Raw genomic sequence first — 56,757 nt, 5'->3', positions numbered from 1 at the left:
CTTAACCTGGCTTTTCCATTTGTCGAGATAGTTCGCCCAGCCGTCGAGCGCCTTGAGAACGGCCTTACTTTTTTTCGCAACATTAAGTTCTGCTGTCAATTTGTTGGTTTTGCCGGTCATATCGATGAGCAACTGCTTCACTTCTGCAATCGCGATGGCCCGACGCGACGCGCGTTCGTCGGTTTTGGGGCTTGCCCCGCCCCCTGAAGACACGCGCACGCCTTGCGCAGCAGCCATATCGTTCGCCGTGAGAGAAGTACCTACGAGAAGAAGTAGTAGTATACGGCGATGTCTGGCGTCTATAAACATGCGAAGAAGCCCACCCTATTCAAAAAGTTTCAATCGCGATGGTACCAGTTAAGACCTTGTGCACGGGGCATGCATTGGCGACTGCGAGCAGCCGCTCACGTTGCTCTTCAGGCAATGCGTTTTCGAAACTCAATCGCCGCTTGAATTTTGTGACGCTCTTCTCTGTTTCAAAATCGATATCGACGCCGATTTGGCCGGTTTGCCAGCCTTTGCGTTCGGCATACATCCTCACTGTAATCGATGTGCATGCAGCCAGTGCCGCCGAAAGCAATTCGTAAGGCGTGCCTGCTGTATCGGCACCACCTTTGTCATTGGGTTCGTCGGCTTGAATCTTGTGGGTTCGTGCATTGATTTCTACGCGGTACTTTTCAGCATGACTTTTTGACTTAACGGCAACCTGATCGCTCATGGGCCATGATCTGCGGGGCTCTCTGGTTCGTCACGCAAACTTGCGGCCTGCCCGCGACTTTGCACTTTACGCAGCGTCTCGCGAAGCGCTTTTGCAGGGGTGGCAGAGACGCTGTTATTTGAACTTGCGACCGAAGAGATACCTGCGGCGTACCAGAAAAATGCACTGGCAGACTGGCAGAAGCGGCTGCCTGCCCTGATCAAGGCAACGGGTCTGGCGCACGGTACTATCCATGTATTTGCGACGGCGCGCCGCATCGCCTTCACAGTGAGCGCCATCGCCGATAAAGGCGAAGACACCACCGAAACTCTGCAGGGGCCGGCAAAGAGCGCCGCGCTTGACGCAGCGGGCAAACCAACGCCGGCACTCGTGGGCTTTGCGAAAAAAGCAGGCATCGCGCCCGAGGCGGTGTCTTTTATTGAATCGCCTAAAGGCAGCTATGCGACCGCAACGGTGACGCGGCCGGGCAAAGCACTTCGCTCTGCGTTGCCGGGCATTATTCAAGAGCTTGCCGGTGGGGTAAAGTTTGCGCGCTCGATGCGCTGGTCAGACCTGGCGAATATATACGCGCGCCCGATTGCAGGCTATTTCGCGCTCTATGGTCAGAACGAGTGGAAGTTCGAGCCGGCTGAATTGCAGAACACGCTGCTCGCTGATATTCCTTTCAGACCAGTGCGGGGTCATTTTATTCTCGACCCAAAGCCCGTCGGTGTGCCGAGCGCTGAGGCATACGCGGCAGCTCTCGCCTCGCACCAGATTATCGCCGATGCGGCTGAACGCAAGGCACAGATCGGTAAACTCTTGCGCGCAGCGGCCGCGGGCGAAAAACTTGAATTGATCGAGAACGAAGCGCTGCTCGATGAAGTCAATTTTATCGTCGAGCGCCCGGGTGTCGTAGTCGGCACGTTTGCCCCCGATTTTCTGCGCCTGCCCGACGGTGTGATTCTGTCAGAGATGAACCAGCACCAGCGCTATTTCGGCATGCGCGATGCATCGGGTCGGCTCAGCAACCGCTTTCTCATCGTGGCGAATGCCATGACTGCCGATGCCGCTGCGGTAAAAAATATACGCGAGGGCAATGAACGTGTGTTACGTGCACGCCTTGCCGATGGCGCGTTCTTTTATGACGAAGACCTGAAACGTCCGCTCGGCGAACGCGTCGACGACCTGAAGCAGATCGTGTTTCACGAAGGCCTCGGCACATACCGCGAGAAGGTCGATCGCATGGCAGAATTTGCGTCACTGATCGCCGGTGATAAAGTACCGAGGGATCTACTGCAGCAGGCAAGCCGGCTCGCCAAGGCAGACCTCACCACTGCGCTCGTTTATGAATTCGACCACCTGCAGGGTGAAATTGGTTCTGTCTATGCCGCGCATGCCGGCGTCGCACCACAAATTGTGACCGCGATTCACGAGCATTACCTGCCGCGCTTTCAGGGCGACAGTCTGCCACAGAGCGAACTCGGTGCGTTGATCTCTCTCGCCGATAAATGGGATAATGCCCTCGCGGCGTTCGTGCTCGGCAAAGAACCTACCGCGTCGCAAGACCCGTTCGCAGTGCGCCGCCAGACGCTGTATATCATTCAAATTCTGGTCGCTCAGAAAATTCGCCTTTCGCTCGTGGCCTTCATCGCGGCCGCGCTCAAAAAATACCCTGCGGGTGCAGGTGATGCGGGCGCATCGCTCGCCGACAAGGTTCTGCAATTCTTTAAGGGCAGGCTGGCCACGATATTCGAAAGCGAAGGTTTCGATAAAAAACTGACGCGCGCGGCGGTATTCTCGGGTGGCGACGATGCGTATGATCTGTTCGCGCGCGCATCGGCGCTGAAGGTAATCGCCGAAAAAGACCGCACCAGCTTTGATGCGCTGCTTGCCGCCTTCAAGCGCATGGCCAATATCAGCAAAGAAGCCGACGCAAAAGCAAAGGTTGAGCCTGCCAAATTTGCCACCGAGCAAGAAAAACAACTCTATGCGTTCGCCGAGGGTTTGCACAAACGCAGCGCTGTGGCGGCAGACGATCTTTTGCGCCACTACAAAGAAATTTTCGCTGAATTTGCGGCGGGAAAACCGACAGTCGACGACTTCTTCACGCACGTCATGGTAAACCATGAAGATGCAGCAATTCGCACCAACCGACTCGCACTCGTCACGCACACAATTGCGGCGGTCAGAAATCTTCTCGATCTGGAGCAGCTCGCATGAGTGGTTCGGCAAACACACCGCAAGCGCAGGGCAGCGCCGTCGAAGCGTACAGAAAGGTTTCGTCACCTTATGGCTTCAGCATGTACGATGTCGAAGCCACCGCGGCGATTGAGAAGGCCAGCCGTCATGCGCAGGATATAGTGCGCGCGCACGGCTTTGAACGTATTATGCCTGCGATGGTTGATTTTCCCGAAACATTTTCTGAAGGCACGCACGCCCAGATGTTCACGATGAAAGACAACAGCGGCGAACGGCTGGCGCTGCGAAACGATATTACCTCTCAGGTTATCAAGGGTTATGTGCGGCAGATCAGCGAGAAAAGCGGCCAGAAGCTGCGCCGGTTTTATTATGCGGCCCCCGTGTATAAAGATGTGCGCAAAAACTACCCGCTGCCACGCGAAATTTACCAGATCGGCTGTGAGGTTGTCGGTGAAAAGGCGTCGGCCGAACTCGGTCGGCTCATTGCCATCAGCGACGAAATTTTGAAGAAGGTTTTCTCGCTGCAAGCGGTGACGCAGATCACCGAAGTTTCGCTCTACAATGCATTTTTTGAAGCACTCGGCGCCCCATTGGCCGAAGCAGTTGCCCGCCGTGATGCGCCCTACTTTGGGAGTCTGCTGGCCGAAAAACTAGGAGTAACCACGGCTTCTGCTTCGTCGCTCGCGCTTTGGCTTTTGTATCCGCAAGAGAATGAAGCTGCGCCTGCTGCGGTCGCAGATTTGCCAGAGGCAATTCGCCGGGCGCTGCAGCAGAGCGAGGGCGCAGCACAGGCAAAAGTAGCAGACGCAGCAAAGAATAAAATCCGCACTTTCTGGCAGCCGCTTGCCGAGCCGCGCAGCAGCTATTACAGTGGTGTGTTTTTTGAGACCTTCGTCGCGGGTTTCACCGACCCGATCGCGCGCGGCGGCGAATACCACGAGCTCGTGAAAAGGTATGCCCCCGTCGAGGCAGAGGCCTGCGGCTTTGCGCTAGACCTATTGGCGATCTGACATGCTGATTTTTTCTCAAAAAGCGTTCAATAGATCATAATACGAAACGCAAAGCCATATTGCCGCGAGGCGAGCGACTGCTGCTTGAAGCTTTCGTCATCAGTAAACGGAAAGGTTCCGAAATCCCAGGCGTAATCTTCGAGGCCCTGCATGAAGATAAAGGGGTAAGCGGGGCTGCGTATCACCAACGAATAGAAGAGCCCCGGTATCGGGTTCAGGTTTTCCCAGCGGCGCGCAAAACTTTCGTAGAGTAATACCGTGAACCTTTCTGCATTGTAGAGATCGCGGTCGATGTTGCTCGGCGCAAGGCCTGCCATGCCGGTTGTCGCCAGCTGCGCGAAGTCGGTGGCGATCACGAGGTTGACGAGGTTGCCCGAGTTGCTCGAGTAGCCGGTCTGGCGCACGGTGAAGGCCGAATGGAACAGCAAAAATCGGACATTGTCGCTCAAGTGCCGCTGCGTATAGTCGCGCACCTGCCGGTCGAGACCAAAAGGCGGTGGCACCAGATAATCCTGCGCGTGCAGAGTCGAAAGCCCCGCCAAAGTGAGCAGAAAGGCAAGACAGCGCCAGGTGAATCGTGCTTTACAGGCAATCATAACGATATAAGCCTTCGTATCTTTATGAACGGCACTTCACCTGACGGCAGACATACATTTTTGACCCGCGCCATCGGCCTGGCTCTGCTCATTTGCTCATTTGCGCCATTACATGCCGATGGTGCATACGAATCGCTCAAAGGTCAGGTAAAGGGACTTTACTCATCATTCAGGGCGACCTTTGCAGTCACGTCGTCGTCGGGTCAGATTCAGACCGGCAAGATAATGTACCAGTATCCGGGTAGGTTGCGCGTTGAAACAGGCACAGGCGTGATTGCAACCAATGGAACTCACCTCTGGGTTCATAACAAGAGTTCTCCGCTTTGCGCCCGGCAAGATGTCTCAGGCACCGGCGGCGGCCTGCTGGGCATTCTCGCCTCTTACGAGGGTACGATTCAGGGCAATACATATATTTTCAAGAAGAAGGGTGCGCACTACGAAGAAATTGTCGTGCAGGTCGCGAGCGGTATGGTGCGCAGCGTGCGCCTCAAGCACGGCGACGAAACCACGACCTATTCTTTCTCGGGCATGACAATCGATACGGGTATCTCAGGTGCGATGTTCAATTACAAACCAGCAGGAGCTCAAATCGTCGAGAATCCGTTGAACAATTGACCGCCTGTACCCGTGCTAAGTCCATGAAACCACAAACCTGATGAATGAGTTTCCCGACGGTAGCCTAACCCCCGAAGTTAAAAGCAAAACCGGCCGTCTGAGCCAGATTCTGCGCGTCTTGCGCTACACCGTCGCGGTGGTGATTGTGGGCATCGTTATTGCGTATAATTACGTGATGCGCCCGGCATTCTTGCAGCCGGTGATTATCGACACATTTGCCAAATCGACCAACGGCCGGCTCGAGGTTACCGTCGCGAAGACCTCTCTTTTTACCGGGTTTCAGTTTCGTAATGTCGTCGTGCACGCTCCCGAAGGTTATAGCGACACCCCGATTCTGAAAGCCGGCGAGCTCAATCTTCTCTATAATGTTTTCGGCTTTTTTCGCGGCAAATTCGGCATACATGAATTCTCGCTGAAAGATACCGAGATTTTTCTCGAACAGAAGAACAATATATTCAATGCTGCGGCACTGGCCAAACCGGGTGAAGAAAAACCCGAGAGAGAAAAAGAAGAAGAAGCCGCCAAAGAGCCAGGTGATGGCGTGGTATCGTGGTTTTTCGATGTGCAGATATTCGCGCGCATCGCCCTGCAGAATTTTAACTTCACCCTTGACGCACGCGACAAGACCAACAAGAATAAACAATACGCGCACCTGAAGAATTTTCATTTTGTGACTTCGCTGCTGACAAATGATTTCAGCAAGATCAAGACGAACGACATCGCGGCGATGGTTGCACTGCTGAACACATTCGCGATACAGCTGAACCCGCAAAAGTCTGTTGCCATTGACTACGAGGGCGCGGCCGCCTCGGTGAGATCGAACCTTGATCTCTTCTGGTTGCTCTTCTACGACGGGCAGTCGAAAAAACCCGAATTTGTTTCGCGCATGAATTTCGGTAACGATACTTTTCCCGTGGCACTCGGCAGGGGCAAAGCGCAGAACCTGCCGTTCAGATTGGGCCATAAAATCGACTACGAAGCGAAAGAAGACCGTCTCAAGATCGAAGACTTCAATATCGAATTCTTGCGCGATACGCTGCTTGCCCTCACGGGAACAGGCGAAAAACTGCTGAAGCCAGGCCGCAGCATCAAAATTGAAACGACCGCGTCACGCGTGAATCTCGGCAAAATTCACGAGGTCGTGTCGCACCTGACGTCTAAGCGCGACCCCGCGTTCTCAGGCTTCTTCTCGGTTAAGCCAACGCGCGTCTCGATTCAGGGGAACAAGATCGAAGACCAGGGTGGGCTGAAGCTCGAACGGGTAGCAGTGCGCGCCGGCAGCGTCTATGTTTCGATACCGAACCTCGAGATCGACCATGCCGCCGATATCGACCAGTCGCTCAAGCCCCTGCCTGTGAAAACTGCCGAGCTGAAAGTCAGGGGCAATCTGAACGGTGCAGGCCTCGGGCTCGATGCGAAACTCGCGGCTGACCGCAAGACGCAGGCAGCTTTTTATCTCAAAGGCCTGAACATTGCTCCCTTTTCTGCTGGCGCCGCTACGGGCACTATCAACACAACATTCAATGCCAGCGGCGAGTCACCGCAGAATCTGGCAATTAATCTGCGCGTCTATTCACCCGAGCTGCATTATTTCGTCGACCGAGGCAGATCGGGGGTTAACCGCATCGACTTTAACGCCAAGGGAAGCGTCAAAAGCAGCGAAGATTTCAAGAACACCACGATCGACCTGCCAGTCATCAGTTTCACCGACAAAGACAAAGAATACGCAACTGCCGTTGACCTGAAATCGCAGGTGCACGTTGAAAAAGCGGACTCGATAAATATCAAATACCAGCTCGATTCTCTCATCGTGTCGTTCAAAGAACTGATCGGGACAATGCCTGCGGGCCTTCAGGAGCAGATCGGCGGGCTCATCAAGACAGTAAACCCTGGCCGCACACTGCGGGCAGACGGTGAAACCAACGTAACGATTTCAGGCAGAGAGCAGCAGATTCAGCACGTCACGCAGATTGCCCTGCCCGACGTACACGTCGACGACATTCAGATCAAGGCGAAGGCGCGCATGGCGCCGCCCTACACTTACCTCGACCAGTTCACGATTACTGGGCTCAGAAAGGCGCTCAGCATCAGCGCGAGCGGCGAGCTGAAAGACGGCAGCGAGGTGGTCGAAGACCCGGTCACAGGCAAGAAGCAGCGCGCGGCAGTAAAAACACCCGATCTCAAGTACAAAGTCGAACTGGCGCGCACACAAGAGAGCGAAATTCTCGATGACACGTTTCTGGTAGGCTTGTTTTCGATTGCCGGCACAGCAAAGGGAAACCTGGTCAATGGCCTCGTCAAGATCGACGCGTTGAGTTTTCGCAACCCAAAAGTCAAAGTGCACAAGGTGAACCTTGACTTTCCGTTCAAGCACGACCTGAAACTCAAAAAGACGCTGAACCTGCGGGCGGGCAACAAAGAACGTATCATCAAGAATTATAACTTCAACCGCGCTTATAACTTCACGATTGAAAATATTGAGATACCCGACCCGAATAACAGCAGAGAATGGCTTAACCTAATCTATTCGCGGGGTAAATACCCTGCAATCGGCGCTTCGATGGAATACAAAGACAATGTCTTCGTCATGCCTGTTTTGCAACTCTACACGCTGAATGGCGTGGTGACCATTTCAGACACGCTCTTTAACCTCGGCCGGCTCAGGCCGAGCGAAATGGAATACTCGTCAACGATTCAGGTGAAAGACATCGACCTGAAACCGCTGATGCTGAAAGAGAAGGCCGACACAATTACCGACGGCAAATTGCGGATTGATATCTTGCTGACTGGTAACCGGCTCGACAAGCCTGTTGAAAATCTTAATGGCTATCTCTCGATATTTCGCATCGGCCCCGAATTTGCCGAAGCTGTGATGAAAGCCGTCAAACCGAAACAATCTGACCTGATCAATTCTGTCGCGACGAATACCGCGATACCACGCAAGATTGATATCGAACTGCGCGACGGCTTTGTCTATTCTGATATCCCTATCAAAAAGGGGGCGGTGGGCACCATATTCTTCTCGCCCGACGAGATCAAGAACCGGCGCATCAATATTCCAGAATTTTTTCAGCGCATTTCGAACGAAGCGAGCACGTACCGCGCGCCGGCATCGTCTCCCGGCAGCTGACCCGACGAGAAGGATAAATGGCTACCTTCTCATACCAGCCCGAGTTTAACTACGACGGTGTAAACGCTGCCGACTCTGCAGAAGCGGCAAAACACCTGTTGCCATTCAAAGGGGGATTTCTCAAGGGACTCGAAGCGCATCTCGTCAACGCAGATAATATTCAGAAATTTCTGTCGACTGCACCACCAGAAACCCGCAAAGATATCAACAAGAATATCAAAGAAATTGACTCGGCGCTCGTGGCGATCATGCGGCTCTACAGCAACGTTGAGTCAGAGCTTTCGGCGCGATCACTCGACACGACAGCCAACCGCGAATATTATAATCACTTCAGCGACGCCGATATCGAAGAACCGAAAATCGAATTCGCAAAACTCATCAGGTCATATGAGATCATCCGCGAATTCAATACGGCAGTCATTGAACACTGGTGGAAACTCGCGAACCTGTTTGAGGCGATGAACGTGTCAAACGCCGAAAAGCATTTTATGGAGCAGCTGCTCACATACAGGGTGTATCCGCGAATCGATCTCTGTAACCTCACCAACCTGCTGCTGCGCCGCCTAGGTTATCTGCTGAAACTCGATTCTGAACAGACGGTCGGCGGCAAAGTAAGCGTCAAGGGCCACTATACCAACCAGATATCTTATACCTATTCGGCGATATTCAGAGAAGACCTCGCAGAAATTATCGAAGGGTTTGTACCCCAGTCGCAGCGCACTGAAACGCGCGCGCGCGCCGCAGAACCACCGAAAGAAATTCGTGACACTGCGGTTAAGTCGCCTTACCTGCTCGACACACGGGGCACCGAACATTTCAACCAGACACACGCGTACGTGCTCGAAATCAACCAGTCACGCTACGATATTGAAGAGGCGAAAGTCAGGCGTTCGATCTATGTCGAAACGCATTTGGGCGCAGAAGACGATGCTCTGCGGCAAGATATCATCAGAAAGTTCATTTCGGCAGCCCGCAACAAAGACCGCGTGGGTGAATACCTGGTATTTCTGCACAGTTATTTTCAGTTCACGCGCGACACCCTGCTGATGCAGCAGACGAATCTCGACGAAAACGACCAGAACTTCTTTCTGTACCATTTCGGTCCGGTATTCTTCATCAAAGTATGCACTCACTTTATGCGCGTCGGCAGAACCGGGTACGTGCACCGACACCTGAAACGCAACCAAATGGTGCGCGAGCTGCCATTCGAGTACGTCAAATATGTGCTCAAAGACTGGTGGGACGAAAACGTCTATACGCAGGTACCGCGCACCGAACGCAATAGTTATGTCGCCTACGATCGCCTGCTTGACTCGATTCGCAGCGAATGGCAAGAACACCAGCTTCGGCTACTCTTGAAGATTAAAAAAGATCCAGTTTTGCTGCGGGCATTGAACATACACGATGTCAAAACACTCGGGCACCTGGTAGAAAGTGAGATATCCTACATTTATCACGTCAAAATACTGCGCTTTCTGGGGCAAGACTTCTTCTATTTGCCGATTCAAATCGCCAAATCGCAAGACCCCCGTTAGGCCCGAGGCAGGGGCGCATGCCTTTACAGGGTGTCAAAATACCGGTTTCTGGCCCTAATGAGCGAATCGCCCGGCACCCCCCCTGAATCAACCGAGGCAGACCTCAGCCAGCTGGCGGCGCAGCGACTCGGCAAGCTGAATGCATTGATAGCCCACGGTATCGACCCCTACCCCGTCCGGTTCACTGATAAAGAAGAAATCGCACAGATCAGAAAGACTCACTTCGGGGCGAACAATGATCTCACCCCCACCGAAGGCGTCGCCCCAGTCGCGACTGCCGGCCGCGTGGTGGCAATTCGCGACATGGGCAAAGCGCAATTCTTGCAGATTCAAGACCAGAGCGGGCGCATTCAGCTTTATGCGGGCAACAAGACTCTGAACGAGAATGACTATTTTGTCTTGCGCCAGCTCGACCTCGGCGACATCATCGGAATTCGCGGCAAACCCTTTCGCACGAAGACGGGTGAACCGAGCATTCACGCCGACGAACTCACCATGCTCGCAAAAAACCTGCACCCATTGCCGGTCGTGAAAGAAAAAGACGGCGAGACTTACGACGGCATCAGCGACATTGAGCTGCGTTACCGGCAGCGTTATATTGATCTCGCGGTCAATGCCGATGCGCGCGCAACCTTTGCGTTACGCTCGGCCATCTTGCGCGAAATACGCGATTTGCTGCATCGCCGCGGCTTCATGGAAGTTGAAACGCCGATGATGCAGGCGATCGCCTCTGGCGCAGCGGCGCGCCCGTTCACGACGCACCATAACGCGCTCGACATCGACCTCTATATGAGGATAGCCCCCGAACTGTATCTGAAGCGCCTGATCGTCGGCGGCTACGAAAAAGTTTTCGAGATGAACCGCAACTTTCGTAACGAAGGCATTAGCACAAAGCATAACCCTGAGTTCACGATGATTGAAATTTACCAGGCCTACGCGGACTACAACACGATGATGCAGCTGACCGAAGATATATTCGAGTCACTTGCGACTAAACTCATCGGCTCGACCGAGCTGCCCTACGGCAACGCAACCATTTCGCTCAAAAAACCCTGGAAGCGCATCGGCTACCTCGAAAGTATCAAAGAGGCAACCGGTCTTGATTTTGAAAAATTTCTCGGCGATGAAAACCCGTCGGCTGCTGAGGCCAAAAAGATGGCTGCTTCGATCGGGCTCAAAGCCGAAGCCCTGCACACTTTCTGGGAGGTCGTCGACCTTGTCTTCTCGGAAAAAGTCGAGCCGAACCTGATTCAGCCGACGATCGTCATGCACTACCCCAAGGCGATATCGCCGCTTGCAAAGTCGATTCCCGGCAACCCACATCTGGTCGAACGCTTTGAACCGTATATCACCGGGCGCGAGATGGGCAACGCGTTCAGTGAGCTGAACGACCCGCTCGAACAAGACCGGCGCTTCAGCGAACAGGCAGCACAGAAGGCGAGTGGAGCTGAAGAAACGATGGCCACCGATGACGATTTTGTGACAGCGCTGAAAGTCGGTATGCCACCCACCGGCGGGCTCGGCCTCGGCATCGACCGCCTCGTCATGCTTTTCGCCAACAAGGCGAGCATCAAAGACGTTATATTGTTTCCATTGCTGAGGCCACTACGGCACGAAGGGGCAGACTAAGCTGCGGAAAGCAAGGGCAATGACCAGCGCAACAATAGAAAAAACAAAAATATAAACAACATTCAGGAAAGACCATGAAGACGAATCTCTCTTTTATCAAGGCAGCCCGCGACAAGATTCAGCTGCTTAACCAGAAACTGCTGCCGCACAAGCTCGACTATGTCGTCTGCTCAAACGGGGCCGATGTCGCCAAAGCGATCAAAGACATGGTCGTTCGCGGCGCACCTGCGATTGGCATCAGTGCAGCCTATGGTATGTACCTCACCGCCTGGGAAGCGTCGAAAAAGAACAAGAAGCTGACCCTTGACCTGCTGAAGAAACAAAAACAGCAACTCGATGCTGCGCGCCCAACGGCCGTGAACCTCATGTGGGCGACCGAACAGATGCTTCAGGTGGCGACTCCGTTTTTTGCGGGCGAACCTTCAAAGGCAAAAGATGCACACCTGAAGCTTTTGCTCGCACTTTACGAAAAAGCCCTCGAAATTCACAACGATGATGCAGAACGCTGCCTCAAAATGTCGAACAACGCGGTGAAATATCTGCTCACGAAATACCCGAAAGAAAAATATAATATTCTGACGCATTGTAACACCGGCTCGCTGGCAACGGGTGGCATCGGCACTGCGCTCGGCGCCATTCGCGTGCTGCATGAAAAGAGCAAAATCAACATGGTCTACGCAGATGAGACCCGGCCCTATCTGCAAGGTTCGCGCCTGACCGCCTTTGAACTTCTGAAAGACAAGATTCCTGTGACGCTCACCGTCGACTCTCAGGCCGCGTACCTGATGCAGAAGAAAATGATCGATGCTGTTTTTGTCGGCGCCGACCGCATCGCGGCTAACGGCGACGTCGCGAACAAGATCGGTACATATTCGCTTTCGGTGCTGGCAAAAGCACACCGCATTCCGTTTTTTGTCGTCGCGCCCAAATCAACTTTCGATAACAAGATTGAGAACGGCGACAAGATTGTCGTCGAAGAACGTGCTGCAGTCGAAGTGCTCGAGATCGCAGGCCGCGTCATCGCCCCCAAAGTACCCGTGGTCAACTACAGCTTCGACGTCACACCGCAGGTCAACATTACCGCTATTTTTTCAGAAGACGAAACGCTCGAATAGTTCAGACGCATGCTGTATTACCTGCTGCTTGTAATTACATTCGCCGTCGGTGCCTATGCAGCGCATAGTGCGCTCATTGCAGCCCCGGCCGACGCGATGCAGGGTAACGTGCAGCGTATCTTCTATTTTCATGTACCACTCGTTTGGGTATCTTTCGTCGCCTTCATCGGTGGCGCTCTCATGAGCATACGCTACCTGAAATCGCGCCGCATGGCCGACGACGCCTGGGCGCGGGCGTTTATCAAGACGGGCTGGGCATTCACGACGACGGTGCTTGTCACGGGCCCGCTGTGGGCAAAACCGGTCTGGGGCACGTATTGGAACTGGGGCGACGAGCGCCTGATTTCTTTTTTTGTCATGTGGATGATGTATAACGGCTACATTCTGCTGCGCGCAACCATTCAGGATTTTGAAAAAGGCGCGCGCATCGGCGCCGTGCTCGCCTTGCTGGCACTGGCAAATGCCGTGCTGGTTGTGGCTGCGATCTATATCTGGAAAACCGCGTCGCATCCGGGGCCTGTGTTTGTGCAAAAGGCCGGCGGTGGAGTTCTCGATCCCATGATGCGGCGCGCCTTTTGGCTCAATTTTTCTGCTTTCAGCCTGCTCTTTGTCTGCATTCTGGTTGCAAAGTTTCGGTTTGAAACTGCCTGGACGGTCTACAATGAACATGACGAATAAAATCCTGCTCGTGCTTTTTCTCTCTGCCTCGGCTGCCAATGCCGCAGATTTTGATGTGGATGTATTGCCTGAAAGTCTGGCTGCTGAGACGCAGAAGTTTTTCGCGGCAGAGACCGGCCGCGCACGCGCGCAGATGGCAGCGTTCAGCGACGAAGACCTGCAGAAGATCACCACCGCTTTCAAGAAAGCGCACCCGGCATCTGAGCAGCGCCTGTTCTGGCTTATTGAAGAATCTTACCGGCGAAACGCAGAACGCGTCGCTGCCGAGCGCATCCGTTTTCTTTATATCGCGGTGTTGCTGGCTTTGGGCATTATCGCGGCGTTCGCGGGCCTGACATACGCGCAGACACGTAAGCTTAAACACAGCACAAACCAACAGCTGCCCGTCGCGGTGGCCCCTGCCTCTGTGAAGCCGGCGCCGAAACGGGCACCCGCCAAGAAAGGGAAACACAAATGAAGGGTATCATTCTTGCCGGCGGGTCGGGCACGCGCCTCTACCCGGTGACGCGCGTTATCTCGAAGCAGCTGATGCCGATCTATGACAAACCGATGATCTATTACCCGCTGTCTGCGCTGATGCTCGCGGGCATTCGCGAAATTCTCATCATCTCGACGCCGCATGATCTGCCGCGCTTTCGCGAGCTGTTGGGCTCGGGCGAAGAGCTCGGTCTCAAATTCAGTTATGCGGAGCAGCCCTCGCCCGACGGGCTCGCCCAGGCCTTTATCATCGGCGCAGACTTTATCGGCAACGACGCGGCGGCGCTGGTTTTGGGAGACAACATCTTTCACGGCCACCACCTTACCGAACTTCTCACCGCGGCCGCGAACCGTACCGAACGCGAGGGCGGCGCCGAAGTTTTCGCATACCCTGTGCATGACCCTGAGCGTTATGGGGTGGTCGAATTCGATAAGAACTTCAACGCGCTTTCTATCGAAGAAAAACCTGCCAAACCCAAGAGCAACTATGCGGTTGTCGGGCTCTATTTTTACGACAACAGCGTCGTGGCAGAAGCGAAACGCTTAAAACCTTCGGCCCGCGGCGAACTTGAAATTACCGACCTCAACAGGGTATTTCTCGAACAAAAACGGCTGCGCGTGAACATCATGGGCCGCGGTTATGCCTGGCTCGATACCGGCACCCATGATTCGTTGCTCGACGCGGGGCACTTTGTCAGCCTCATCGAGAAGCGGCAGGCTTTGAAGGTTGCGTGTATCGAAGAAATCGCTTATATCAAAAAGTACATCGACCGCGAGCAGCTGATCAAACTGGCGAAGCCGCTCGAAAAGATCGAGTACGGTAAATACCTTCTTCGCCTGGCAGAAAATCCGTCGCCATGGAGCTAAAGTACCCCAAACCCATTCTGATCACACCGCAGGTACACGGTGACGCCCGTGGCTATTTCTTTGAGCCGTACAATAGAAACACATTCATAAACAAATGGGGTATCGACGACGTGTTCGTTCAAGATAACGAATCGCTGTCTTCGCGCGGCGTTTTGCGCGGCCTGCACTACCAGATTGGTGAAATGGCCCAGGCAAAACTCGTGCGCGTCGCGGTCGGTAAAGTGCTCGATGTCGTGATCGATATCAGAAAATCTTCGCCGCATTTTGGCAGCGTCTACAGTTACCTGCTCGACGACCAAAAACACGAGCAGCTGTTTGTTCCCCGTGGTTTCGCACACGGCTTTGCGGTGCTTTCAGACACGGCGATTTTTCAGTACAAGGTCGATAATTTCTATTCGCGCGAACACGAGCGGGGCATTCTGTATAACGACCCGGCCCTGAAGATTGACTGGCAGCTGCAGCCACACGAACTTTTGACCTCAGAAAAAGACAGGGCACTGCCGCTGATGCAAGACGCGGAGCTTTTCGCCCATGCCTGAGAGCCGCCCGCGCATTCTTGTCACGGGAGGTAGCGGTCAACTCGCCACCTGCCTGAAAAGAACGCAGCCTGCGGCGCCCGACGTCCATTATGCCTCTCGCGAGACTCTTGACCTCGGCGATGAAGCCCGGCTGCGGGCGTATCTTGAGGCAAACCCGGTTGACTATGTGGTCAATGCGGCGGCTTACACGAAGGTTGATCTCGCAGAACGTGAAGAATCCGCAGCTTTTTTGGCAAATGAAATGGCCGTCAAATCTCTGGCGACTGTCTGCCGCGACCTTGGCATTTACCTGATTCACGTTTCAACTGATTTTCTTTTTCACGGTGATTTCAACCGCCCCATCGATGAAGAGCAGCAGCCGAACCCTGTCGGTGTTTACGCTAAAAGCAAGGCGGCTGGTGAAGCGGCGCTGATGCATTCGGGCGCGCAAGGGGCTATAGTTCGCACTGCGTGGCTCTATTCTGAATTCGGCGCAAACTTCATGAAGACGATGATCAGGCTGGGTACCGATAAACCGAAACTGACGGTCATCGCCGACCAGCATGGGTCGCCCACGTATGCGGCCGATCTTGCGCGCGGCATCTGGAAAATGATCGAAACGTGGTCTGCAGGCAAGAGGCCGCAGGGCATCAGCATCTACCACTTCGCCAACTACGGCGTTACAACCTGGTACGATTTTGCGAAATCGATTCTTGCGCTCGCCGAAATCGAAACTCCGATCGACCCGATTTTAACGAGCGAATACCCGGTGGTCACCCCACGACCCGCTTATAGCGCGCTCTGGCCCCGCAAGTTCTCGCGCGACTTTCAATTCGAAATCAGAGAATGGCGAGAAGCATTGGCCGATGCAGTTGCCGCATACAAGAAAATCGAAGGAGCTCAAAAGTGAAAAATATTCTCGTGACCGGCGGCGCCGGGTTTATCGGTTCGAACTTTATTCTGCATCTTTTGGAAAAATACAAAGACTACCGCGTTGTGAACCTCGATAAACTGACCTACGCGGCGAAGCGCGAGTATCTGTCAGCAGTTGAATCGGATAGCCGATACGAGCTCGTACAGGGAGACATTCTCGACAAAGACCTTCTGTTCAGTTTGTTTGCCAAACACGATTTTGCGGGCGTTATCCATTTCGCCGCTGAGTCGCATGTCGATAATTCAATCTCAGGGCCGGCGGTTTTTATCGAAACGAACGTCAAGGGCACGTTGTCGCTGCTTGAAGCAGCCCGCGCTCACTGGCTCGATGCTCCGTTTAAGCCAAAACCCGGCAAAGAACACTGTCGATTCTTGCATGTGAGCACCGACGAAGTTTATGGTTCGCTCGGCGACACCGGCCTTTTTCGCGAAGACACAGCTTATGCCCCCAATAGCCCATACAGTGCTTCGAAAGCGGGGAGTGATTTTTTAGCCCGCGCCTGGTTTCACACCTATGGCCTGAACGCCGTGATCACCAATTGCTCGAATAACTACGGGCCCCACCAGCACGACGAGAAGCTGATACCGACGATTATTCGCAAGGCTCTCGCGGGTGAGAAAATACCAATTTACGGCGACGGCAAAAACGTGCGCGACTGGCTCTACGTGCGTGACCATTGCTCCGGCATCGACCTTGCATTTCATAAGGGTGCAGCAGGTGAAACATACAATATCGGCGGGCGAAACGAGCGCAATAATCTGCAGATCGTCGGTACCATCACTGACATTCTGCAGCATGTCGCCCCGCCAGGCTCGCGCGGCCTCGCAATCGGCCACTATAAAGAACTCATTTCATTTGTCGCAGACCGGCCCGGGCATGACCGCCGTTATGCGATCGACGCTACAAAAATTGAAACGCAACTCGGCTGGAAAGCGGCCGAGAACTTTGAAAGCGGCATCCAAAAGACTGTCGAGTGGTACCTGAAAAAATACAGTTAAACCAGCAAATCGACAATCTCTTCCATTTTCATCGAACGCGAACCCTTAACGAGCACGACGGTACCACGGGGATATTTCTGCAGCGCCTTCGCGAGACCCGCGGTGTCGGTGCGATCGAACCAGGCGCTGTCACGACCAGCAGATGCCTTTTTGAACGCATGCACCGCGTGGCGCATATCTTCACCCATCGCATAGAAAGCCGAGACACCTTTTAGGGCAGCCTCATGCCCGGTCAGGGAGTGCAACGATTTGCTGTGCTTACCGAGTTCTTTGAATTCACCGAATACGCATACCACGGGGTTTTTACCCGATATCAGCATCGCCGAATCAATCGACGCGATCGCCGAATCAGGGTTTGCATTATACCCGTCGTCGATCACGGTCAATCGGCCGCGCCGAAGTTGCATGCGTCCGGCTGCCGGCCTGAAGAGCGAAATTGCGCGCGCAATCTTTTGTGTTTCAATGCCCGCATCGAGAGCCACTTCGGTGGCTAGGGCCAGATTCGACAGCCAGGCAGCGTTCGCGTGCCTGAATTGAGTCTGCACTTTGCCCAGTTGCAGTAAAAAACCTTTCGGCGACACATGAAGAATCTTCAGGCGTGAAGTTCGTGAAGCCTCCACTTTTTTGACCTTCGCCCCCGCTCTTTTCGCGGCTGCAGCCAGAACATCGGCTTCGGCGACCGATTTAGGCAGGTAGAGAAATCCCCCTTTTTTCTGCATGCCTTCAAGTATTTCGGCTTTGGCAGCCGCGATCGCGCGCCGTGAACCGAGAAATTCAATGTGCGCGTGGCCGATGCTGCTGATGACCGCCGCATGCGGCTCTGCAAGGCGCGACAGGTAGGCAATTTCACCTGCATGGTTCATGCCCATTTCAACGACGGCGACGCGGGTCGCCCGACCGATTCGCAACAGCGTGAAAGGCACACCGATGTGGTTGTTGTAATTTTTTTCGGTGCTGATTAAACCTTTGCCGAGGGCCGCCTTAAACATCTGCGCGAGCATTTCTTTGGTCGTGGTCTTGCCGTTAGAACCGGTGACGGCGACGACAAACGGGGTGAACCTTGACCGATGAAAATGCGCCAGATCGCCCAGCGCCTTCAGCGGGTCGCTCACAACAATCGCCTTGCTGAGAAGTTGCTGCGGCAATTTTTTCGCCACCGAATGATTTCGCTTCAGAAAAAAAGCCGCTGCCCCGCGCGCGACGGCATCTGCGATGAATTCATGGCCGTCACGGCGATCGACGAGCGGCACAAACAGCGAACCCGCCTTGACTTCGAGCGAAGAGGTTGTCACCGACGTCAGTTTCGTATTCGGCGCGTCGAGATGCAATGCCTCGGGGGCAACAACGCGGCGCACGGTGAAGAGGTCATAATCGATCGCCGCGAACATGAGGGCCAGATTCGCTCTGGCAGAGGCTCCGTCACTTTTTTCTCGTAGACCTGCTTCGCACATTGGCCCTAACCTCATGCAGGCTGTCATCGCGGGCTTTGGTTTTCTCGGGCAGCGCATTGCTGAAAGACTCAGAGCGAGTGGCTACGAGCTGACGGTCATTCGCCGCAGCGCCCGCGGCCCTGAAACCATTGGCATCAAATTTGTTCAGTGTGATCTGATGCAGTCGCCACCAGATTTGCCGGGGGGGGATTTCGACCTTGCTGTATTCTGCCTCGCACCGGGAATGCGATCCGCTGACCTTTACCGCAAGACATATTGCGATGCGCAGCAAAATTTTCTGAAGAATCAGCAGGCTGCTGAGTACATCTATATTTCGAGCACTGCCGTTTACCCCGAAAAAACGGGAACCTATGCCGAACAAGATGGGTCGAAACATTCAGAGCGGGCAGAAGTTCTGCTCGATGCCGAAACGATTGCGGTCCGCCAGAATGCATGCGTATTGCGCCTGGCGGGCCTATACAGTGCAGAGCGACCGATTTATGGCAGCTCTGCCGGCGCATACACAGAGGACAAATTGGTACACTTTATTCACCGCGATGACGCCGCAGCCGCAGCACAGTTTGCAGCGGAAAGAAAGCTCAAGGGCATCTATAACGTTCACGATGGAAATCCCCAATGGCGAAGCGCCATTTTGCAGCGCCTGGGTCTCGCAGCACCTCAGGCAGTTCAGGGCGAAAAACGGCGCATCAGCGCTGAAAAACTTTTCGCGACGGGCTTCAGGCCGCAATACAAAAGCTATTTTGAAGGTGTGGGCCTCGACCCGTTAAAGAGTTAACGCCCTAACAAATTTTACCGGAGTGCCTATATGCGATTTTATCGTGTTCTGTTGATTCTGATTACTTTTCCGCTGGCGACAGTGCAAAGCCAAGAGCTGATTGAAGCTGAAGAAGAGAGCGACGAGCGCACCGAGTTTACTCTCGAGCAGATCGCAACCCGGGTACGCGAGCACAGCGAGCTCGTCGTCGCGCAAAAACTGAAAATCGAGAGCACGCAGGCTCAGGGGCGGCAGACGACTGCCTGGCAGAACCCGCTCGTGACTGCCGAACTCGGGCGCCTCAAAGACACGATGAACAACAACATGACTTACGACTTACGTGTCACGCAACCCATTTACTTTCCCGGCAAGATGGGTAAGCGCCTCGAAGTTTTCGAACGCGAGGCCGAAAGGCAACAGCTCGAGGGTCTTGATCTCACCTCGTCGCTGACGCTCGAGGCGGCATACTACGCCTATGCATTCAGTATCGCAGAGCTGCGATCTTCGCAGATCAACAACCGCATTAAGCGCATGTCTCTCATGCGTACTTACATGAGGGCGCAGGCCTATGCCTCGCCAGCGAAGGTAGTTCAGCGCAATATCGTGAACAACCAGCTGATCGCCTTGCAAAAAAGCCTCAACACGGCTCTCGCCGAAACCGAAAGTTCGTGGCAGAAACTGAATATCTACCTGAACCAGAAAGAAAAAGTCAAGGTTGTGACGCCGTGGCTGAGCGATCTGAAAGACCTGCCGCTCGAATCTTACCTCGAAAAAGTACGTACGGGTAACCGCCGCCTCAAGGCAAAGCAGAGCGAGATTGCGCGCATTGAGGCCGAAGTCTCGTACGAAAAACGCGTGCCGCTGCCCGATGTATCGGTGAGCGCTTTTTACCGCAGAGAGGCCCTCGAGAACCCGGGTATCAACCAGTTCTTTGGCGGCGCGGTGACGGTACCGATACCAGTCTTGAATGCCAACCGTGCCGGTGTTGAATCTGCCGAGAAGAAACTCGAAGCGGCGCGGGCCGAGCAGCACTATATCAGGCGCGAGGTGGTGCAGCTCGCAAAGGCTGCGCACGCCGAATACCAGCAGAAAAAGAAACTCTTCGATGATTTTGATTCTGAAAAAATTACATCGCTTGAAAACCAGATGCGCTTCGCCGACCGCGAGCTGAAGCTCGGCCGCATCGACCTGCTTTCGTATCTTGAACTCGAACTGCAAACACATGAGGCTCTGAGCTCGTATTATTCCACACAGCTTGAATTGGTACGCGTCATTACCCAAATGATTTATCTCATGGGCGACAGCGCAGATTATAAAGGGGATCTCCATGTTTTCCAGGCTCATTGATTGGTCGCTGCATAACCGCCCGCTGGTTCTGGGGGCGATTGCGATGCTCTGCATCGCCGGCGTTTTTTCGGCGCTGCGGCTGCCAGTCGACGCGGTGCCCGACGTCACCAACGTGCAGTCAATGGTGATTACCAAAACCGGGGCCCTCGACCCGCAAAAGGTCGAAGCAACCGTCACCTACATTATCGAAACTGAACTTCAGGGTATACCGAAAGTCGAAGAGATTCGTTCGATCTCGAAATACGGCCTTTCGCTCATCACGATTGTTTTCGAAGAAGACGCGAACATTTATCTGGCTCGCCAGCAGATTAGCGAGCGGCTCAACCAGGTAACCGACAGCCTGCCGCCGGGAATCGTACCCGAACTCGCGCCGCTTTCAACCGGGCTTGGTGAGGTATTCTTCTATGTCGTCGAAGCAAAGCCCGACAGCGAACTCGCAAAAAAGCCCGAGAAAGACCGACTCATCTACCTGCGTACCGTGCAGGATTACGTCATAAAACGCCAGCTCAAGGGTGTTAAGGGTGTAGCCGACGTCGATACGTTCGGCGGCTACCCAAAAGAAATTCATGTTAATATCAACACCAAAAAGCTCGAACAATATGGCCTGACAATTGAACAGGTCGCAGAAAGACTCAATACCATCGGCGAAAACTACGGGGGCGGCTACATTCAGCGCGAGGGAAAGCAGATAGTCATTCGTACCCTCGGCCGCGTCACCGACCTCGACAAGATTCGCAAGGTGCCGGTAAAACGCTCATTCTTTGGCGCACCGATTAAGCTCGGTGAAATCTGCGAAGTCACAATTCACCATCCGCAGCCGCTCGGCGGCGCAACCTATCGCGGGCAAGAGGCCGTCATCGGCATGCCTATGATGCTTGCGGGTGCCAACAGCCGAAATGTGGCTGCTGCGATCGGTGAGGCATTTAAAGACCTCGACCTGCCGCAAGATGTGCAGGTAAAGACACTCTACTCACGCGATTATCTCGTCAACGCGACAGTCAAGACTGTCTTCAAGAACCTGGCAGAAGGCGCCGGTTTTGTCGTCATCGTGCTGATGCTGATTCTCGGCAATGTGCGCGCCGCGATTCTCGTCTCGCTCGCGATACCGATATCGATGCTCATTGCCGTTATCGGCATGAACTACTTCAATGTCTCGGGCAACTTAATGAGTCTCGGGGCCATCGACTTCGGCCTGCTTGTCGACGGCTCTGTGGTCATGTTCGAAAATATTATCAGGCGCATGGAAGAACACGACTTCACCCTGCCGCTTGAAGGCAACCGCAAGCGAAACCTGATTTTAGAATCTTCGCTTGAGGTATTGCGGCCGATCATCACGGCTCTTCTAATCATCATGGGCGTCTTTATTCCCCTGCTGGCACTCGAGGGCGTAGAGGGCAAAATGTTTCGGCCCATGGCGCAGACTGTGCTTCTGGCGATGTTCGCCTCGCTGCTTTTAGCAATCGTGCTCATGCCCGTTTTGGGCTACATGTTCTTCAAGCTCAAGGTTAAACCGGGAGAGCATGGTGCGCACCATGGCACACCGCTGCTGCTGAAGTACATTCTCAAGGGTTATGAACCCCTGCTGAAATTTGCGTTAAACCGGCCGTATCCGATTATTCTGCCGACCTTGGCGCTGACGGTTATCTCGATTGGGCTTTTCTTTCGCATGGGCGGTGACTTTATTCCCCAGCTGAACGAAGGCGATATGGTGATCAACTTCAGCCGCCCCGTATATTCGAGTTTCGATGCGGTACTCGCTACGCAGAAAAAGTCGGATAATATCATTACAAGTTTTCCCGAAGTGAAAGAAGTTTATAGCCGCTTTGGTACGCCGCAATCGGCGACTGACCCCGCAGGCGTATTCTTTGCGGATACGTTTGTAATCCTCGAAAAAGACACTTCGAAATGGCGCAAGAAAAATGGGAAAACCATTACTAAAGAAGCGCTCTATAAAGAAATGGTAGATGCGATCGAGTCAGACAAGTCTGTCGGCGCACAAGAGGCCTCAAGCACGCAGCCGATTGAGATGCGTTTCAATGAAATGCTCGAGGGTTCTCGCGCTGACGTCACCATGCGCATTTATGGTCTTGATCTTGATAAACTCTTTGAAATCTCAACGCAGGGCAAGGCAATCATTGAAAAAATTAAGGGCGTCGAAAGCGTTCAGTCAGACCCCATTATCGCGCTTTCCAAAAGTCCGGTGCTCGATATCGAACTGAACTATAACCAGATATCGTATTACGGCCTCGATCTTGAAGACGTCAACAAGGTCGTCGAGATGGCGATGAGCGGGCACAAGATAGGCAACTTGTATGAAGGCGCTTACCGCTTTCCCATCATTACAAGACTCGACCCGAAATTGCGCAACGATGTGAAACAGATACGCAATATTCCGGTTGGTCTCGACGCCGGTGGCAGCGTGCCTCTCTACAAGGTCGCAAATATTGAGGAGCGCGATCAGGTTTCAACGATTGCGCGCAGTCAGGGGCGGCGCTACGCAGCCCTATCGATTAACCTCGACGACATCGACGTTGAAACCTTTGTGAAGAACGCGCAGGCTGCCATCAACAAAGAACTGAAGCTGCCAGAATTTTACCAGATAACCTGGGGCGGGCAGTTCAAAAACCTGCAGCGCGCCAAGGCGCGCCTTGGCATTATCGTGCCGCTGACACTCGCGGCGATCTTTCTGCTGTTGATACGCTATTTCGGCAGCTATCGCCAGTCGCTGCTGGTGTTCATGGGCATACCCACCGCGATCGTGGGCGGCGTGTTGACGCTCAGCGTTGTGGGTATGAACTTCAGCATCTCTGCAGGTGTCGGATTCATCGCCCTCATGGGTATTGCGATTTTGAACAGCCTGGTGCTCGTCAGTCACTACGACGAGCTGTTGGAGAAATTTCCGGGCGAATCGGTTAAGAAACTCGTTCTCGAGGGCACGCTTGATCGCTTTCGCCCCGTTGTCATCACGACGCTCGTTGCCGGTCTCGGCTTCTTGCCGATGGCGATCAACTCGGGGCTTGGTTCTGAAGTTCAGAAACCCCTCGCCAGTGTTGTGATCGGCGGATTAATCATCGCCACGATGCTGACCGCGTTACTCTTGCCTGCGCTCTATACCATGATATTCACGCGCCGCAGAAATTTGCCGGGCACACCTGCTGCCAGCCCGGCTGTTATCTCGACGGTCGGGGCCGCAGACCAACCGGTGAGTTTCGCCGAAGACGAAGAAGAACCGGTCAAAAAAAAGAAAAAACGTAAGCGCTGATCAATGCATTACCAGCTGAACGTCACGTCGACGATGCTGCCGTGGCCAGAACGAGGGTCTCTGATATAGTGAAGGCCCTCGTAACGCAGCATGCGCCCGGTTTTCTTTTGCAGCGTCACGCGCACCGGCTCTGAAAACCAACGGTAAACAAAGTTATCGGGCTGCAGCCGAATGCGCAGCGCATCTTTGCCGCGGTACTTGAGCGCCGCTTCAACGGTTGCGCGCAAGCGCAAGAGCTTCTTCTCTTGCACGAACAGGCAATAAAAGACGTGCCGTGTTTCGACGGGCTTATCGCCCATTTGAGCGATAAGGTAACGGGGAATTCCCGGCAACGTCAGCGTGGCGTAGTCTGCATCAGCGAAATTCACGAGTGTAGTCATCGCCGCCGCTTTCGCGTTTGCCTGCGTCACCAGCAGAAAGTGCCCGGCAGTTCGCTCGACGATCTCGCGCCTGCCATCGCTCGAGTCCGTGAGCGTCACATTTGGGGCAAGTTGGTCTTTGCGGTACCGGATACTCTCGCGGGCAAACACCTTGCCCTTGTTGTCGCGGTAGACGATGTCGGCGCGCAGAATGCGAGAGCCCTCGCCAATCTCGGTGCCTGAGCAGGTGAAGATAACGCTTCTGCTGCGCGGGTCGACTGCCCGGCATCTGAAATAGCGGGCATCAGCCGCGAGCGAAAAGACAAGGCCACCCAGCGTGAAGAGCAGACCGCCGCGAATCAGCTGCTTCGGTGACACGGTCTAAAGAAAAGCCCGTCACGGGGGGCAAAGCGTTTATGCAACAACGCCTGCGGCCTGCAGCGCGTGAACGGCCGCAGCCGGGGTCAGCGTGCGCCCCTCTTCGCTCAGAAAGCGCCTGACATGGCGTGCGCCGGGTATGCCATGAAACAAATTCAGCATGTTCGTGAAAAAGCGCGATGCGGATAAATCTGGTTTCTCGTACCGGCTCGCATATTCGGCCATTTTGTCGAGAACCTGCCAGCGAGTTTCGACACCGCCGGCTGCCGGCTCGTAAAAGAACCAGGGGTCTTCGTGCGCCAAACGGCCCAGCATCACGCGATCGACCTTCTGCAAGTGAGCTTGAATTGCCTCGCGCGTCTTAATACCCCCGTTAATTTCGATGGTGCGCGCTGGCATCAGGTCTTTGAGGCGGTAGACGACGTCATATTGCAGCGGAGGTATTTCGCGATTCTGTTTCGGTGTCAGCGCCGCAAATCGCGTTTCGCCAAGAGTGTCATCTGCGTTACGCAGGCCACCGATCGTGGCAGTGCGCGCATGCACGGTCAATGAGTCAGCCCCTGCAGCAAACACACCACCGGCAAAACGTGCCAATGTATCTTCTGAGAACTCACCGGTAATGCCGATTCGGCACTTCACTGTGACCGGAATCGCCACTCTATTCTTGACGGCAGACACAATCTGCGCGACGAGATCGGGTGAACGCATGAGGCAAACGCCGAAATTGCCGCTCTCAACCCGTGTACTCGGACATCCGCAATTAATATCGATGCCATCGTAACCAAAACCCTCAGCAATCGCGGCGGCCTCTGCCATCAACTGCGGGTCGTCGCCCCCCAGCTGCAGAACTACCGGGTGCTGCGAGGCATCGTATTCGAGCAATCGCTGGCGATCGCCGCGCACGATCGCATGGCAGACGATCATTTCGGTATAGAGCCGAACCTTCGGGTTAATCAGTCGCATGAAATAGCGAAAGCGCCTGTCGGTGATATCCATCATCGGCGCGATCGACACCCGGCTCCAGGGAAAGCCAGCTGCATCGTTCGAATGCGCGGCTACCGCAGCCGCATTTTCAGAAGAGTAACTTTTCAATTTCACTGTAGTGCTTTACGGGAAACACTTTGATTCCTTTTTTTAGGTCGCCGGGTAGCTCTTCAAAGTCGCGCAGGTTATCGAACGGGAAAATGACCTTCTTGATACCCACGCGCCGGGCCGCGACGATTTTCTCGCGCAGACCGCCGATCGGCAAGACGTCACCCGAAAGACGAATTTCACCTGTCATAGCGAAACCCGCCTTGATTTTCTTGTTGCGCAGCAGAGATAGCAGCGCGGTGGTGATTGTGATGCCAGCCGACGGGCCATCTTTTGGTGTCGCCCCGTCGGGCACGTGAATGTGTATGTCGTTCTTGGTCCAGAATTTTTCATCGGATTCCAGAGAACGCGCATAACTCACGGCTATCTCGGCGCTTTCGTTCATCACCTTACCGATGTGTCCGGTAAATTTCACGCGGCCGCGGCCAGAGAATTTACGGGACTCGATTGTCAGCGTCGCGCCACCCATCGAGGTATAGGCAAGACCCAGCGCCGAACCGATGCTGAGTTTGGTGAATTCGTCTGCGCGTGTGAATACTGGCTTACCCAGGTATTTGGGTATTTCTTTAGGCCCCAAAACCTTCGGAAACGATCTTTTTTCTACATGCGCTGCAGCAGCCTTGCGGTAGAGCTTCTGAATTTCTTTTTCGAGCCGGCGCACGCCTGCTTCGCGCGCATACGAGTCGATCAGAAATCGCATGCCCTGAGTCGAAATCACCGGGGCGTATTTTTTCGAGAGGCCAGAATCATTGATCGCCCGGCCTACGAGATATTTCTTTGCGATTTGCATCTTCTCTTCGAGAATGTAGCCCGGTAGCCTGATAACTTCCATGCGGTCAATCAGCGGTTCGGGTATTGAATCGAGCGTATTGGCCGTCGTGACAAAAGTAATTTGCGAGAGGTCAAATGGCAGATCGAGAAAATGATCGCGAAACTCGAAGTTCTGCTGCGGGTCGAGCACTTCGAGCAATGCCGACGCCGGGTCGCCATGGTATGAACGCCCGAGTTTGTCTATTTCGTCGAGCATCAGCACCATGTCGCGCGACTTGGTGCTCTTGAGCCCCTGGATAATCTTACCCGGCATGGCCCCGATATAGGTACGGCGATGGCCTTTGATTTCGGCCTCGTCTCGCATACCCCCAAGCGAGAAGCGAAAGAATTTCTTTTTCATCGCGGCCGCGATAGAGCGCCCGAGCGAAGTTTTGCCAACACCCGGCGGGCCGACAAGGCAGAGAATCGACCCTTTGACATCGGCCTTGAGTGTTCTCACGGCGAGGTATTCGAGAATGCGCGTTTTCACGTCGTCAAGGCCGAAGTGGTCACGGTTCAGCACCTGCCGCGCATAGGGCAGTTCAATCGCATCGATCGCCGGTACGTTCCATGGTAAATCGAGAATCGTGTCGAGATAGTTGCGAATGACCGTATATTCGTGTGCGCTCGGGTCGACATAGTCGAGCTTCGAGCATTCATCGAGCGCGCGTTCGTTTGCTTCGGGCGGCAACTTTGCAGCTTCGATCTTCTGGCGGTAATACTCGCCATCTTTATCGCGCGTTTCAGGGCCGCGCAGCTCACTCTTGATTGCCTTGAGCTGTTCGCGCAGATAATATTCGCGCTGGTTATGTTCAACCCCCTGATTTACCTTGCCCTGAATCTTGCGTTGCAATTTGACGAGATCGAGCTCACGCGCCAAAAATTGCAGCGTACGCTCGAGCCGGCGGCGAATGTCGAAGGTTTCGAGTATCTCTTGAAACTCCTCACGCTTGAGATTCAAGACTGAGCACACGAAATCGGCAATCTTGCCAGGTTCTTCGACGTTGATGAGAGTCAGCTTCATCTCTTCGGTGAAGTACGGGTTCTCAGTCATCATCTCTTTCGCCTGATTCAACACGCTGCGCATCAGCGCGATCAGTTCTTTATCGCGCACCTCTGTCGCCTCAATCTGGTATCGACTTTCGCGAGCATGTGCGGCGATCTGAGGGTAAATGAGTTAATCTTGAAACGCTCGAGCGAATTCACCAGCAGGTGCATACCGCCTTCTGGCAGGTTAATGCGCTTCAGTATCTTCGCCGCAGTGCCGACCTTAAACAGCTGATCGGGCCCAACTTCGGTATTCGTATCATCGTGCTGCAGCACGAGCCCGAGGTATTGATTCTGCTTGTGCACGTTCTCAATCGCTTCGGCTATTTTGCCTTCGGCAATCACAAGCGGCGTGACCATGCCGGGAAAAACCGGCCGGTGCCGTACCGGTAGAATAAAAAGCTCAGGCGGCAGCAGCTGGTTTATCGGAACAATAAGAGGTTGCTTGTTTTCTGCCACGGGCCATAATTTAGCATAAAAACAGCGCGAAAGCCAGTTTTAAGAATCAGGCCGCCGATTTGCAGCCTCTCAGCTGAGCGCCCTGTATCTGCGCCACCAGATAAGCATACCCGTAATCACCAGAAGAATCAGCGCCAGCCCCGGAATCAGCGTGAGCTCCTTCTTCGTACCAAAGAATTGCAGCTGGTGCAGCTTCATCACCCAGAAATGGAATGCGCGCGCATCGTCGCTCTCTTCGACAATCGCCGCCGAATTGCGGTCGATATAGATTTCGGGATTACCCGATGCCACGAACGCCACGCGGTAGACCGACGGCACGAGCTTGCCGCTGCGGTGGCGGTAGTTATCGATAACCGTGGCATTTTTTAGAGTAGGATTTCCCACGACATACTCAGCGGCTACTGCCGCTGCCATTTTCTCGTCAAGCGGGCTCAGCTTTTCTCCCGAAATGGCGTCGACCAGTTGTGAATGCGCCGCCTTGCCCTCGCGCCGCACCACTTCAAAGACAAGCCTGCCTCCCTCGGCGCGCAATACCACCGATTCGGCCGGGCCCACCTTGCCGGCGGCCTCTGCCAGCCGTATTGCCTCTTGCGGAGCCAGCCGGGCAGCAGATAAGGACGGTGCAGCCTTCAGGCTTTTCTTCTTTAAATAGCCTTCTTTGAAATACAGGTGTGGCGCGTATGCCCACAGAATGCCGGTTACCGCGGTGAGCAGCAGAAAACCGGCGGAGAGAATTGCGATGCGGCGGTGCCAGAACCTCACCCCCCAGCCCCCTCTCCTGACAGGAGAGGGGGAGCTGTACTGCGTATTTAACATTTTCAATTCTTTATGAAGGTATACGTCGCCCGGTGGCGTACCGATTCGTAGTCCTTGCCTTCGAACTTACCGTGCGTCTTTTGGGTGTATACGACTTCGAGCACGTATTGCCCAACCCAGGGCGTTTCGAGTTTTACTTTGCCTTCGGCGTCGGTCTTATACTCTTTTGCCCAGGTATTCGGCGCATAGACCATCAGCTTTTCGCCGTTGAGTGCCGCGCCGTTGAAATAGACCTGAAACACATTCTCGCTGCCGGCGACCGGCAGAATATCGAGCGCATGCACCGCCTTGGCGGCCGCAACCGCCGTGCGTGCACCGTGGCGTGCATAGTACATCGGCTTTACCATGCCCCAGTTATATTTCTTCATGTCGCTCACCGGCACCTCGAGGCTCGCCGCGAGCACAAACTCGGTTTTGCCAGTGTCGGCGGTGAAGCACGCCTCAGTCTTGGCGTTTTTTAATTCTTTGCGCTGGCCATTTTTATCGACCGCGAACATGCGTAGTCCCTTAATCTTGTCGAGTTTACCGGGAGATTTTTCGCGCTCGCCGTCCTGAATTTCACCGTAATAAACACGCGCGGTGGTGCCATCACGCTCGATCCAAATATAGTGCGCTGAGAGAAAGCATGGCAGCAGCAAAGCTGCTGCCAGCAGAGTGAATATTCGTTTCATTTTTAAATCCTCGCCTTGGCTGAAACCATGAAGTTGAACGGCTCGCCCGGTAGTGCGCCCGAAAAAGTCGGTGTCGCGAAATAAACTTCGTTTGTGATATTGCGAAAGTTCGCCTGCACCTGCCAGTTCTGCCGTTTGTAAAACAGCACCGCGTCTGCCACTACGTAACCGGGCACGCGCAAAAGGTTCAGCGCATCAACATAGACACCCGACTTCACCGTCGGTCCGCCACCGAAGCCAAGGCCTTTGAAAAAACCTGATTGCAGTTCGTAGGTGATCCAGAAGTTGCCAGTATATTCGGGCACGTACTGCGGCGCCTTGCCTTCGGTGTTCACGCCCGAGACGCGTTCGGTCGATTTGATCTTCGCGTCGTAGAATGCGCTGCTGAGCGTAAGCCAAAGCCCTTTGAGTGGATTGCCCATGATATCGAGTTCGATACCGTCGGTGAGCCTTTTTCCGACCGGGCTCACAACGCCTGCCGCATCGGTCACATAATAATTTTCGCGGGTTGTCTTAAAGAACGCCAGATTAGTCTGCAGCTTGTCTTTGAAAAGATTGAGCTTTTTACCGAGTTCAATCTGCGACGATTTTTCGGGTTCAACAGAAAGCGCTGTCGATTCGGTCTGTATCGCCATGAAGCGCCCTTCAGAATAACCGCCATAAAAAGATACGGGCTTCCATGGCTGCAGCACCGCACCGGTCTGCCAGCTCACAAGATCGCGCGCCATCGCAATCGTGCGCTGCGTTTTCGCGGCGCCCTGCCAGCCATCATCTTTGATCTCTGCATGGTCGAGGCGAACACCCGCGCGCAGTTTCAGATAATCGGTCACTGCGACCTGCTCTTGCGCATAGGCGCTCACGGTCTGGTTGGTGATCTGGCGGTCGAATGAGGGTATCGCGGCGTAGTCATACGCGCTGCGTTCGACAATAACCGGCGCCGCGAGGTTCGTGATCGACGGCAGGTTGTAGTCGGTGCGCCAGGTATTCACACGGTATGACTGCGCTTCGATACCCGCAAGCAGCGTGTGCGCCATTTCACCCGTCAGAAATTTGAGCACAGCTTCGCTCTGGTACACAATGTCAGAGGATCTATCACCCTGCTCGCGCGCGGTGCGTCCGGTCATCTGTGTGCCCGCGGCGTTCACCGCACCGCCCGCATTGCGCATCAGGTACAGATCGCGGTTGTCATAGATTAAGGCCGAACGCAGTTTGAACTTCTGTGAAAACACACCCTCGTGAGATACGACAGCCCGGTGTACCTGCTGCGACGCAGTGTTGAAGGGCGAATAGTAGGTGTTCGATCGACTAACTGATAAAAGTGAACGATCCGCACCAAAAAGAATACCGTAGTTGTCGGGGCGCGCCTTGATATTGCGGTAGTCGTAATCAACAGTGATCGAATGTTTGTCGTTGATCTTCCACGTGAATGAGGGTAAGAACTCCGCGATCGTGCGATTCAAACCCCGATAGCCATCGGTGTGGTAGTACGAAGCATTGAGCCGCGCAGGCAAAGCCTCGGTGCCCAGTGGGCCACCGACGTCGAGTACGCCGCGGTACGTATTCCAGAAACCGCCCATTGATTCGAGCGATGCGCCGAAACTATCTATCGGCTTTTTCGTCGTGATATTCACCACGCCACCCGGTTCGGCGCGGCCATAGATTGCCGAACCCGGCCCCTTCAAGACCTCGACGCTCTCGACGTCGGTGTTCGTGCGCATGTAACCGTTCCAGGTGTTGCCGTCGGGCAGGCCGTCGCGCATGAAGCGCATGCTGAGGCCCCGCATCATAAAGCTGTCAGAAAAACCATAACCGCCCGCAAGCGTCGTCGTCAGCCCGCTGACGTTCTTCGCCATCTGGTTCATGTCGACCGACTGCTGGTCTTCGATAATCTCTTTCGGCACGACCACAATCGACGCCGGCGTGTCATGAATCGGCACGTCGGTCTTTGAACCCGTGACGCGCGAGTTCGCCTGCACCACAACTTCGTCGAGCTGTGCCTGGGCAGGTGCTGCCTGCTCATTGGGCACAGGCGTGGCGGCTGAAGGCGGATTTACTGCTGCAGGCGCCGGTTTTTTCTCTTTCGGCTGTGGCTTCCCTTGTTGCGCGAAGACTGCGGCTGCAGAAATTGCAGCCACTCCATATATTAAATTGATTCTCATTCTCATTTACTCCTTGTTCTTTTCCCCTCCCGCTAGCCCATGAATTAATTCATGGGCTAGCGGGAGCTTATCTCAACTCGAACTTTATTGGTATTCTCACCCGGCATGCGACCGCATTGCCGTCTTTGTCATACGCCGGTGAAAACACGGCATCTCTCACCTTCGCGAGCGCAACTTCATTGAGTGCGTCATAGCTGCCCTCGAGCAGCTGAGCGTCACGCACCCTGCCCTCATCGTCTATGATGATGCTCAGCACAACGCGTCCGTCTTTGCCCTGCTGCGCGGCGATGAGCGGGTAATCGTTCGCAGTGATAAAATTACCTACCCAGCGGGGCTTGCGGTGCGCGTCGCTCGCCTGTATGGCGTCACCGAAACCCGTGCTGCTCTCGGGGCACCTGCCCGTGCAGGCATTTGCCTCGCGCGGAATCTCTTTCTGTTGATCCGTAGGTTTTGCCGCCATGCGGTTCTTCTGCACCAGAAACCATTCATCGTCGATCTGTGTGGGCGCCTGGCGGTTCGCTGAACGCGGCACGAGCGGCGAATTATCGAGTTCGATTTCGAGCAGATGAGAATTGCGCCCGAGCGTAATCCAGAGGTAGAATGAGCTCCCGGCCGAGGCGTGCAATGCTACCGATGCCAGCAGAGAGGCTGATGTGAATTTGCTGACAGTTTCCTTGACAAGGAAACTGAAAGCAGATACCGGCAACCGAAAACACGAAAGGCAGCGTCTTCGCGCTTTAGCAGCAGTTTGCCCTTGGCAAATTGCGGGGCCTTTCTTGTTTTCGGAATCATTGCCGGTATCTGCCATTCATTTCTCCGAAGACAGCGCAACGCGGGTGACGCCAGCCTGTTTAATGAGGTCGAGAATTTTTATGACGTCTTTGTAGATGAGCGCTTCGTCGGCGGCGACGACCACGCGCACGCCTGGGTTGAGCTTTGCTTCACGCGCCATGTTGGCTTTAAGACCATTGGCATCGACCTTCTGGCCCATGAGCGAAAGTTCACCGTTTTTACCCACGTTTAGCGTCAGCGCCGGTGTCGGGTTTACCTCAGCCGCCGCGGCTTTCGGCAGGTTCACTTTGACGCCGGTGTCGGTGACAAAGTGCGCGGTCACCATGAAGATGATGAGCAGCACAAGAGTGATGTCGACGAGTGGCGTGACATTAATGCCGGTGACTACGCCGTCTTCTTCGGTATCAGTGGTCATACGCTCGGCCCTCCATGGCCGCGTCTGACCCGTATCCATCCTGTATCAGCGTGCATGCTCTGCTCCAAAGGTAGTACCCACAGAACTTGAGAAATCCGCCTTATTGTCGGCGCGCAGATACACCTGCATCAGGTGTATCAGGCTCTGCGTATTGGCCGCCATCCGCTTGAGCCGTGTCTGAAAATAGTTATTCGCGATCACCGCGGGTATAGCGAGCAGAATACCGAACGCAGTCGCAATCAGCGCTGCGGAGATACCGGTCATGACAACCGACACACCCGCACTGCCGGCAGTGCCGAGATCGCTGAATGCTTTAATGACGCCGAGCACGGTACCCAAGAGGCCGATGAACGGGGCGTTGTTGCCCATCGTCGAAAGCACGATCAGGTTCTTCTCGAATATACCGCGCTCGATGACCAGCGCCGACTTCATCGCCTCTTCGACCGAATGTGCGCCCTTGGTAAAATTCCTGAGCCCCTCGGCCGCGATACGGTTTTCCATAGCAGCAAACCCAGTGCAATACGCGAGCGCGGCATCGGCTTTGCCCTGCTCCAGCTTTTCTTTTAACCCGCCCAAGAACCCGGCGAAGTCGATGCGGTTCTGCCGAAACAGCCGCCAGCGGTCGAGCATGACCGCAACAGAGAGGACGCTCGCCGCGAGCAGCAGCCAGAGCACCCAGGTATCGCCGACCAAGGCGGCTTTTTTGAAGATTTCGTTCATTGCTGTAACCTGAGGACACCCTTCAAATGATATATATACTGAGAATCATTATCATTTAATATTGTATTGCTGGGTCAAAAGATTCCCCTACCAGCTGTGGTTTAATCTAGCCGGTAGGGCTTTGAGAAAACCTACTTTCCGCAGGTCATATTGTCGAGAGTGAATTTACCCTCGGCAACATTGTTGTCGCCCTCGACGCGCTGGTAATCGCCACTGATCTTAAAGGGGGCCAGCGTTTCATAGCCGGTGGTATATTTATAAACGCGGTTTTTGAATTTGCCCGAGAGGTAAGTCTGGTCAAATGTACAAAACCCTTCAGAACACCCGCCTTCGAGCTTGAACGCTCCGAAACTGTCTTTGTTCGTGCCGTTGTTGGCGATACCGAAACCGTGCCCGTTGTTGCCTTCGCCCTGGCTCCAGTTTACCTTAACTTTCCACAACAGTTTTCCTTTGGCTTTGCCCTGGCTTACCCAGGTGCCCGCGAGCGTGCATTTTTTTTCTACCGCCTGTGCACCGAGTACGCCTGCGAAGATAAACAAACCTAAAACCGTGATCATGAATTTCATAGATCCCCCTTCTTGTTGCGACCGATCTTGAGCTGCCGCGCTTGAGGCAAGACAATTTGCAAAGAGTGTTAAGACGGGGTCGCGCTGACGCGCGTGATCTTCAGGCGATATTGCGTGCGCCCCATGAATCGCCCGACCTGCGGCTCGCCGCTGATTTCAAGATTCTCTTGCGTGGCAACGCTGTGCGCTTCGCCGTTGTGAAAGAACCAAACGCCTTCGATATTGCGGTCAACGGGCGCACTGAACTTAATGAGCGCATGCGCGCCGGTTTTACCGAGGTTCGCGACTTCAACTTTGCCTGGTTTTTTGAGTGCGACCACCGGGTGCGGGTTCATGACGCCGTAAGGCGCGTGGGTGAGAAGCTCGTCCCACAATGGGGTGCGCATGTGCTGGCTTTCAATTTCGAGAGGGGGATTAAAATTTCTAAACGGGTCTATCGCAGCATTTTCAGAATCTGCGCTTTCTTCTGCCTGAAATAGCTGTGCGGCTTTCTCGAACACCGCCGTGACAAAGCTTTCGATTTTATCATGCGCTACAGAAAAACCCGCAGCCTGGCGATGGCCGCCGAACTGTATCAGATGTTCTTGCAGCGCATCGATGAGGCCGTGCACATTTTCATTGCGAAATGCACGCACCGAACCGCGGTAGCATTCGCCATCGGGCACAAGCACGAGCGCCGGCTTCATGAGCTTTTCGGCGATTTTTGACGCGATAAGGCCTGAAATACCTCGGTGAAATTTCTCGTGCACAGCGACCGCGACCGGCGCTGACTCTGAGCGCGTATCGAGCGCTGCCGAAAGAAGATCGAGCGAATCTTGTGATGCCTGCTTGCGGGCGTCATTGACCTGGGCCAGCTGAAATACAGCTTTTGTCGCCGCCAATGGGTCTGTCTCGATGAGCGCAGAGAGCGCAAGTGCAGCGTTGCCCATGCGGCCTGCTGCATTGATGACCGGGCAAATGCTGAACGCAAGGTCTTGTTCGGTGACTGCCGCTGCAAGGTTCTGTTTTTTGAGCAACGCAGCAAGCCCCGCGGGCAATGCGTCTGCGCTGCGCGTCATCGCCAACAGCCCCTCGCGCACGAGAATGCGGTTATCGGCATAAACCGGCATCAGGTCGGCAACGAGCCCAATAGCCGCCAGTGGCAGGTAAGCCTGCAGAATTGCCGTCGACTTGCGAAAACTCACCGATTGCACGGCATTAAAGATTTCAAGCGCCGAGACGGCTTCTGGCGCTTTGTGCGCGAGGTCGGCGAGGCGCTTCAGTTCAAAGTTCTCCCGCGCGCAGTGTTCGAAGATTTTCCAGAGGTCGTGCCGCGTTTGTTCTGAGGTGTCAGACTGGTGCAGGTGGTACACCCGCGTGACGGCGCCTGAATGGTCATTAGCTAATGGAACGCCATTGCGCACAAACATCTTGCCTGAATCGGTCTCGATGCAGATTGTTTCGTTATATTCGCGGCTGTACGAATAGAGCACTGCCTGAATAAACCGCAGCGTGATTGCCGCCGTGCAATAATCGCGCGTGAAATCGCCCTCGGCATTCAGTTTGGGGTTAATAAAGGCCGCGACCCGCGGATAGTCTGCGGGGCTCGGCGGAATAAAATGGTGATCGATAATGATCGTCTGGCAGCCAGTGGCTGCCTGTATCTCACCGATTTCGGCGCGGTTCGACGAACCACAATCAAGCGTGAATAACAGGTCAGGTTTCTCTGCAATAATGCGTGCAGCGACGTCGCGGGTGATGCCGTATTTGTCTTCTTCGCGGGGCACCAGCGTGACAATCTCATCACGCCCGAGCTTCAGCTGTTCGCGGCAGAAGAGCGTCAACATCGAAGCCGAGGTAACTCCGTCGGCATCGCGGTCGCCGTAGATCACCAGTTTTTTACCCGTATCGCGTCGCATGAATTCACGCAGCAGGTCAACTGCAGTCTGCATCGAGGGAAATTCGAACGGGCTCTTTAACAGGTGCAGTGTGGGCACCAGATATCGCAAAGCATGCTGGCGCTTCAGTTCATCGCCCAAAGAATCTGACGTATACTCGCTTAGCCTCGCCAGAAATCTCTGGTAAACGGTTTCGGCGTATGGGGCCTTTCTGCCCGCAATCAAAGCATGCCAATCGAGCATGCGGCGGTTATTTCATTACGGTCGTGCCGGTGTGTTTGGCACCACGCTGAATCTCAAGCTGCGTGCAACTGATATCACCCGTGAGGCGCGAGCCAGCCTGCATCACAACGGTATCGGCGTGAAGAATGTTGCCCTGCACTTCGCCTTCGATCTCGACTTCGCGCGCGCTGATATTCGCCTGTACAGAGGCACCGCTGACGATCTGAACTCGCCCGCGGGCGATTAAAGTCCCGGTCAGTTTGCCTTCGACCACGACCGGGTGGTCGGTTTCAACCGAACCGCGAAATACCATATCGTCAGATATCAGAGTAGATTCATTTTTCTCAGCCATTTTGCCTCAGGCGGTTAGCATCAGCGTTCGAAATCAGTCTTTCAACTACTTTTTATGCAGTCTGAAACCAATCAGGCTGGTGCGCCTCGGGCCTTGCGGTACTTGACAGCAACTATCCATAGCAGCAAAGATGCGGCGATCGGTAATGCGACGGTGAGCATCATCTGCTGAAAGCCGCCGATTGCACCGCTGCCGGTTGCCAATAGAATGAGGTAGGTCGCATAACTCAAATAGCTCAGCAAGAACAGCATGCCCTCGCCGCGACTGAATTTGTGGCCGACGAAAAAGAGCGGCAAACACGCGATCGCCGAAGCGACCATCACAGGAATATCGAACTGCAGTAATTGCGGCGCTACCTGCAGCCCGCCACCCATCAGCGGTGCAATGCCGAGAATCACCAGCAGGTTTGAAATGTTGCTGCCGACGAGGTTGCCGATTGCGATATCGCGCTCGCCGCGAAATGTGGCCACAGCTGAAGCCGCCAGTTCAGGCAGCGAAGTGCCACCCGCAACAATCGTGAGGCCAATGACGGTTTCACTGACCCCAAAACGGCGGGCGAGTGTTACTGAGCCTTCGACCAGCCAGCGCGCCCCAAAAACCAGAACCGTGAGGCCGAGCGCGACAAAGACCAGACTGAGCCAAATCGGGTAGCCAGCGACTTCTTCTTTTTCGTCTTTCAGTGCCTTGTCATATTCAGCCTTCACCTTGCGGGACTTTTTACGGCTGCTTCTCACGATGAATGTCGTGTAGACAATGATGACTGCCAGCAGAAATGCTCCCTGCCAGGGCGCGATTTTTCCCGGTATCGCAAAGACCCACACCAGACCAGAGGCCAGAATCATGACCGGCACGTCAATGCGCAGCAGCTGTGAAGAAACCGCGAGCGGAGCAATGAGTCCGCAGATACCGAGAATGAATAGCAGATTGAAGATATTGCTGCCGACAACATTCGCCATGGCAATTTCGGGTGAGCCATTTGCGGCGGCCTGTATAGAAACGACGAGTTCTGGAGCGCTTGTACCATAAGCGACAACGGTCAGGCCAATCACAAGCGAAGAGACCTTTGCAGCAACAGCAAGACCAGTGGCTCCGCGTACTAAAAACTCCCCGCCGACGACGAGCGCAACAAGGCCGCCCAGTATCAGCAAGGTTATATGAAAATCAGTCATGTAGCCGCTTAGTGTTTCAGCGGTAACAGGTACATACCAACGAAGAGCACGAAGATTCCTGCGATACTCAGCAGCAGGCCAAGTTTAATGAGCCGAGTGATCGGCACGAGGCCCGATGCATAGGCGAGCGCATTCGGCGGAGTTGAAACGGGCAATAAGAAGCCGAAACTCGCGCCGAGGCAGGCCCCCATCGCCGGCGGCACCGGATCGATATTCGCGGCTTTCGCGAGCGAGATAACGACGGGAATCACCATATTGGCCGAAGCCGTATTCGAAGCAAACGAGGTGATTGTTACCGCGAGCGCAATCGCGAGAAGAGTGATACTCCAACTGCTTTGTGCACCCGCGGCGTAGAGCAGCGATTTGCCAACACTTTCGGCAAGCCCGGTCTGGAACATCAGCGCGCCGAATGCCAGGCCTGAGCCGAAGAGCATAATTGTGCCCCAGTCGATCTGCGAAGCCTGTACCCAATCCGTTGTGAATTCCCGTTCTCGAAAATTAACGGGCAGAATAAAGAGCAGAGATGCCCCCAAGAGTGCCGCTACCGATTCGGGTATGTGGTGCTCGAGCCACGCCACAAGCGCGTGGTCTTTGCTGAAGATTGCGCTGAGTACTCCCGGCAGCACCCAAAGCGCCACGGTAAAAGCAAATGCCAGCAAGACATTAAACTCAGCGCGTGAAAATTTCGGCAACGATTTTCGGTTTTCGGCCAGATAGCCGGCCACTGCCTTCGTCGACTTAACCTCTGACGGCGAGAACAGCGCGAGTATAATAAAAAGTACGACGAGCATCACGAGCGTCATCGGCAGGGCAAACTGCATCCATTGAAAAAAAGATACGCGTACGCCCAAAACTTCGTTGATAAGGCCCAGGCCGATAAGGTTGGGCGGGCTGCCGACAGGCGTCGCGATGCCGCCGATGCTCGCACCAAAAGCCGCCGCGAGCACGAGCGCCGACGCTAAACGCGAGTTCTTCAGATCAATCGCCTTTTCAGAGGCGCGTGATATCGTCTGCATCACTCCGACGCTGATCGGTATCAGCATCGCCACCGTGGCCGTGTTGCTGATCCACATCGACAGCACCGCCGAGAGCAGGCCGAATGCGAGCACAATCGTGAACGGCCGCGCCGAAACTGCGCGCACCGACAAGATGCTGTAGGCGAGGCGCGAATCGAGCCCGTGGCGGCTCATCGCCTGCGCCAGAATAAAACTGCCAATAAACAGAAAAATCACGGGGTCTGCGAACGCAGCAAAAACCTTGCGCGGCGTCTCGACCCCCATGACGCTGCAGAGCGCCAAACCCAAAAGCGAAGTCGCCGGTATTGGAATACACTCTGAGATCCACCAGATAATCACCAGGCTCAGCACCGCTGCCAGCACATGCGCGGCCTGCGAAAGCCCCGCGAGCGGCAAAAAGTACACAAGCACAGCCACTGCCGGCCCGAGTATCAATCCGACGCGACTGCGTATAACATCGAACTTTTCGTCGGTCGTGTAGACGTGCTGCTCTGCCATTCACGTCCGTTGCCGGCAATGACACTCAGCTGTCATCAGCAAACTCAATGAGGATTTCAGAATTTCATGGCACCGGTCAGGCGTGCGAGTCCGCTGCCGTCGTGTACTGAATAGGCGACGTGGCCCGCTTTCGCATCGATGCGTAACAGACCGAAATTGATGTCTGCGACAGTCGCCCCGACACGATATCGGTCTGTTTCTTTTGCCCCGTCTTCCCAGACGGTATTCATTCCGCTCGCCATGACCTCGACCAACGGGTATGGCAAGACACCAGTCAGCTCAGAGATTTGCCCAAAATGGCGGTCGCCCGTCACGATCAGCCATTTGCCCCCCGCACTGCGCATGGCTTCGTAGAGCCGGGCGCGCTCACGGGGAAAAGCCCCCCAGCGTTCGCCTTTGTAGTCATCGCTGAGCACAGGAGTCGATGAAACCAGAATGCGCAGGTCAGCCCTTTTCTGCGCTTCACCCTTGAGCCACTGCCATTGAGTCTCACCCAACATGGTTGAAATCTCGCGGCTGTCTTCGCGGTAAGTGCGCGAATAGGGCGGTATGCGCTCACCATAGATCCAGTTGCTGCGAAAATATCGGGCATCGAGCACGATGATCTGTATGATCTTGCCTTTCAAGGCCAGCTCTTCGCTGGTGTAAATGCCCTCACGGGCACGGCGCGGCGAATTGATCGGCTCATCGAACGCATCGAGAAAAATTTTCTGCATCGCTCTTTTGTGGCGATAGCTGCCGCCGGCATCGTTGTAACCGTAATCATGGTCATCCCACACGGCGATGATTCGGGTATTCTGCCTAAATTTGCGGTAATGCGGCTCGCGCTTCAACCCGGCAAATGCAGCGCGCTTGACATTCAGATCGAGCGTATCGGCATACACGGTGTCGCCGGTAAAAAGAAACAGCGCGGGCCTCGCCTCGCCGATCGTCGCCCAGTAAGAGCTATCGTATCTTTGGTTCAGGCATGAAGAGAATGCGATGACGAATTCATCGGTTGCCGACGAGCGCTCAGCTTTCGTGCAGGCAAACAGAACGAGGGCCAAAACCCATATAAACCATCGCATGATCGCTTTCAACGACCGGCGTAAAGCGCCAGCCACTGTGGCAGCACAGCTTTCCAGGTGTGCTCTTTTAGAATCCAGGCCTGCGCAGCCTTCTGCATCGCCTTGCGCTCTGCTGCGTTTCTGGTGGCACGAATGAGTGCATCTGCGATTGCCGCACCACTCTTCGATTCTACGAGATATCCCCGTTCGTTCTGCAATTGCTCGGTCGTGCCACCGTTATTCGTGCCGATGACGAAACAACCGGCCATCATGGCGTCTATCATCGAGAGCGAATACATTTCATCATAGCTGCCGAGCACGAAGAAATCAGAAGCCAGCAGAAACGGCACAAAGTCTTTTTGAAACGGCAACAGCTTAAAATAGGCGGTGCTTTGCGCCCCGCGTTCTGCGGCGACGAGTTCCCGGTAGACGCCCTCTGATTCAGGCAAATATACCGGGCGGCCTTCGCCGTCAAAACCCGTGATGGTGCGCTCGCCGATCTGCACAAACAGAAACTTGCCGCGCATACGGTAATCGAGCAGACGTGCCGCTTCGGCGAATTCGCGCACGCCCTTCATCGGGTCTAAACGGCAAAGAGAAATCACAATGTTCTGCCCGGGCCGCGCGCCCAGCATCTTGCGCACCGCCTTAATTTTAGCCGCTGAGGCAGCAAATGCCGTGTCGTCCCGGCCGTAGCGGATGCACGCAATCTGCCGGGCAGTAACCGGCAGGCGTTCGCGCGCCAACGAATTCATCAGCTCAGACGTTGTGACCAGTTTCTCGACGCGGCGGTAGACCAGGCGGTGCAGCAGATCTTTCTTACGTGCAAACCCCATGTACAGGCTGAAGATGTGGCGAAACCTCTTCGCAAAGAAAAAGGCCAAAGAGACCAGAATCATGTCGTCGCGCTGGTGGCTGTGCCAGATTTTGATGCCATGCGCGCGTTGAATGGCGTGCAGACGCCACATGCGCGCGGGGCTGTAGCGTGAGCCTGCAGTCAAAAACTCGACGGGTATTCCGAGCGCCTTGAACTCCGCCTGCATGAAGGCATGCTGATCACAGACGATGACCTGTTGCACTTTTTTTGCATGCAACTTCAAAATGAGCTCACGCACATAGAGTTCAAGGCCCCCGCGCGATACCGATGTCATCACATGCGCCACCGGGCCCAGAATTTGTTCGGGCAGGGCAACCGCGTTATTCTTACGCTTCACTTTTGCTGATTTCCGCCTTCACGTGCGTTGTCTGCGCCTGCCTTATCGATCGGCTCAAAGTATTCCAGCCGGGTATATGCAGCGGGGTGCGCAGGTTTTGCGAAGTTTTGGCGCGCATCGTCAGGTGGGTATGCTGCGCCCATCGCGGGGCGCTCTGACCAGCCCGTTCGCGGTTTCCAGGTGTCGGCAAAAAAAGCGAATACTGAAAAAACACCATCGGCATTGCGCGCCCGCAGCTTGCGCATATCTTTGAAGAGATAACCTAATTTGAATACCTGTCCGTCTTTCAGCTCAATGCGCACTGTTGACGGTTCAAACTCGTAGACGTCCCCATCTTTCCCGGTGCTGAGTTTGCGCGCACGGTAGTTCTCAATGGCGAGCTCGCGAATATCTTCGGCCCGAATCGTCTGGTTATACTGAATCTGGCCTTTCTTGTGTGTGAACGAATAGGTCGCCGGTATCTGTGTCTCAGCCAAAAGCACGCTCTTGTCGCCGAGGTGAATGCGCAGCTTCACCGCAGTCTGCGGCACTGATTCGGCTTTCTGTGATTTTTTTTTGCCCGGTATTTTTTCGACAGAATCGCTCATTGGTTGCGCAACCGTCGGTTCTTGCGGGGGCGATGGATAGTTCACTGCCCCGAGATACGAGATTTGTGCCGAGAAGCAGAGAAGACAGAAAGCGCGCATCAACGCGAGACCGTGGCGGCAGAAAATACGCCACGACAAGTCTTTTGTGATGTATCAGGATAGAATGCCATAGGCATTCTATCCTGATAGTTTTAGAGCAGGCCTTTGAGAATACTCGCGCCGGCTGCGAGCAAACCGCCTCCCGGTTCTTGACCGTCGGGTGTTGCTTTGTTGACGAGCAAGGGCATCAGGTCGGCCAGCAGTGCCGGCAGCTCCGACTGGCTAAGCCCTGTCTTTTCGGCAATGTCGGCGATCGCATCGCTGCCCAAAACTTTCTTGATCGCTGCACCGGTGATGCTCTGGTTTTCACCATTACCTATCCAGCTTGAAATCGTATCGGCATAGCCGCCTTCTTTGAGCGCGCCGAGAATCGATTCGACATTCGAACCGCTGCCGCCTTTCGAGAGCAGATCTTTTGCGAGGGTCAAAAGCTCGCTGTCAGAGCCTTCGCCCGAGAGTTGTGAGGCGAGCCCACCAAGTGTTTCCATTAATGACATAGATGAGGATATATCAGGTGCTCATGTGTTGTCAACTGAGAAGGCTTATTCGATCGCCCCAGGTCATTCCCGCGAAAGCGGAAATCTAATCACATTTACGCACATCCAGATAAGCGCGAGCACTGAGCCCGTCGAAGTGTTCGCGGGCATGATTGCCAAGAATTCTCTTGTGAAGGCAAGAGTTGTCCAAACTACTTTACGCGTCCGCCATGAGACATGAGTGCTCCCCCATGCCCTACAACTTCTTTCTGGTCGAAAAGAATGGCCCTGTCGCGACACTCTGGCTCAACCGCCCCGAAAAGCGCAATTTCATGAACTGGGATTTCTGGAGCGAACTACCAAAAGCCGTCGAAGAAATTAATGCCGACGACTCGATCAAAGTTTTTGTCGTCGCCGCCAAAGGCGCAAGTTTCTCGATCGGCCTCGACCTGCCCGACTTTGTCGAACGCTTTGCCTGGCTTGCAGATTCCACAGGTGCCGAAGGTAACCAGCGTTTGCACGATTTTATTCTCACCATGCAAAAAGGCATGCGCGCGGTCGCCGATTCACCCAAACCCTCAATCGCGGCGATACAGCGCCATTGCATTGGCGGGGCGCTCGACCTGATTTCGGCCTGCGATATTCGCTACGCAGCCGCCGATGCGATCTTCTCGCTGCGCGAGGTGAAGGTCGCGATTGTTGCTGATATGGGCTCGCTGCAACGCCTGCCCTATCTCATTGGCGAAGGCCCCACACGCGAACTCGCGCTCACCGGTCGCGACATCACTGCCGAAGAAGCACTGCGCCTGAACCTCATCACAAAAATACTACCCGACAAAGACGCCGCGTACGCGGCGGCGCTCGAGACAGCCAAAGAAATGAGCGAAAACTCTGCGCTCGTGATGCGTGGGGTTAAATACGTGATGAACAAGCAACGCGGTCTCGACGCAGACCGGGCCTTTGATATGGTCGCGCTCTACAACAGTGGCTATCTGCAGTCGGCTGAGTTTGTTGCGATGGCGAAGGGCTTTGCGGAGAGAAAGAAGAAAACCTGAGGTCAGTCAACTCATGGCAACTAATAAGTTTGAGGCTGCAAAAGAGAATTCGTGGCCGCTTCTGAAAAATTGCCTGATCATATTTGCTATTGCGAGCATACCGGGTTTAGCCGGGGGCTACATATTTTTATCTCATCGTTCATTCTGGCAACAGGCTGAAGCAACCAAGGCAAAATAACCGGCAAGTCCAAGAGCACCGCGTGTTCATACGACAAACGCAGTCAGGCTTATACCGACTGCCATGACTATTACCACCCTGTCTTTACTTATAGCGTGGCTGGCATAAGCTATACGTCAACTTCTGAATCACAGATGTCGCCGGATATTGGCGAACTGGTTGACGTAGCCTATTCATCTGCAGATCCACAGATTGCCGAACTGCGAGAAGGTATCTCATGGATGCCCTTTAATGCCGTCCTACTATTCGGATTTGCGGCAGTTGGATATGTCATTGCGATTCTTTATTTCAAGCTCTATCTTGACATCTGGCTGCGCTACCGACGATACCTCAAGGAGAAGAGAAAGTATTCTCACCAGCAAAAGTGCGCTGCATGAATAAAGGGGACCACTATTTCTGCCAAGCCGGCTCTTCAGCAAAACGCTGTTCGATTCGCTCACTCAACCCATTCCACGGATTCCCTTCTGCTTCAACCTTGCGCAGCGGCAGAAGCAACAGAGCCTCAGGCAAAGAGGCAAGATTGTTGTGTGAAATCTTTAGAACCGTGAGTTTCTGAAGACCAGTGATATCGGGCGAAATTCGTGTCAATTGGTTGCGGCGAAGATCGAGAGTCTCTAGGCTCTTCAGCTTCCAAACGCCTTCTGGAACCTCGGTTAGCCTGTTCGCTGCCAAGGATAGATGCCGGATGCTCTCAAATTTGGAAATTTCTGCGATGCGAGATAGGTCAGAGCGCGTTAAGTCTAAATGTGTAACGCGCAGTGGCTTATCAATCGAATCGAGAGCAGTGTCGATCACTGAAGGCACCTGAGAGCCGGTCTCCCACACCACGAGAAGAAACACAACAACCATTCGCAAGCCATACCAGATGCGCGGTATTCCTGACCGTGAAATCAAACCATCGTCCAGCATTTCGTAGATTCGCACCGGAAAATAAAAGAAAAGCATGACGATGAGAATGAGGGGCACATCCGACGGAGTCTCCGAGAGAGCACGAATGATGTCCAGATCACCGACGCCATCCAATAAGGCGAATCCCAACACACACAAACAGCACATATTTGCAAAGAGAAGCAGATGCACCAGCAACAGATGCGGGCGCCTGAGTTGGCGGGATTCAAGAAACTCTGCGGGATCAGAAAGCAAGCCGCAAAAGAAAAATCCTGCGAGCGCAGCAAAGGCGGCATACATAACACCCCATCTGAAGCTGCCAAACGCCTCGCCGATCGCCATGGCGGGCATCAATGTCGGAAAGACGCGCGCCAGCGCCATGACTGCCAGAAATTTGCTACCAGAAACAATATTCCCCTGCTGCCGGTGCCACCAGAGATAGTGCTTCAGAAAATAAACCAACGCTATAACTTCTGCCAAAGACAATAATGCCGTTAAGCTCACAAATACCGCCATCGACACTCTGAAATATTCGAATAACCTCAAGCGTCCGATGATTGCCGGCACTCCCCAACCAATGAATAGCAGCATAATGGCATCGGGAATCATTTCAAGCCCAAAGCGGAGCCAATCTTTTTGCGTTGCTGTCACGCGTTTGGGTGTTATCATGGTTTCCATGATGTCAATTCAGAAACTGAAAGAATTTTAGCTCAATGAAGAAACAAAAACAGAAACCTGAGCAATCGACCTCGGTGCGATTGCGGGCATTCGTGCCTGGCCTGTATTCGATGCTTGCTGATTACGGCCCCGACCTGGTTTTTATGGCGCTGCTCGCCTTTTTGACGCCGTGGCTGCACGCACGGGTCTCGCTGCCCGAAATATTTCCCATGACCGGGCGAGTGTTTCGGTACACAACGGTCATTCTCGCGGGTGTTGAGGTCATATTGCTGTATTTTTACGTACGCATGGCAATGCATCGCCAGCATATGTACAATTCAGAACTACCGTTTCCCGCAGTCATCAGCTTCTTGCGCATCTTTTCCATATTTCCGGTCGCGATGCCATTGATCAACGAGGCCGAGATTCTCTGCCTGATCGTCATAGCCTTCTGGATTCTCGGCCATCTGGCATATGCCAACATATTTATCGGTGGCGTCATAACGCGGAAGCTTGATGCGCCAAGTTGGCTATATCGCCTCGTTCAAGTGATTCTCTTCGCTAGCATGTTCTGTATGGCAACGAGCAGCTATATTTTTATGCACGATATGGGTGGCTTAACATGGCAGCACCTAACCGAGAGGCCTTTCGACATATGGCCATTTTTGTTGCTTGTTTCCATGCTTTATCTGCCCACGCGGCTATTTGAATTCATTCAGGAAAGTATGGTAGACCGCGATGGTCGGCAATTTCTATTTCACACGCTCAGACTATTCGTCATTTGGTTATTGCTGGTTGCCGAGATCGGCACCTTGGATCCCAAAGTGTTGGATACGGCTTTAGAGCATGCAAAAAATCCGGAAGTTGTGACAAAACTCGATCTGGCAAATTCAGACCTGACTCACCTTAAAGAAATAGCCCGGTTCACAGAGCTCAGGACTCTTAATCTGCGAGCGAATCAACTGACCCAATTTCCCGAAGAAATTTTGGGGATTGAAAATCTGCGCGAGCTGACTTTGACTGATAACCTGATAAGACGAGTTCCCCAAGACATCGGCAAACTCAAGAACCTGGAAAGCCTCGCGCTCAATAGCAATAAATTCACGGTATTCCCGCATGAAATTCTGGAGTTACCAAACCTAAAAATTCTCTATCTCTCTGAAAATCAGCTACGCGAATTGCCCGCGCAAATTGTCAGGCTCAAACGACTGCAAAAACTCATCATCGGTGAGAACCAGTTGCAGAGCCTGCCGCTCGAACTGCTCGAGCTGCCATTGCGAGAGGTTAATGCCGAGAAAAATGAATTTGCCTATCTCGACCCGAAATTTCGTAAGAAATTTTCACAACGTCAGGGGTGGTATTGGTAAGTTGCCTGCGGTACCGAGTCTTCGCGGCGGCACCTGCTCTACTTCAGCACAACCGGATACAGCGATTTGAGCTTCTTGAGCGAAGCCCGCATCAGCTGTTCGAGAACCTTCATGTCAACGTCCGCGAGTTGTTTCACATAAAGGCACGCCTTCGTCATCTTATGCTTGCCTAATTTTTCAAAGAGTGGCTGTAAATTGTCATGATAGCCCGGCATCAGATAGATCGAAAAAGCCTGCGCGCGCGGTGAAAAACCGAGCGCGAGCGCGTCACCCTCGCGACCCGTTGCGTATATGTAATGGTAACTGCCAAAACCGACCATCGCCGGGCCCCACATCTTCGGTTCTGTCTTGGTGATCTTTTTCATGAGAGCGACAAGCGCTTCGGCATCGGCGCGTTTCGCCGGCGGATTGATCTTCGAAATGAAAGCGGCCGCGCTCGCTTTGGTCGCGACCGTTTTGTTCTGTGTCTTCTTTGCCATGGCGATATTTCTCCGTAGAGACGCAGCATGCTGCGTCTCTACGGCGCGCGTTATGCTCGCGAACGAATCAACAAACGGCGTTCGATCTCAAAGATTTTCTCTGGAATCTTTTCTTTGCCTAGATCTTTCTTGTCGTTCTCTTTGATAAAGAGGTCAGCACCGTATTTTTCTATCGCCGGCTTCGGCTTGATGTCGCGCAGACCGATCACCTGCAGCTGCACCGCGCCGGCTTTGAGTTTACCGTCAACCGGTTCTTTCGCGAGCACGCGGTGAATGCAATAGACTGTTTCGCCTGACTTCGACGGCTGTGTGTGGTAACCTTCGGTGTAGCCAAGATCAGCGAGTGCGTTTTCTGATACATCACGACCTGCAAGGCCCATGAGCCAGGCAAACACCAGACCACCATAAGTGATCGGGTCACCGCTCATCGCACCCGACATACCCTGTGAGTACAGGCGGTCGAAGTGCAGCGGGTGCGTATTGCCGACGCGGTATGTCCACGCGAAGTGTTCGTCTGTGATCGTGCGGCCGTTGGGTGAAACGATGATGTCGCCGACATTGAAGTCTTCGTAGTAGGTGTCGGGGCGGGTCACCGTCGACGGCCACTTATTTGCGTCAAAGTCGGGAATCTCAATTTCGACCGAGTCTGCGTAAGGGGGTACATCCACCTTTGAAGGAATAAACTTTGGCGGCTCGTAGCCTGCGGGTGCAGGGGGCACCATGATCTTGCGCATGTACTGCGCAACACGCTCACCGCGCTGGTTGTTGCCGAGAGTGTTGATCGTGACGATGCCGGGCTTGCCTTCGCCGCGCTCTTTCTTGTCGATGATCTTTGTGAACGAAGTGATCGTATCGCCGGGGTAAACATTCTTCAGAAACTTGACGTTATAGTAGCCGAGGTTCGCGTACGCCTTCTCAGAGTCGTTCTGCACACCGAGCGACAAGAGCAGGTTGAAGACCAACATCGGGCTTGCGGGTATAGCCGGGTGACCAAGTGCCTTCGCATACTCAAGGTTCAAATAAAGAGGGTTCGCTTCAAGAAACGTGGTCGAAAAATCCTGAATCATACCCGCTGTCACGGTCATGCCGCGCGGGTGCTCGTACGTCTCGCCGACCACGAAGTCGCCGAGGTATTTGCCGTATTGCTTGTATTTTACCTTACCGAGGTCAGCCGGCGCCTTGGCCGACAGCTCAGTCATATTGGGATTACTGATTTTCATGGGGCAAAGTCGCAGCAAAAGTCAGGCTGAAAACCAGAAGTGAACTGGAGTGGTGACAGCTCGTGGCCTCTGAGGATTTTCAGCTTGACATGCCTGCAAAATCTGCCTGCATTGCAGGCATGGCCAGCCTGCAATATACAGTGCGAAACGTCAGTCCCGAGCTCGATCGCAACCTGCGCCAGATTGCACGAAAGAAGCGGCAGAGCCTGAACGATACTCTCATCGATGCATTGCAGGCATCGATTGGGCAGGCTGAATACCATGATCTCGACTTTGTCGCAGGCACCTGGCTTGAAGACGCCGACACGGCCAAAGCCCTGAAAGACCAGCGCAAGATCGACAAAGATATGTGGCAATAGATGCAACTCTTGCTCGACACGAATACGTACACAGAACTTGCTCGGGGCAATGCGGCGGCACTTTCTAAAATACAGAGGGCAACGCATGTCTACCTGAGCTTCGTTAGCTTAGGCGAACTCAGGGCAGGCTTTGCTGCTGGCAGCAAAGCACAACAGAACGAGAAGGTTCTGCAAAAATTTCTCGCCTCCGAACGAGTGAGGGTACTTTTCGCGGACAGCGAAACGACACACTACTACGCAAAGATCTACGCGCAGTTGCGCAAAGCGGGTACGCCTATTCCCGTGAATGACCTCTGGATCGCTGCGTTAGCGATGCAGCATGGCGTACCCCTCTATACTCTAGATGCGCACTTTAGAAAAGTTGACGCCATTGATCTGCTGGATTAGCGACTGAAGCATTCTGGCCACCTGCGCCCGAAGCTACTGCTGCACGCAGTACAGGGCTTTCGTGGGCACATCGCATGAATTCGCGGTATTACTGAACCATTGCTGGTTGGTCTGGTTGCTGAGCCCGGTTAATCCATTAAAGCTGCCGACGCTTTGGTCTGTCCACGCGTTGCAAGTATCGCCCGAAAGCGCCCAGTCGGCGGTCAGCCCCGTAAAGGTTACGGCTGACCCGGTGCCCACTGTGGCCACCAATGGCGCGGTAAACAATCCATTAGCATCGGTCGACCCCAAAACTGTCTTATCGGGGCGGTAATATGTGGTGTTCGATTTCAAAACCCAGTCGAGATGCTCGGCCGCGCCGCTGCCCGAACAATTCGATGTGGTGCAGGCGATGCGCTGCGCATTGGCAGAGATCAGCGCCTTCCAAACGCCATTGCCAGAACCCATCGGGTTCGCGGCGTCATTGCGGCACAAGTTGTCAGCGCCTGCAACCCCGCCGAGGTTGCCGTTAAAGGTTGTCTGGGTCACGAACATCGTGTTGACGAGATTGAACCCCGAACCGCCGTCAGTCTTGCCTGGTGATTCTAGCTGATCTGCGAGACCATAGTTATTGCAGCCCGCCGCGCAGGCGAGCGCAAAGGCCAAAACCATGGCAATAAAACTCTGTTGGTAGCTGCGCATCAGACATTCTACCCTGTTTTGCGGCTTCAGTCAATAGTGCATATGTACTATGCGGGTGGCAGGGCGCAGCCTTCAGAAACATTATGGCTTTCTTCTGGCCTTTAGCAGCCGATAGAGACTGGGGTCGCGGCTCTTCGCATAGTCCAGCAGCGGTATTTCAGTCTTTGTGGTCACATTTCGGGTCTCGTTCACCTTACGTTTGCCATAGGTTTTGGTGACACCAATGTGCTCTGTACGGGTTTCACTAACCGTGCGATTCTCAAAGGTCACAACCATCGCCCCTGCGTTAACTGGCACTCCCGCCAGCACAAGCGCCTTCACGGCATCGAGGTCGCCTGACCACGCTGCCTGTTCAAAGAGTGTTTTGCCGTCGGCGTTTTTCGCTTCGGTGTTGAGGCCCTGCCGCATGGCAAGCGACAGCAACGGAATGTTGCTGCGACAAAGCGGGTAAAAGAATGGCAGGTCGCCGGCAGCGCCGCGGTAATTTACATCAGCACCGGCCAAAATAGCGCCGCGGGCGCGCGGCAGTATTTCTTTCTTGCGGCAGGCATGAACCAGGGTAATATTTGCATGGTGCCGTTTGCCCTCGGGCAGCATGAACGCCATAGTTTCGCGCTTGCAGTCAAATGCTTCGGCGACCATTTCGTCGGTGGTCTTTGCGTCGACTTGCGGCATGCCCTGCAAAAAAGTTTTGACCAACGCTGCATCGCCCTGGCAAATCGCCTTGGTGAGCGCTGAATATTTGCTGCCACTGAAGCCGAGCGGGTTCGCGCCCGCTTTGCTCAGCTGCACGATGGCGCGCTGCAGCTTGCGTTCAACCGCATCGGCAAGCGCACGATCGAGAAATATCTGCGTCTGCGGGTGCGCGCGATCAAGCGCCTGAATCTTCGCCGCGAGCTGCGCCTCGTCGTGCAGCGCATCCCGAAGAGTGTCTTTGGCCGGCACATCGCAAGACATCACGGTCGCGAGCAGAATAGCAAGACCCGCCCTCAACTGACAGCGCGCAGACGATAGCCCCATAGGTACGGTGAGCACGCAGCGAAGCGCGCGTCGACAACGATTCGCCGCCCAAACTTGACACATGATTCATTTTTGCTTTTCACCCCACCCCGGCCGGCCACAGTCCGTCATGACCACAGCCAAGGCCGCACGCATCGCCCGTCTCAGCGATAAAGATCGCGGCAGCAAAATCATCCAATGGATTCGCTTCGGCGACCGCCGCCTGCGCCGTCGCCATACCTGGCTCACGCGGTTTCAAGATCAGATCGGCCTGGCCATCACTCTCGGTTCTGCCGGTGGCATGATCGCAATGGGTGCGCTCTATGTTGCGGAGCTAGTACCTGCGTGGGCCACGATCGTGGTGAGCGGCATTCTCGCGTCTTTCTTGCACGAAATGGAACACGACCTCATTCACTCGCTGTATTTCAAGAATTCAGCGCGGGTGCAAAATTTTATGTTCTGGATCGTGTGGCTCTTTCGCGGCAACACGGTGAACCCGTGGTTTCGCAAAGAAATCCACCTGCTGCACCACCGCGTCTCGGGGCACAAGAACGATGTCGAAGAGCGCTATATCTCGAACGGCATGCCCTGGGGCTTGAAGCGTTTGCTCGTGATGCTCGACCCGCTCGCGGCGCTGACGATACAGGGGCCCAAGATCAAACGCGACGCACTGCCCGAACTTCGCCGCATCAAGGCACCACATAAAGTTATTCCGTTGCAAAGAACCTTCATGCTGCTTTGGTACAGCTTCTTGCTGCTCTCGCTCACGCGCTTGGGATTTATGGTTGCGGGCGCTGACTTCACGCCGCCTGCCTGGCTTTCACCGATCGTCACGTTTCTGAATACTGCGGCGGTGGTGTACCTGGTACCCTGCTGGCTGCGGCAGGCCGCGATACAGATCGTCTCTTCGAACATGCACTACTATGGTTCGACAGGCTCACCAACCACGGCGGTAGAGATCGACTCGCTCGTGAAACAGACGCAGGTATTGAACTCGTGGCTCGTGCTGCCGCTGCACCTGTTCTGCTTCAACTTTGGCGCAACGCATGGTATACACCACTTTGTGGTGAACCAGCCCTTCTACCTGAGGCAATGGGGTGCACCGTTCGTGACAAAGGCCCTGCGCCGCTACGGTGTACGCTTCAACGACTTCGCCAGCATGCGCCGGGCGAATGCGTGGGGTGGTGGCGAGCGTCGATTTGTGGCGGCGGGGTAATTACTTGCCCAGCAGCTCACCCGCCCTCGCCATCTCTACCGGCAACTCGGGCAGTGCATGCTCTGTCCAGATATCTGACCCCAGCACATTGATGATCGGCGATCTCTCGCCTTTCAGCAGGTGCAAGTGTGCCGCGACGATGTCCTCCTCAGTTGTCATGTGGTAACTGCCGCCCCGCGAAACATTCTGCTGCTCTTGTTCACCGATATACTTAAAGAAGAAATCCGAGAACTTCATGCCCGATTGGGCATACTCATCCATCAGCGGCTTCAGGTGCGGGGCCGTCTTTGACATGCGCTGCAGCAAGAGGCCAATGCCGCGCGTCGCCTTGCTGACGAACGAACCAATGCGCAGGCATTTGTACTGCTGTGGGTTTTCGACCGCGAGCTTTTCGGTCGCGTACTTCACGTACGCAAGCGCACCGTAAAACGCCAGCAGGTGTGGTTTGAAATAATAAGCCGTGTAGGCGACAGTCATTTTGGGGCGGAGCTTCTGCGTTAACGCGACCATGGGCTCAAGGCAAAACTGCAACGCCGATTCAACCTCGGGTTTTGTCGCGTCTGCAACGGGAGCTCCCACTGAACCAAACGCAGGCGTGTGGAACAAGTAATCGAATTTTTCTGTCAGAGCCAAGAGCGGCTTCAGCCCGTCGGCCTTGCTCAGGTCGACACCGTGCAAGGTGTGGTGTGCACCCGGGACGTCAGCAGATTTTGAGCTGCTCGACCAGATCTCTGCCTGCGCGTCAAATTGCCTGACCGCGCGAATTGCACACTGCCCCGCAACCCCGCTGCCGCCGACGACGAGTACTTTCATACTGCAAGGGCTCAGAGTACGGCCGAAACGAAAACCATTTTAAGGTTGAGGCCGCACATTATTTGCCCGAAGTATAAAGGGTGAATGCATTAGGTATAATCAGCGGGCTGGCAATCTTCGCTTCAACACTGCTCGCTGCTGAGAACGCAGACGGCGGCAAAAAAAAGAAAACCCCGCATGCGACGATCATTGTACGACCTGGACCGCCGGTTAAACCGACGGGGCCGGCAAAACCCGTCGGCAACCAGAAGTCAGACTGGGGAGAAGCATCGGCGAAAAAGACTGGGACGACAAAAGAGAAATAACTCAGCTGCGATGCCGCACCGCAGAAGTTTGGTGCGGGTAGCTCAGTTGGGCAATAACCCCAAACCCGGCTTCAACTCACCCTTCTCGAGCGCGTGCACCCGCTGCACGATCGCCTCGGTCAGCGGCACCTCGATGCCAGCCTGTTTCGCTGCCGCGACAATCGCGCCGTGAATCTGGTCGACCTCAGTCTTCACCCCGCGCTCGACATCCTGCAACATTGACGTGCGAATCTTCGCGTACTTAAGGCCCAGTACGAACAGCATCAGGTGCTGAATGAACGCCGGCAGCCTCGCAAACCGGTAAACTGAGATCGCGCCCGGCACAATACCCTCTTCGATTTGCAGCGCGCGCATGACAGTGGCCGCTTCTTCAATAAGCCCAATCGCGGCGCGGCGCGCAGTATGTTTTGCGAAGAGCGGCCCCAGCGCCAACCCTGAAACTGCCCCGAGACCATTAATGACCGAGTTAATCGCCAGCTTATTCCAGCGAAAACCGAGAGCATTTGCCGAAATTACGACGGGCAGGTGCGGTTCGAGCAGCGCCTCGAGTTCATGCGGCGGGCGACTCGCATTCGCCAGAATCAGATGCCCCGGGTTCGATTGAAAATAGCTGCCATCGGGCAAAAGCTGTGTATTATAACCAACAATGCCGGAGATAACCTGCTCTGCTTTGAAAGTGCGGAGCTCATTTTCGGGCAGACCATTCTGCAGTAAAACAATGCGGCCACCCTTGGCGAGCAAAACCTTTGCCGTCTTCGCCGCCTCTTTCAGGTGCGGAGTTTTCATGCCGAGAAAAATAAAATCGAATCTGTCTTTGCCCGCTTTCTTCTGCGCCTCGGCCAAAGTCAACACTTCGGCACCCTGCTTCAGATCAATATGTGTCGTTTCTTTTAATGTGTAACGAATGCCTCGCGCTACTAAATCCCCCTTGCGTCTTTTTTCACGCACGAGAATCGTGAAGTGCACCTTATTGAGGTCGAGCGCGCGGGCAACCGAAGCACCGATGGCGCCCGTGCCGAGTAGGGCGATCTTCGCTTTGCTGGCCATGCGGCATTCAGCACTCTATCTACCTTTTGAAAAGACAAATCGGGCAAAAATTCGGACTGTTGCGCTCCGAGCGGTAAGGTACCGTTATGAGGCTGCTGCGCTTGTTTTTGCTATGTGGCACTTTTGTGGCTGCAGTCCTGGTTTCTGCCTGCGCAGAGACCACAACGGGTTCGCAGGGCGATGAATCACCGGTGCAAGAGGGTGAAGTCGTGACACCGACGCCGGCGGCAACTGCGAGTCCCACCCTGCCGGTTTCAACGCCCCCTGTTAGCGCGCCCGAACAACCGGTGCCCCCACCGAGCATCTCACCCACACCAGATCCGGTACCAGAAATTTTCCCCGCACCGCCCGTTGTCACGCCGCCTTCTGCGGCCCAGCCTTCTGCGTCACCCTGCCCCGCCAATCGTACAGAGCTGCCACCCGGCACCTGGGGGGCGCCCGATGTTCTGCTGAACGTCGCGTCACAATCTGCGGTAGTGCACGGTGATTTGGTCACCTCCGCGGGCTCTGGTCTTTGCGGCGCGCTACTCGAAACGCGCACGCAGGCCGGCGAGCTCAAAGGTCGCCATTATTTGCCAAGGGGACTGATGGATTATTACACGGGAATTGCTAAGTTTCCGCACGGTGGCTTTATTCTTTCTGGTATGCGCTCAGAAGCACCAGTTGCCCCACAAGCGACGGTGATACACCGTATGGTTGTTGCACTCGTTGACGAAAAAGCAAATTTGATCTGGAAAAACGATTTCGCCCCCGAAGGCCCGAGCATGCAGAACTGGGGCTACTCAGTAGTCACCGACAGAGTAGGCAACTCATACGTCGCGGCGAACCTGAATGGCTTTTCGGTGGTTAAGCTGAATGCCAAAGGTGAAAGGCTCTGGACATACAACTATGCCGAAAACAGCGGCGTCGCCCGCGCAATACGATTCGATGCAGACGGTAATGTGGTGGCAACCGGCTACGTTGACGTCAACCTGCAGAGCGAATTCGGCGATCGCGATGTCTTTGTGATAAAACTTTCACCAAAGAAGAAAATTATCTTTAAGCACAGGGTTATCAGCCCGACCCTCGATCATGCTTATGATCTTGCTATCAACGCAGCGGGTAAAACGTGGGTGCTTGGCTGGTCGGCCGACCAGGGAGTGCGCTTTGGCAAGAAGACCTTGCGCCTGCCTGCAGCCTTTCTGATTTGCATTGAACCTAACGGCACACGTTCGGCCATCATAGACGTGGGGCAAGGCACCTACACGGCGCGCGTCGAGATTCTGCCGAGCCAACGCATTTTGATATCAGGTTCATCTATGGACAGCCCGCTCACATCGGCCCTATTCTCGCCCGACGGCAAGGTGCGCATGGCCGAAAAAGTCTATGCGAATAATTTTTGGAACATTCTCAATTTTATGGTCATGGGAACACAGGGTGACGTCTATGTTGGCCTGGGTTCGGGCACACCCTTGGGCCAGGCACCGTCATATGCATTCGGCTCGATACGCAAGTTGTCTGAGGCTGACCTCATAGGGCGACTGAATACCGCGGCACCCTGACGGTTCATTCTCAAAACGTTGTGCGGCGGCCGAAAGGCATGCCTCATGAACGAGGCAAAACATTTGTCCGCGCATCGCCATGTGGCAGCATACCCCATGCTGCGTTTTCATCTAGTTCTGCTTTCGGCGGTGCTCTTGGTTACTGCGTGCCGCGAAAAATCGCTCGTGATCGACGATGCGGAAAAGCCGCGCACGCTGAAAGTGCAGCTGCCCGCAGGCGTTGAATCGTTTGAAGTCAGGGTCCATGGCCTGCTTTCGGGCGAGGCGCGGCTACATCTGCTCGCCCCGGGCAATGAGCAGCCACTGAAGACGTTATATCTGATTCCGGTCGTGGTGGCGGGTATGCCGCGCGGCATTGCACCGGCGGCGGCTGAAATCGACTACAGTGGCCGCGAGATCATTCTGCAATACGAACCGGGCAGAAAAGTTGAAGGCCAACTCGAAATCACCTATCGCTTCAGCACGCAATGAGAGAAAGGCCCAAAGGGGTCATTCAATATCGTCGAGGCGAGTCAGTTCGCGCACAACCTTTTGAACAACCGACCCCGCAAAGCCGCGCATTGCCAGGTGCTGGTAGAGCTTCTGCCCCTGCACTCTTGGCTCAAATTTGCCGAGGCTGCGCAGTTTCTTCTGGCCCGCCGCGAGCGCACGCTCGTATTCATCAGCGAGGTTCTCGATTGCCGACTCTTGTTCAGCGGCGACGCCCTTCTCTTTCATTTTCTGCACAATGAAGCGGTTGCCGCGGTCCGCATAACGGCGCGAGATCGAGTGCGCGACGAGGTTGTCGTCGATGAGGTGTACTTCGCCTAGCCGCTGCAATGCTACATCGACTTCGTCTTCGTCATAACCTTCGCCCACAAGCTTCTTCTTTAATTCGGACGCACTGCGCAGGCGGCGTGCTGCGAGCGCA

The 56,757-nt window shown here is 54.5% G+C and carries 57 protein-coding genes (2 of these 57 only partly in view); 26 read left to right on the top strand and 31 right to left on the bottom strand.

Annotation, left to right across the window (positions count from 1 at the left end; genetic code table 11):
• Positions 1-237: the 5' portion of a hypothetical protein gene (locus TURPA_RS10765; RefSeq protein WP_041948461.1), read on the bottom strand. Its footprint begins 198 nt before the window's first position; the window shows 237 of its 435 coding nt (coding positions 1-237); the start codon lies at positions 235-237; the stop codon falls past the left edge of the window.
• 91 nt (positions 238-328) lie between these two features.
• Positions 329-718, bottom strand: coding sequence for an OsmC family protein (locus tag TURPA_RS10760; RefSeq protein ID WP_014803332.1), 390 nt, complete (start codon positions 716-718; stop codon positions 329-331).
• A 99-nt stretch (positions 719-817) separates the two neighbouring features.
• On the opposite strand from TURPA_RS10760, the gene glyS reads away from it, so the two are divergent.
• Positions 818-2,920: a glycine--tRNA ligase subunit beta gene (gene glyS, locus TURPA_RS10755; RefSeq protein ID WP_014803331.1), complete on the top strand. Its 2,103-nt coding sequence runs from the start codon at positions 818-820 to the stop codon at positions 2,918-2,920.
• Positions 2,917-3,909 (top strand): ATP phosphoribosyltransferase regulatory subunit, encoded by a 993-nt coding sequence (locus tag TURPA_RS21795; protein WP_014803330.1) that lies wholly within the window; start codon positions 2,917-2,919, stop codon positions 3,907-3,909. Before glyS ends, TURPA_RS21795 begins: the two co-directional genes overlap by 4 nt.
• Before the next feature lie 26 nt (positions 3,910-3,935).
• On the opposite strand, the gene TURPA_RS10740 is transcribed toward TURPA_RS21795, so the two are convergent.
• Positions 3,936-4,505: a hypothetical protein gene (locus tag TURPA_RS10740; protein WP_014803329.1), complete on the bottom strand. Its 570-nt coding sequence runs from the start codon at positions 4,503-4,505 to the stop codon at positions 3,936-3,938.
• Between the two features lie 24 nt (positions 4,506-4,529).
• On the opposite strand from TURPA_RS10740, the gene TURPA_RS10735 reads away from it, so the two are divergent.
• From TURPA_RS10735 to rfbB, 11 genes are all read left to right on the top strand, one after another.
• Positions 4,530-5,120, top strand: a complete 591-nt coding sequence (locus TURPA_RS10735; RefSeq protein WP_014803328.1) for a LolA family protein — start codon at positions 4,530-4,532, stop codon at positions 5,118-5,120.
• A gap of 40 nt (positions 5,121-5,160) precedes the next feature.
• Positions 5,161-8,250 carry an LIC_11026 family protein gene (locus TURPA_RS10730; RefSeq protein WP_014803327.1) on the top strand — a complete coding sequence of 1,030 codons (3,090 nt, stop codon included), beginning with the start codon at positions 5,161-5,163 and terminating at the stop codon, positions 8,248-8,250.
• Between the two features lie 17 nt (positions 8,251-8,267).
• Positions 8,268-9,785, top strand: a complete 1,518-nt coding sequence (locus TURPA_RS10725) for a hypothetical protein (protein ID WP_014803326.1) — start codon at positions 8,268-8,270, stop codon at positions 9,783-9,785.
• Between the two features lie 57 nt (positions 9,786-9,842).
• Positions 9,843-11,414, top strand: coding sequence for a lysine--tRNA ligase (lysS, locus tag TURPA_RS10720; RefSeq protein ID WP_014803325.1), 1,572 nt, complete (start codon positions 9,843-9,845; stop codon positions 11,412-11,414).
• Positions 11,415-11,488: 74 nt separating this feature from the next.
• The gene (gene mtnA, locus TURPA_RS10715; RefSeq protein WP_014803324.1) at positions 11,489-12,529 is read left to right on the top strand and encodes an S-methyl-5-thioribose-1-phosphate isomerase; all 1,041 of its coding nucleotides are present in this window, start codon (positions 11,489-11,491) and stop codon (positions 12,527-12,529) included.
• Between the two features lie 9 nt (positions 12,530-12,538).
• On the top strand, positions 12,539-13,207 hold the full coding sequence (gene ccsA / locus TURPA_RS10710; RefSeq protein ID WP_014803323.1) for a cytochrome c biogenesis protein CcsA: 669 nt from the start codon (positions 12,539-12,541) through the stop codon (positions 13,205-13,207).
• Positions 13,197-13,664 carry a hypothetical protein gene (locus TURPA_RS10705; RefSeq protein ID WP_157210470.1) on the top strand — a complete coding sequence of 156 codons (468 nt, stop codon included), beginning with the start codon at positions 13,197-13,199 and terminating at the stop codon, positions 13,662-13,664. Before ccsA ends, TURPA_RS10705 begins: the two co-directional genes overlap by 11 nt.
• Complete coding sequence (gene rfbA / locus TURPA_RS10700) at positions 13,661-14,551, top strand: glucose-1-phosphate thymidylyltransferase RfbA (RefSeq protein WP_014803321.1); 891 nt, start codon at positions 13,661-13,663, stop codon at positions 14,549-14,551. Before TURPA_RS10705 ends, rfbA begins: the two co-directional genes overlap by 4 nt.
• Positions 14,542-15,090, top strand: coding sequence for a dTDP-4-dehydrorhamnose 3,5-epimerase (gene rfbC / locus TURPA_RS10695; RefSeq protein WP_014803320.1), 549 nt, complete (start codon positions 14,542-14,544; stop codon positions 15,088-15,090). Before rfbA ends, rfbC begins: the two co-directional genes overlap by 10 nt.
• Positions 15,083-15,979 carry a dTDP-4-dehydrorhamnose reductase gene (gene rfbD / locus TURPA_RS10690; RefSeq protein ID WP_014803319.1) on the top strand — a complete coding sequence of 299 codons (897 nt, stop codon included), beginning with the start codon at positions 15,083-15,085 and terminating at the stop codon, positions 15,977-15,979. Before rfbC ends, rfbD begins: the two co-directional genes overlap by 8 nt.
• Positions 15,976-17,001 carry a dTDP-glucose 4,6-dehydratase gene (gene rfbB, locus TURPA_RS10685; RefSeq protein WP_014803318.1) on the top strand — a complete coding sequence of 342 codons (1,026 nt, stop codon included), beginning with the start codon at positions 15,976-15,978 and terminating at the stop codon, positions 16,999-17,001. Before rfbD ends, rfbB begins: the two co-directional genes overlap by 4 nt.
• Here the strand turns inward: rfbB and TURPA_RS10680 are convergent.
• Entirely contained in the window at positions 16,998-18,389 is a 1,392-nt protein-coding gene (locus TURPA_RS10680) for a UDP-N-acetylmuramoyl-tripeptide--D-alanyl-D-alanine ligase (protein ID WP_041948458.1), read from the bottom strand. The genes rfbB and TURPA_RS10680 overlap by 4 nt on opposite strands.
• A gap of 76 nt (positions 18,390-18,465) precedes the next feature.
• On the opposite strand from TURPA_RS10680, the gene TURPA_RS10675 reads away from it, so the two are divergent.
• From TURPA_RS10675 to TURPA_RS10665, 3 genes are read left to right on the top strand one after another with little or no spacing between them, the layout of a single operon-like run.
• Positions 18,466-19,227, top strand: coding sequence for a Rossmann-fold NAD(P)-binding domain-containing protein (locus TURPA_RS10675; protein ID WP_014803316.1), 762 nt, complete (start codon positions 18,466-18,468; stop codon positions 19,225-19,227).
• Positions 19,228-19,257: 30 nt separating this feature from the next.
• Positions 19,258-20,553: a TolC family protein gene (locus TURPA_RS10670; protein WP_014803315.1), complete on the top strand. Its 1,296-nt coding sequence runs from the start codon at positions 19,258-19,260 to the stop codon at positions 20,551-20,553.
• Positions 20,534-23,815: an efflux RND transporter permease subunit gene (locus TURPA_RS10665; RefSeq protein WP_014803314.1), complete on the top strand. Its 3,282-nt coding sequence runs from the start codon at positions 20,534-20,536 to the stop codon at positions 23,813-23,815. The genes TURPA_RS10670 and TURPA_RS10665 overlap by 20 nt, the downstream gene beginning before the upstream one ends.
• Before the next feature lie 8 nt (positions 23,816-23,823).
• On the opposite strand, the gene TURPA_RS10660 is transcribed toward TURPA_RS10665, so the two are convergent.
• The 19 genes from TURPA_RS10660 to TURPA_RS10575 all read right to left on the bottom strand — a co-directional run bounded on the left by TURPA_RS10660 (position 23,824) and on the right by TURPA_RS10575 (position 42,676).
• Positions 23,824-24,552, bottom strand: a complete 729-nt coding sequence (locus tag TURPA_RS10660) for a hypothetical protein (protein WP_014803313.1) — start codon at positions 24,550-24,552, stop codon at positions 23,824-23,826.
• 36 nt (positions 24,553-24,588) lie between these two features.
• The gene (gene dusA / locus TURPA_RS10655; RefSeq protein WP_053332176.1) at positions 24,589-25,650 is read right to left on the bottom strand and encodes a tRNA dihydrouridine(20/20a) synthase DusA; all 1,062 of its coding nucleotides are present in this window, start codon (positions 25,648-25,650) and stop codon (positions 24,589-24,591) included.
• The gene (gene lon / locus TURPA_RS10650) at positions 25,625-27,568 is read right to left on the bottom strand and encodes an endopeptidase La (protein ID WP_086014111.1); all 1,944 of its coding nucleotides are present in this window, start codon (positions 27,566-27,568) and stop codon (positions 25,625-25,627) included. Before lon ends, dusA begins: the two co-directional genes overlap by 26 nt.
• Positions 27,550-27,960: an LON peptidase substrate-binding domain-containing protein gene (locus TURPA_RS24145; RefSeq protein WP_086014110.1), complete on the bottom strand. Its 411-nt coding sequence runs from the start codon at positions 27,958-27,960 to the stop codon at positions 27,550-27,552. The genes lon and TURPA_RS24145 overlap by 19 nt, the downstream gene beginning before the upstream one ends.
• A 69-nt stretch (positions 27,961-28,029) precedes the next feature.
• Entirely contained in the window at positions 28,030-28,776 is a 747-nt protein-coding gene (locus tag TURPA_RS10645; RefSeq protein WP_014803311.1) for a PepSY-associated TM helix domain-containing protein, read from the bottom strand.
• 2 nt (positions 28,777-28,778) lie between these two features.
• The gene (locus TURPA_RS10640; protein ID WP_014803310.1) at positions 28,779-29,447 is read right to left on the bottom strand and encodes a hypothetical protein; all 669 of its coding nucleotides are present in this window, start codon (positions 29,445-29,447) and stop codon (positions 28,779-28,781) included.
• A gap of 2 nt (positions 29,448-29,449) precedes the next feature.
• Entirely contained in the window at positions 29,450-31,606 is a 2,157-nt protein-coding gene (locus TURPA_RS10635; RefSeq protein WP_014803309.1) for a TonB-dependent receptor, read from the bottom strand.
• Between the two features lie 67 nt (positions 31,607-31,673).
• Complete coding sequence (locus TURPA_RS21790; RefSeq protein ID WP_157210469.1) at positions 31,674-32,231, bottom strand: energy transducer TonB; 558 nt, start codon at positions 32,229-32,231, stop codon at positions 31,674-31,676.
• 183 nt (positions 32,232-32,414) lie between these two features.
• Positions 32,415-32,813, bottom strand: coding sequence for an ExbD/TolR family protein (locus TURPA_RS10625; RefSeq protein ID WP_014803307.1), 399 nt, complete (start codon positions 32,811-32,813; stop codon positions 32,415-32,417).
• 45 nt (positions 32,814-32,858) lie between these two features.
• Positions 32,859-33,533, bottom strand: coding sequence for a MotA/TolQ/ExbB proton channel family protein (locus tag TURPA_RS10620; RefSeq protein ID WP_014803306.1), 675 nt, complete (start codon positions 33,531-33,533; stop codon positions 32,859-32,861).
• Between the two features lie 131 nt (positions 33,534-33,664).
• On the bottom strand, positions 33,665-34,099 hold the full coding sequence (locus tag TURPA_RS10615) for a hypothetical protein (RefSeq protein WP_014803305.1): 435 nt from the start codon (positions 34,097-34,099) through the stop codon (positions 33,665-33,667).
• A 68-nt stretch (positions 34,100-34,167) separates the two neighbouring features.
• Positions 34,168-36,219, bottom strand: a complete 2,052-nt coding sequence (locus TURPA_RS10610; RefSeq protein ID WP_014803304.1) for a DHH family phosphoesterase — start codon at positions 36,217-36,219, stop codon at positions 34,168-34,170.
• Between the two features lie 7 nt (positions 36,220-36,226).
• The gene (locus TURPA_RS10605; protein WP_014803303.1) at positions 36,227-36,550 is read right to left on the bottom strand and encodes a bactofilin family protein; all 324 of its coding nucleotides are present in this window, start codon (positions 36,548-36,550) and stop codon (positions 36,227-36,229) included.
• Between the two features lie 71 nt (positions 36,551-36,621).
• On the bottom strand, positions 36,622-37,719 hold the full coding sequence (locus TURPA_RS10600; protein WP_014803302.1) for a calcium/sodium antiporter: 1,098 nt from the start codon (positions 37,717-37,719) through the stop codon (positions 36,622-36,624).
• 8 nt (positions 37,720-37,727) lie between these two features.
• The gene (locus tag TURPA_RS10595) at positions 37,728-39,233 is read right to left on the bottom strand and encodes an SLC13 family permease (protein ID WP_014803301.1); all 1,506 of its coding nucleotides are present in this window, start codon (positions 39,231-39,233) and stop codon (positions 37,728-37,730) included.
• 56 nt (positions 39,234-39,289) lie between these two features.
• On the bottom strand, positions 39,290-40,300 hold the full coding sequence (locus TURPA_RS10590; protein ID WP_014803300.1) for an alkaline phosphatase D family protein: 1,011 nt from the start codon (positions 40,298-40,300) through the stop codon (positions 39,290-39,292).
• Positions 40,301-40,308: 8 nt separating this feature from the next.
• Complete coding sequence (locus TURPA_RS10585; RefSeq protein ID WP_014803299.1) at positions 40,309-41,493, bottom strand: glycosyltransferase family 4 protein; 1,185 nt, start codon at positions 41,491-41,493, stop codon at positions 40,309-40,311.
• Positions 41,490-42,080, bottom strand: a complete 591-nt coding sequence (locus TURPA_RS10580) for a hypothetical protein (protein ID WP_014803298.1) — start codon at positions 42,078-42,080, stop codon at positions 41,490-41,492. The genes TURPA_RS10585 and TURPA_RS10580 overlap by 4 nt, the downstream gene beginning before the upstream one ends.
• Before the next feature lie 191 nt (positions 42,081-42,271).
• The gene (locus tag TURPA_RS10575) at positions 42,272-42,676 is read right to left on the bottom strand and encodes a YidB family protein (RefSeq protein ID WP_053332172.1); all 405 of its coding nucleotides are present in this window, start codon (positions 42,674-42,676) and stop codon (positions 42,272-42,274) included.
• Positions 42,677-42,906: 230 nt separating this feature from the next.
• Here TURPA_RS10575 and TURPA_RS10570 point away from each other — a divergent pair, with 230 nt between their 5' ends.
• The 3 genes from TURPA_RS10570 to TURPA_RS10565 all read left to right on the top strand — a co-directional run bounded on the left by TURPA_RS10570 (position 42,907) and on the right by TURPA_RS10565 (position 44,265).
• Entirely contained in the window at positions 42,907-43,710 is an 804-nt protein-coding gene (locus TURPA_RS10570; RefSeq protein ID WP_014803296.1) for an enoyl-CoA hydratase-related protein, read from the top strand.
• Between the two features lie 13 nt (positions 43,711-43,723).
• Positions 43,724-43,888, top strand: a complete 165-nt coding sequence (locus TURPA_RS23425; RefSeq protein WP_014803295.1) for a hypothetical protein — start codon at positions 43,724-43,726, stop codon at positions 43,886-43,888.
• A gap of 95 nt (positions 43,889-43,983) precedes the next feature.
• The gene (locus TURPA_RS10565) at positions 43,984-44,265 is read left to right on the top strand and encodes a hypothetical protein (protein WP_157210468.1); all 282 of its coding nucleotides are present in this window, start codon (positions 43,984-43,986) and stop codon (positions 44,263-44,265) included.
• Positions 44,266-44,278: 13 nt separating this feature from the next.
• On the opposite strand, the gene TURPA_RS10560 is transcribed toward TURPA_RS10565, so the two are convergent.
• On the bottom strand, positions 44,279-45,454 hold the full coding sequence (locus TURPA_RS10560; protein ID WP_014803293.1) for a leucine-rich repeat domain-containing protein: 1,176 nt from the start codon (positions 45,452-45,454) through the stop codon (positions 44,279-44,281).
• A gap of 35 nt (positions 45,455-45,489) precedes the next feature.
• On the opposite strand from TURPA_RS10560, the gene TURPA_RS21785 reads away from it, so the two are divergent.
• Entirely contained in the window at positions 45,490-46,800 is a 1,311-nt protein-coding gene (locus TURPA_RS21785; RefSeq protein WP_014803292.1) for a leucine-rich repeat domain-containing protein, read from the top strand.
• A 38-nt stretch (positions 46,801-46,838) separates the two neighbouring features.
• Here the strand turns inward: TURPA_RS21785 and TURPA_RS10550 are convergent, their stop codons facing one another.
• Positions 46,839-47,279 (bottom strand): DUF1801 domain-containing protein, encoded by a 441-nt coding sequence (locus tag TURPA_RS10550; RefSeq protein WP_014803291.1) that lies wholly within the window; start codon positions 47,277-47,279, stop codon positions 46,839-46,841.
• Between the two features lie 50 nt (positions 47,280-47,329).
• Entirely contained in the window at positions 47,330-48,499 is a 1,170-nt protein-coding gene (locus TURPA_RS10545; RefSeq protein WP_014803290.1) for a MaoC family dehydratase, read from the bottom strand.
• 119 nt (positions 48,500-48,618) lie between these two features.
• On the opposite strand from TURPA_RS10545, the gene TURPA_RS10540 reads away from it, so the two are divergent.
• On the top strand, positions 48,619-48,858 hold the full coding sequence (locus tag TURPA_RS10540; RefSeq protein ID WP_014803289.1) for a hypothetical protein: 240 nt from the start codon (positions 48,619-48,621) through the stop codon (positions 48,856-48,858).
• Positions 48,859-49,245: a type II toxin-antitoxin system VapC family toxin gene (locus tag TURPA_RS10535; protein WP_014803288.1), complete on the top strand. Its 387-nt coding sequence runs from the start codon at positions 48,859-48,861 to the stop codon at positions 49,243-49,245.
• 33 nt (positions 49,246-49,278) lie between these two features.
• Here the strand turns inward: TURPA_RS10535 and TURPA_RS21780 are convergent, their stop codons facing one another.
• Both TURPA_RS21780 and TURPA_RS10525 read right to left on the bottom strand, forming a co-directional pair.
• On the bottom strand, positions 49,279-49,926 hold the full coding sequence (locus TURPA_RS21780) for a DUF1554 domain-containing protein (protein ID WP_014803287.1): 648 nt from the start codon (positions 49,924-49,926) through the stop codon (positions 49,279-49,281).
• An 81-nt stretch (positions 49,927-50,007) separates the two neighbouring features.
• Entirely contained in the window at positions 50,008-50,946 is a 939-nt protein-coding gene (locus TURPA_RS10525) for an ankyrin repeat domain-containing protein (RefSeq protein WP_014803286.1), read from the bottom strand.
• A 109-nt stretch (positions 50,947-51,055) separates the two neighbouring features.
• Between TURPA_RS10525 and TURPA_RS10520 the strand changes: the two genes are divergently transcribed.
• Positions 51,056-52,141 (top strand): fatty acid desaturase, encoded by a 1,086-nt coding sequence (locus TURPA_RS10520; protein ID WP_014803285.1) that lies wholly within the window; start codon positions 51,056-51,058, stop codon positions 52,139-52,141.
• Here the strand turns inward: TURPA_RS10520 and TURPA_RS10515 are convergent, their stop codons facing one another.
• Positions 52,142-52,954 carry a Rossmann-fold NAD(P)-binding domain-containing protein gene (locus TURPA_RS10515; RefSeq protein ID WP_014803284.1) on the bottom strand — a complete coding sequence of 271 codons (813 nt, stop codon included), beginning with the start codon at positions 52,952-52,954 and terminating at the stop codon, positions 52,142-52,144. It abuts the gene before it with no gap.
• A gap of 80 nt (positions 52,955-53,034) precedes the next feature.
• On the opposite strand from TURPA_RS10515, the gene TURPA_RS10510 reads away from it, so the two are divergent.
• The gene (locus tag TURPA_RS10510) at positions 53,035-53,259 is read left to right on the top strand and encodes a hypothetical protein (protein WP_041948455.1); all 225 of its coding nucleotides are present in this window, start codon (positions 53,035-53,037) and stop codon (positions 53,257-53,259) included.
• A 42-nt stretch (positions 53,260-53,301) separates the two neighbouring features.
• On the opposite strand, the gene TURPA_RS10505 is transcribed toward TURPA_RS10510, so the two are convergent.
• Complete coding sequence (locus TURPA_RS10505; RefSeq protein ID WP_014803283.1) at positions 53,302-54,306, bottom strand: ketopantoate reductase family protein; 1,005 nt, start codon at positions 54,304-54,306, stop codon at positions 53,302-53,304.
• Between the two features lie 86 nt (positions 54,307-54,392).
• On the opposite strand from TURPA_RS10505, the gene TURPA_RS10500 reads away from it, so the two are divergent.
• Together TURPA_RS10500 and TURPA_RS10495 are read left to right on the top strand one after the other, a co-directional pair.
• Complete coding sequence (locus TURPA_RS10500; RefSeq protein ID WP_014803282.1) at positions 54,393-55,847, top strand: NHL repeat-containing protein; 1,455 nt, start codon at positions 54,393-54,395, stop codon at positions 55,845-55,847.
• Positions 55,848-55,943: 96 nt separating this feature from the next.
• A complete protein-coding gene (locus tag TURPA_RS10495; protein WP_041948454.1) occupies positions 55,944-56,318 on the top strand; it encodes a hypothetical protein in 375 nt (124 codons plus the stop codon).
• Between the two features lie 18 nt (positions 56,319-56,336).
• Here the strand turns inward: TURPA_RS10495 and TURPA_RS10490 are convergent, their stop codons facing one another.
• Positions 56,337-56,757, bottom strand: partial view of a regulatory protein RecX gene (locus TURPA_RS10490; RefSeq protein ID WP_014803280.1) — the 3' portion only. It continues 56 nt past the right edge of the window; 421 of the gene's 477 nt are visible here — the last part of the coding sequence; its start codon lies off the right edge, out of view; its stop codon occupies positions 56,337-56,339.

This window comes from Turneriella parva DSM 21527 (assembly GCF_000266885.1).
Taxonomy (GTDB): Bacteria; Spirochaetota; Leptospiria; order Turneriellales; family Turneriellaceae; genus Turneriella; species Turneriella parva.
The sequence above is the reverse complement of the archived record's forward strand: the minus strand, read 5'-3'. Positions and strand labels throughout refer to the sequence as shown.

What these genes read in the sequence shown, in the direction of transcription:
- TURPA_RS10760 (WP_014803332.1), bottom strand. Translation starts at nt 718, where the DNA reads ATGAGCGATCAGGTTGCCGTTAAGTCAAAAAGTCATGCTGAAAAGTAC.
- TURPA_RS21795 (WP_014803330.1), top strand. Translation starts at nt 2,917, where the DNA reads ATGAGTGGTTCGGCAAACACACCGCAAGCGCAGGGCAGCGCCGTCGAA.
- TURPA_RS10740 (WP_014803329.1), bottom strand. Translation starts at nt 4,505, where the DNA reads ATGATTGCCTGTAAAGCACGATTCACCTGGCGCTGTCTTGCCTTTCTG.
- TURPA_RS10735 (WP_014803328.1), top strand. Translation starts at nt 4,530, where the DNA reads ATGAACGGCACTTCACCTGACGGCAGACATACATTTTTGACCCGCGCC.
- TURPA_RS10730 (WP_014803327.1), top strand. Translation starts at nt 5,161, where the DNA reads ATGAATGAGTTTCCCGACGGTAGCCTAACCCCCGAAGTTAAAAGCAAA.
- TURPA_RS10725 (WP_014803326.1), top strand. Translation starts at nt 8,268, where the DNA reads ATGGCTACCTTCTCATACCAGCCCGAGTTTAACTACGACGGTGTAAAC.
- lysS (WP_014803325.1), top strand. Translation starts at nt 9,843, where the DNA reads ATGAGCGAATCGCCCGGCACCCCCCCTGAATCAACCGAGGCAGACCTC.
- mtnA (WP_014803324.1), top strand. Translation starts at nt 11,489, where the DNA reads ATGAAGACGAATCTCTCTTTTATCAAGGCAGCCCGCGACAAGATTCAG.
- ccsA (WP_014803323.1), top strand. Translation starts at nt 12,539, where the DNA reads ATGCTGTATTACCTGCTGCTTGTAATTACATTCGCCGTCGGTGCCTAT.
- TURPA_RS10705 (WP_157210470.1), top strand. Translation starts at nt 13,197, where the DNA reads ATGACGAATAAAATCCTGCTCGTGCTTTTTCTCTCTGCCTCGGCTGCC.
- rfbA (WP_014803321.1), top strand. Translation starts at nt 13,661, where the DNA reads ATGAAGGGTATCATTCTTGCCGGCGGGTCGGGCACGCGCCTCTACCCG.
- rfbC (WP_014803320.1), top strand. Translation starts at nt 14,542, where the DNA reads ATGGAGCTAAAGTACCCCAAACCCATTCTGATCACACCGCAGGTACAC.
- rfbD (WP_014803319.1), top strand. Translation starts at nt 15,083, where the DNA reads ATGCCTGAGAGCCGCCCGCGCATTCTTGTCACGGGAGGTAGCGGTCAA.
- TURPA_RS10680 (WP_041948458.1), bottom strand. Translation starts at nt 18,389, where the DNA reads ATGTTCGCGGCGATCGATTATGACCTCTTCACCGTGCGCCGCGTTGTT.
- TURPA_RS10675 (WP_014803316.1), top strand. Translation starts at nt 18,466, where the DNA reads ATGCAGGCTGTCATCGCGGGCTTTGGTTTTCTCGGGCAGCGCATTGCT.
- TURPA_RS10670 (WP_014803315.1), top strand. Translation starts at nt 19,258, where the DNA reads ATGCGATTTTATCGTGTTCTGTTGATTCTGATTACTTTTCCGCTGGCG.
- TURPA_RS10665 (WP_014803314.1), top strand. Translation starts at nt 20,534, where the DNA reads ATGTTTTCCAGGCTCATTGATTGGTCGCTGCATAACCGCCCGCTGGTT.
- TURPA_RS10645 (WP_014803311.1), bottom strand. Translation starts at nt 28,776, where the DNA reads ATGTTAAATACGCAGTACAGCTCCCCCTCTCCTGTCAGGAGAGGGGGC.
- TURPA_RS10640 (WP_014803310.1), bottom strand. Translation starts at nt 29,447, where the DNA reads ATGAAACGAATATTCACTCTGCTGGCAGCAGCTTTGCTGCTGCCATGC.
- TURPA_RS10635 (WP_014803309.1), bottom strand. Translation starts at nt 31,606, where the DNA reads ATGAGAATCAATTTAATATATGGAGTGGCTGCAATTTCTGCAGCCGCA.
- TURPA_RS10625 (WP_014803307.1), bottom strand. Translation starts at nt 32,813, where the DNA reads ATGACCACTGATACCGAAGAAGACGGCGTAGTCACCGGCATTAATGTC.
- TURPA_RS10620 (WP_014803306.1), bottom strand. Translation starts at nt 33,533, where the DNA reads ATGAACGAAATCTTCAAAAAAGCCGCCTTGGTCGGCGATACCTGGGTG.
- TURPA_RS10615 (WP_014803305.1), bottom strand. Translation starts at nt 34,099, where the DNA reads ATGAAATTCATGATCACGGTTTTAGGTTTGTTTATCTTCGCAGGCGTA.
- TURPA_RS10610 (WP_014803304.1), bottom strand. Translation starts at nt 36,219, where the DNA reads ATGCTCGATTGGCATGCTTTGATTGCGGGCAGAAAGGCCCCATACGCC.
- TURPA_RS10605 (WP_014803303.1), bottom strand. Translation starts at nt 36,550, where the DNA reads ATGGCTGAGAAAAATGAATCTACTCTGATATCTGACGATATGGTATTT.
- TURPA_RS10600 (WP_014803302.1), bottom strand. Translation starts at nt 37,719, where the DNA reads ATGACTGATTTTCATATAACCTTGCTGATACTGGGCGGCCTTGTTGCG.
- TURPA_RS10595 (WP_014803301.1), bottom strand. Translation starts at nt 39,233, where the DNA reads ATGGCAGAGCAGCACGTCTACACGACCGACGAAAAGTTCGATGTTATA.
- TURPA_RS10590 (WP_014803300.1), bottom strand. Translation starts at nt 40,300, where the DNA reads ATGCGATGGTTTATATGGGTTTTGGCCCTCGTTCTGTTTGCCTGCACG.
- TURPA_RS10580 (WP_014803298.1), bottom strand. Translation starts at nt 42,080, where the DNA reads ATGAGCGATTCTGTCGAAAAAATACCGGGCAAAAAAAAATCACAGAAA.
- TURPA_RS10575 (WP_053332172.1), bottom strand. Translation starts at nt 42,676, where the DNA reads ATGTCATTAATGGAAACACTTGGTGGGCTCGCCTCACAACTCTCGGGC.
- TURPA_RS10570 (WP_014803296.1), top strand. Translation starts at nt 42,907, where the DNA reads ATGCCCTACAACTTCTTTCTGGTCGAAAAGAATGGCCCTGTCGCGACA.
- TURPA_RS23425 (WP_014803295.1), top strand. Translation starts at nt 43,724, where the DNA reads ATGGCAACTAATAAGTTTGAGGCTGCAAAAGAGAATTCGTGGCCGCTT.
- TURPA_RS10560 (WP_014803293.1), bottom strand. Translation starts at nt 45,454, where the DNA reads ATGGAAACCATGATAACACCCAAACGCGTGACAGCAACGCAAAAAGAT.
- TURPA_RS21785 (WP_014803292.1), top strand. Translation starts at nt 45,490, where the DNA reads ATGAAGAAACAAAAACAGAAACCTGAGCAATCGACCTCGGTGCGATTG.
- TURPA_RS10550 (WP_014803291.1), bottom strand. Translation starts at nt 47,279, where the DNA reads ATGGCAAAGAAGACACAGAACAAAACGGTCGCGACCAAAGCGAGCGCG.
- TURPA_RS10545 (WP_014803290.1), bottom strand. Translation starts at nt 48,499, where the DNA reads ATGAAAATCAGTAATCCCAATATGACTGAGCTGTCGGCCAAGGCGCCG.
- TURPA_RS10540 (WP_014803289.1), top strand. Translation starts at nt 48,619, where the DNA reads ATGGCCAGCCTGCAATATACAGTGCGAAACGTCAGTCCCGAGCTCGAT.
- TURPA_RS10535 (WP_014803288.1), top strand. Translation starts at nt 48,859, where the DNA reads ATGCAACTCTTGCTCGACACGAATACGTACACAGAACTTGCTCGGGGC.
- TURPA_RS21780 (WP_014803287.1), bottom strand. Translation starts at nt 49,926, where the DNA reads ATGCGCAGCTACCAACAGAGTTTTATTGCCATGGTTTTGGCCTTTGCG.
- TURPA_RS10525 (WP_014803286.1), bottom strand. Translation starts at nt 50,946, where the DNA reads ATGGGGCTATCGTCTGCGCGCTGTCAGTTGAGGGCGGGTCTTGCTATT.
- TURPA_RS10520 (WP_014803285.1), top strand. Translation starts at nt 51,056, where the DNA reads ATGACCACAGCCAAGGCCGCACGCATCGCCCGTCTCAGCGATAAAGAT.
- TURPA_RS10515 (WP_014803284.1), bottom strand. Translation starts at nt 52,954, where the DNA reads ATGAAAGTACTCGTCGTCGGCGGCAGCGGGGTTGCGGGGCAGTGTGCA.
- TURPA_RS10505 (WP_014803283.1), bottom strand. Translation starts at nt 54,306, where the DNA reads ATGGCCAGCAAAGCGAAGATCGCCCTACTCGGCACGGGCGCCATCGGT.
- TURPA_RS10500 (WP_014803282.1), top strand. Translation starts at nt 54,393, where the DNA reads ATGAGGCTGCTGCGCTTGTTTTTGCTATGTGGCACTTTTGTGGCTGCA.
- TURPA_RS10495 (WP_041948454.1), top strand. Translation starts at nt 55,944, where the DNA reads ATGCTGCGTTTTCATCTAGTTCTGCTTTCGGCGGTGCTCTTGGTTACT.